Origin of the sequence: Sediminivirga luteola (assembly GCF_014639315.1) — a bacterium.
Classification (GTDB): domain Bacteria; phylum Actinomycetota; class Actinomycetes; order Actinomycetales; family Brevibacteriaceae; genus Sediminivirga; species Sediminivirga luteola.
In genome coordinates this window covers 1-56,914 of the sequence record NZ_BMFY01000011.1, presented here as the reverse complement: position 1 = coordinate 56,914, position 56,914 = coordinate 1, and the positions used below count along the sequence as shown (strand labels likewise).

Sequence of the window (56,914 nt, the reverse complement as noted above, 5' to 3'; positions counted from 1 at the left end):
GCCTCGCACCGGATCGAATACCGGCGGGCGCTGGCCTATCGTCCCGGGCCGGTCGGTATCGTCCTGGTGCTCTCACGCATCGGCGCGGCGAGCATCGTCGTCGGCTATGCGCTCGGCGCTCCCGGAAGCGGTGAGATCGCCGTGGTCGCCGAAACCGAGATCGTCTTCGTGGACGCCGCGACGGGGCGCCCGCGGCGCTTAGAGGACGAAGAGCGGCGGCAGCTGGAGCCCTTGCTCTCCGGCCCGGTCCAGCTCAGGCGCCGATGATGCCCGCTGCCGGCGCGCTCGAGGGCTTCCGCCTGGACGCCACGGCCCGGACAGATCTGGGCACCTATCTGGGCCGGGCCAGGCGCCTGGACCCGGATGGCGCCGTGCGGCTGGCCGTCTCCGGCGATGTGCTCGTGGCCACGGTTGCGGTCCTGCATCCGAAGGGGCTCTCAGATCCCATGCCGCTGGCGCTGGGGATGCGCATGGTGCGCCTGCTCGGGGTGCGCCCCGGCGATGGGGACGTCACGGTGCCGCTGAGCGGCATGACCGACCGGCTGGCGCGGTTGAGCCGCACGGGTGATGACTGGGTGGAGATCCCGCCACAACGTTCCTTCGTGGTGTGGGCGGGGATGAGTCCGCCGCGTTCGGGCTGGGAGCCGGCCGGGGAGCTGGAGGCGCAGGTCCTGCAGGCCTATGCGGAGGAGGGCGTCCGGGCCGTCAGGGAAACGGCCGGGGACTCGCTGGGCCAGGCACTGGCCGACAGAATCCGCAGTGACGTGTGGGGCCGGCGCGTGGAGTACGGCCTGCCGGTCGGGGCCGCCTTCGCCATGAGCGGACTGGGCTTCCTCCCGCAGCCGGCGGAGAGTGTGAAGGTGCTGCGCAACGGTATGTGGCTGCGGCTGAGCAGTCGCACGGGCCATGTGCTGAGCCGCGCCGAGACGGTCTGAGCCGGCCTCACGGACCGGACCCGGCGCCGTCGACCAGCGGCGGGCTCTTGTGGACCCGCACGGAATGGTCTGCCCGTTTCAGAGCAGCCGGCGCCGTCCGGGATCGGGGCCGATGGGACCCGGCTCGGGCTCAGCAGCCGGGGCAGGCGTGGCCTCATCGAAGCTGTTCACCATGGCGGTGGCGGCGCGCTCAAAGTAATCGCCCATGATCTGCCGGTGCAGGGGAGGCAGGTCCAGTGAGTCCAGCGCCGCTTCCATGTGCCGCAGCCACGCGTCCCTTGCGGCCGGAGTCACCGGGAAGGGGGCGTGGCGCATCCGCAGCCGAGGGTGGCCGCGCTCCTGGCCGTAGGTCTTGGGCCCGCCGAAGTACTGTTCCAGGAATGTCCGCAGGCGGTGCTTGGCGCCCTCCAGTTCCGTGCCCTCCGGGTACATGGCGATCAGTAGGGAATCTTCCGCGACGCCCTCGTAGAACCGGTCTACCAGCCGGCGGAAGGTCTCGTGCCCGCCGACCTCCTGGTAGAAGCCGTCGGGGACGGGGGAGAAGGACATCGGGGCGCTCCTTGGGACATCACGAGTGGTGGCGCTGCCGGGCGCCACAGTCGATTCTACCGGCGGTGCCGGCGCCGGAGGGTAGCCGCCGGTGCCGGCTACTGGCCGGTGAACAGCGGCATCGGCGGCAGCGGGATCTTGATGCCCGCCTCGTCGAGCTTGTCCTTGAGCCGGACCCGGAAGGCACGGGCCACGGCCCACTGCTCTAGTGGCACGGTCTTAATCACCAGGCGCACGGTCATGCCGGTGCCGTCGAGTGTCTCCACGCCCCACAGTTCCGGCTCCTCCAGGATCTTCTCGCCCAGTTCGGGGTCCGCGCGCAGCTCGGCACCCACCTGGCGCACCAGCTCGTTAACCGTTTCCACATCCGCGTCGTAGGGCACCCGGACGTCCATCACGGCGCGGGCCCAGCCCTGTGAGTTGTTGCCCACCCGCAGGATCTCGCCGTTGCGGACGTACCACAGGGTGCCATTGACGTCGCGGATCTTCGTGATGCGCAGGCCGACCTCCTCCACCGTTCCGGAGGCCTCGCCGACGTCGATCACATCGCCGATGCCGTACTGGTCCTCCACCACCATGAACAGTCCGGCGAGGTAGTCCTTGACCAGGGTCTGCGCGCCGAAGCCGATGGCGACACCGGCGATGCCCGCGCTGGCCAGGATCGGCCCCAGATTGAAGTCCAGCTCCGAGAGCACCATCAACACCGTGATCACGGTGATGATGATCGAGGCAAGCGAGCGCAGCAGGCTGGCGACGGTCTGCGCGCGCTGCTTGCGCCGCTGCAGCGCCTGCGGCGAGTCCTGCTCGATGATCCGCTCGGTGGCCTGCCGCAGCCGGGTCCGCTTGGCCCTGGTCTCGACCGTGGAGCGCCGGGCCGCCCCGCCGCTAATGATGTGATCGGTGAAGCGGCGGACGAAGACCCGCACCAGCAGGTTGAGGGTCAGCGCGATCAGGATGATGATCCCGATCCGCAGCGGGGTGCCCAGCAAGAACGCCCAGTCGGCCTCAGCGACGGTCTCGACGGTGTCCTGGACGGGTTGCTTGAGGGTCTTCGTCAGCTCATTCATACGGCCCCCACTGTAGTCATCCGGATTGACGGCACCCGCACACGGGCTGGACGCCGGCTTAAGACCCTTCCTGCCGATCCGCCGCCTGCGCCCGGAGGGCGCGCTCGGCCTCGTCCACGTTCTCTTGCATGATGCGCAGCAGGCCGGCCGGCGCATCGGCGTTGGCGTCCAGCCAGCGGCGGGCCAGATCGAGGGCCTCCGGCGTCGCCGGAGGGAACAGGCCGCGCGCCAGCTGCTGGGCGATCTCGCCGGCCCGGGCGTCCCAGGCGCCGCGGATGTCGTCGAAGTAGCGGGCCGCCAGCTCGCTGCGGGCGGCCTGCCCGCTGCGGCGGAAACCGGCGATGAGCGCCGCGGATTCGGCGTTGCTGCGGTTGCCGTGCAGCAGGTCGTCCATCACCTGGCGTTTGGTGCCCGGTGAGGGATCGGCTGCGGTGGCGGTCAGGTGGTGTCGCTGCCCGGCGGCGGTGTTGTCCTCCGCGAGCGCTCCCGCCAGGGTCTCCTCCCGCAGCGCGGAGGTCGCGGCGAGACCGGCGATCAGGTCCCAGCGGACATCGGCATCCACCGTGAAGCCCTCCAGCACCAGCTCGCCCGAACGCAGCCGGTCCAGCCAGCCGGCCTGCTCCGGGGTGCAGGCCAGCCGGGCGAGGGCACGGACGTACTGCAGCTGGTGGTCGGACCCCGCCGGTGCCGTCTCCGCCAGGGTGACGAGGCGGTCGCCGATGCCGGCCAGGACCTGGGGCCGACGGTGCGGGGCGGTGTACTCCTCGGCGACGAGCACGAGCTGCCTGATCTGCACCAGCAGCCCGGTGGAGTCGGGGATCGACGGCAGTCCCGCCAGGGCGAGGTCTAAGAAGCGGGAGGCAGGCAGCTCCGCATCGCGGGCCATGTCCCAGAGCGCACCGCGCACGAGCGCCTGGGCCAGGGGATCGTGCAGGCGGCCGAGCCCGTCCTCGCACGCGCGTAGCGACTCCGGATCCAACCGGATCTTGGCATAGGCTAAGTCCCCGTCATTGAGGAGCACCAGAGCCGCCGCGGGCACGCCCTCCAGCCCAGGTACCGGCGTCTGGGCGCCGTCGATGTCCAGCTCGGTGCGGTGGGAGAGGACGAGCGCCCCGTCGTCCTCGACGTAGCAGCCGATCCCGATGCGGTGCTGCCGCAGCGTCGGATGCGATTCTGGTGCGCTCTGCAGGACGCGCGCGTTCCGGATCCGGCCCGCCTCATCCACCGTGTAGTCCAGTCGGAGGGTGTTGACCCCTGCCGTCTGCAGCCAGCGTGCGGGCCAGTCACCCAGATCCCGTCCGCTGGCGGCCTCCAGCTCGGCGAGCAGATCACGCAGCTCGGTATTGCCCCAGGCGTGCCGGGCGAAATAGCGCCGCACGCCGGCTAGGAAGTTCTCCAGACCCACCCAGGCAACCAGCTGGCGAAGCACGGAGGCGCCTTTGGCGTAGGTGATGCCGTCGAAGTTCACCTCGACGTCCTGCAGATCGCGGATGTCCGCAACCACCGGATGGGTGGAAGGCAGCTGGTCCTGCTTGTACGCCCAGCTCTTCTCCATCGAAGCGAAGGTGGCCCAGGCGCCGGTCCAGCGGGTCGCCTCAGCGGCAGCGAGGGTGGAGGCGAATTCCGCGAAGGACTCATTGAGCCATAGATCGTCCCACCAGCGCATGGTGACCAGATCGCCGAACCACATGTGAGCAAGCTCATGCAGGATGGTCACGGTGCGGCGTTCCACGACCGCCTCGGTGGGGCGGGAGCGGAAGACGTAGTCCTCGACGAAGGTCACGCAGCCGGCATTCTCCATTGCCCCGGCGTTGAACTCGGGGACGAACAGCTGGTCGTACTTCTCGAACGGGTACGGATGGTCGAAGGCGTCCTCGAAGAACTCGAATCCGGCCTGAGTGATGGCGAAGATCTCCTGGGCGTCCACGTGCTCGAACAGGGAAGCACGGGCGTAGACGCCCAGCGGGATGCGGTCCCCGTTGGAGGAGGTCAACGAGGAGTGGGCGCTGCGGTAGGGGCCGGCGACGATGGCGGTGATGTAACTGGAGATCCGCGGGGTCGGCGCGAAATGCCATACCGCCAGCTCGTCCGATGCGTCCCCGGCGGGTGCCTGGGGCGCCGGGGTGGGGGAGTTGGACACCACCGTCCAGTCCTTCGGCGCAGTGACGGAGAATGCGAACGAGGCCTTCAGGTCGGGCTGGTCGAAGACGGCGAAGACCCGGCGGGCATCGGCGACCTCGAACTGCGAGTAGAGGTAGACCTCCCGGTCCACCGGGTCCACGAAGCGGTGCAGCCCTTCGCCCGTGCGGGAGTATTGGAACCGGCCGGAGACCACGAGGTCGTTCCGTTCCGCTAGCCCGGGAAGGCGAATGCGCCCGGGAGTGACGACCTCGTCGAGAGGCAGCGAGTTGCCGTTGAGCACTACCTCGTGAATCTCCTCGGCGATGGCGTCGATGAACGTCTCGGCCCCTGGCTCCGCCGTGAAGGTGACCGTGGTGCGACTGGTGAAGTCACGGTCGTCGTCTCCGAGCCTCAGCTCGACGGCATAAGCGTCCACGGCGACCGTGGCTGCCCTGAGACGGGCTTCCTCACGGGTGAGATTGTGCTGTGGCACGGATGGGAGCTCCTTCACGTCCGTTGACGTCCCGGTGCCGCCGAATGGCGGCCCCACGCTGATCGTGGATCGATTCTCCCACGTTCGGGCGGGAATTCTCCGGCGGCCGGTCACGGGATAGTGTTGGGTCGTAAGACCGGTGCCCAGCGGTGCCGGTCCTGGTGCGGTAGCCACGATCGAGGAGGACGCTGCGATGGCCGAGAAAGTTGACTTCTGGTTCGACTCCATCTGCCCCTGGGCGTGGATGACGTCCCGGTGGGTGCTGGAGGCGGCGAAGGTGCGCGATCTGGACGTGCACTTCCACGCGATGAGCCTGTCGGTTCTGAACGAGGGCCGCGATCTACCGGAGAAGTACCAGGAGCTGATGGCCAAGGCCTGGGCGCCCGCGCGGGTGGTCACGGCGGCGGCCGCCGAGCACGGCGAGGAGGTCCTCGGCACGCTGTACACGCAGATCGGCACCCGGATCCACCCCGGCGGCCGTAAGGACTACCGCGAAGTGCTCGCCGAGGCGCTCGACGCCGCCGGCCTGCCGGCAGAGCTTTTGCAGGCAGCGGATTCCGACGCTTATGACGAGAGGTTGCGGGCTAGCCACGCCGAGGGGATCAGCAAGGTGGGCGAGGACGTTGGCACCCCGGTCATCGCGGTGGCCGGAACAGCCTTCTTCGGTCCCGTCGTCACCCCTGCCCCGAAGGGTGAGGCTGCCGGCAAGCTCTGGGACGGTGTGCTCGCGGTAGCGCAGACCCCCGGTTTCTACGAGCTCAAGCGGACCCGCGATCAGGATCCGATCTTCGACTAGGCGCTCCCCGGCGAGAAGCCGGGCGGCGAGCGAGTATTGAGACGGCGAGGAGAACCATGCGCGTACACCTGGGAACCGACCATGCCGGTTTCGAGTTCAAGGAGATCCTGAAGAACCACCTGGCCCAGTCCGGCCACGATGTGGTGGATCACGGTGCTCACGATTATGACGCCGATGACGACTACCCGGCGTTCTGCATCGCGGCCGCCGAGGGCGTGGTGCAGGACCGGGCCGGCGGGATCGACGCGCTCGGCGTGGTCATCGGCGGTTCCGGCAATGGCGAGCAGATCGCCGCGAACAAGGTGCGCGGGGCACGCGCGGCTCTCGCCTGGAACGTCGACACCGCCAAGCTGGCCCGCCAGCACAACGACGCGAACCTGGTCTCCATCGGCGCCCGCCAGCACTCCCAGGGCGAGGCGATCGCGATCGTGGACGCCTACCTCGCCGAGCCGTTCACCGGCGGGGAGCGCCACGTCCGGCGGATCGGCCAGATCTCGGACTACGAGAGCCGCTGAGGCCGCGCCGGATCAGGGTCAGAGCGACCCGACGGCGCGTGCCCTGATCGTCACCGCCCCACCCGCCGAGTACGCCAGCGGCACCTCCTCGATCGCCGCGATGCGCACGGTGCCGGGCCGGGCGCCGGCGGCGACGGCGCGCTCCGTGGCCACGGCCCCGGCCCGGGCCACGGCCTCGCGGTGAGGCGTCTCCGTCAGCTGGAAGGTCTGCTCCGCCTGGCCCGCGATGTCGCCCAGCGCGGCGCCGATCGCATTGGCGGCACCGGCGTGCTCGGGCCGGACCAGCCGGGCGACCCCGTCGAGCTCGGGCGGGGCGATCAGAGCGCCGCCGCCCACCAGGACCACGTCGATGGGCGCGGCGTCCGGCTTCATCCGGTCCACCGCGTCCTCCAACCCGGCACGGATGCGTTCTCTGGCGGCCTCCAGCGTGGCGGCGTCCAGGGTGACCGGCCGGGTGCCGGGGATCTGAGCCCAGCCGGAGGCCAGAGCGACATCCGTCGCGGTGAGGGTCTCGCCGCCGAAGGCGAGCGCGGCGGAGGTGATCCGGTAGCCGACGCTGCCTGGTCCGACCTGGAGGTCCCGGCCGGAGCCGTGCACCACCGAGCCGCCGCCGAGGCCGGTGGCGAGCACATCGGGCATGCGGAAGTTGGTGCGGATCCCGCCGATGTCCACCGCCTGGGCGGACTGCCGGGGGAACCCGCCGGTGAGCACGCCGATGTCCGTCGTGGTCCCGCCGATGTCCATCACCAGGCCGTCTGTCATCCGGCTCAGGTGGGCGGCACCGCGGATCGAGTTGGTGGGGCCGCAGCCGATGGTCAGCACCGGGAAGCGCCTGGCGTAGTCCAGGCTCATGAGCGTGCCGTCGTTCTGCCCGAACCAGATCTGCGCGGTGACGCCTCGCGCCTGCAGCGCCCGTGAGAACCCGCGGGACATGGAATCCAGGGTGCTGCGCAACGCCGCGTTGAGGATGGTCGCGTTCTCCCGCTCCAGGAGGCCGACCGCGCCGATCTCGGCGGAGACGGACACCGGAACGCCCAGCAGCTCGGCGGCGATTCGGGCCGCCTGCCGTTCCTGCTCCGGCACCACGGGGGAGAACACTCCGGTGATCGCGACGGCGTCCACCTCGCCGCGCAGCCGCTCGCAGGTGCGCGCCAGCGCCGCGGGATCGAACTCGGTGATCGGCCGGCCGTCGATCTCGTGGCCTCCGGGGAGCATCGCACTGCCGCCTTCGACGGCGGTGCGCAGTTCGCCGGGCCAGCCCTCCAGCGGAGGCACGGACGTCGTGGCAGGGGCGCCCAAGCGGATCACGCCGACCCGGCCGAGCCCCCGCCGCTGCACGATCGCGTTGGTGCAGTGCGTGGTCCCGAGCATGGCGTGCGCGATCGCCTCCGGCGGGCATCCGGTGCGCTCGAGCAGCAGGTCGATGGCACGTTCGACCCCTTCGCCGGTGTCGGCCGTGGTGGGCGTCTTGACCGAGCCGACGACCCGGAGATCCTCGTCCAGCAGCGCCGCATCGGTGTTCGTGCCGCCGACGTCGATGCCGAGGCGGTACCCTCCTGTGCTCATCGTGCCTCCTGCCGCGTGCTCATGGCCGCCGTCCCTGCGAGTTCCTCTACGGGCCGGTACTCCTCCTGATAGCCGAAGTGCGCCGGCCCGGCCTCCGCGATGCCGCGCGGGGTGCGCCAGCGCTCGTCGCACGGCATGGCGATGACGTGCACCCGGGCGCCGTAGGCGAGGTTCTCGGTGGTCACCGGTGCCGAGGTGACCTGGTCCAGCACGGCGATCAGATCGGGGGTGACGGCAGCGAGGGCGCCGTCTCGGTGGGCGATGAGGAACTCGTTCTGGAACCGGATCGTCAGTTCCTGTCCCCGGTGGTCGCCCAGTCCCTCCAGCTGGGCCTCGCCGCGGGTGAAACCTGCGGAGAAGCGGCGGTCCAGATGGACGATCTTGCCCTCGAAGAGCAGATGCCCGTCCAGCCGGCGCAACAGCCCCTGCAGGCGCTCGCCGCCGCGCACATCGTTGTCCGTCAGCGCCTTCCCGAGAGAATGCGCCAGGCTGAGGGTGCCCGGGATCGCGCACTCGCGGGTGACGTCGCCGGGGTAGGCGTAGTCGCACATCGTCGCGGTCCCGCCCATCTCCACGGTCACCGCGCGGGCGAGCCGTTCCGACCACGGGCCCGACACGGCGTCGAGGACGACGCGGTTGCCCAGATGGTCGACCATCGCGGCGGTGCCGGGACCGTATCCGGCCAGGTGGAAGGTGACCATCTGTGCCTCGGGGAAGGCCCGTCCCATCGCGTCGGCGTCCACCACCGGGAGGCCGGCCGCCGCTGCGGCGGCGATGGGGACGAGCGAGTTCCCGCCGCCGATCTCGATCGGCATGAGCGCCGTCGGCACCCGCCCGGTCGCCTCCCGTAGTGCGTCGAGCACACCGGTGAACTCGTCCAGGGAGGCGATGCTCTCGTTCGCCACGGACGGCGCGCCGATCATCCCGATCGGCACGACGAAGTCCTCCGCCGTGAGGCTCTCCGCCGGACGCACGGGGACCTCCCCGCGCTCACGGATCAGCCGCCGTGCGGTCAGGGCGCCCACATGCGGGTCCCCGCCGCCACCGGTGCCCAGGAGCGTGGCGCCCAGCGCGATGGGCTCGATGTCCGCGGTGCCGATCCGCTGGAGGCCGCTCATGCGAGCGCCTCACGGTGACGCCGGGCAGTGGCCAGGCTGAGGGCACTCTGGAACAGCAGACCGGCCAGGAGACCGTCGAGCGTCGGAATGGTGGTGAGGGTGAACCAGCCGAAGCCCAAGCCGGCCGAGGGATCGGTGGTCGCCAGTGCGACGAGGCAGGCAGCAGCCCATGCCAGTAGAGACGGCCAGCGGACCTGCTGCCGCTCGCCGGCCATGACATCGCCGCCGGCGCGCATCCGGAAGAAGAGCGAAGCCACGTAGACACCGCCGTAGGGCGCCAGCAGCGTGCCCATCAGCGAGATGAACGGGATGAACCAGTCCACGAACCCGAAGCAGGCCGCGACGATGGCGATGCCGCCGCCTGCCAGCGCATGCACCCGGCGGGGCACGCGCGGCAGGATCGCGGTCAGGCTGAGCGAAGCCGAGTACGCGTTCGTGGTGTTGGTGGACCACTGCGCGATGGTCAGGACCGCGAGGGCCACCACGCCGAGCCCGCTGACGATGAAGATCGACAGGATCTGGTCCGAGCCGGTCAGCTTGGTGAACAGGATGGCCACCACGACGATGATGGAGTTGCCCAGGAAGAATCCGACGAACCCGGAAGCCATCGCGTGCCCGGGGGTCTTGGCCCAGCGCGCCATATCCGGGGTCAGCACGACGCCCAGGATGAAGATGCTCATCACGAGGGAGACGGCCGTGCCGAAACCGAGCGTCGCCTCGACCTCCTGGCTCAGGCCGGAGGTGCCGTACCGGCTCAGGGCGAGCACGGTGCCCAGGCCCAGCAGCGCCAGCAGCAGGGGAACAGCCCACAGGCTGAGCTTCTGGATGGCGCGGTAGCCGAGCACCGCGGTGAGCAGCATGAGCGTGCCGCCCAGGGCCGCCAGCACCCACGCGGGGACGTTCCAGCCGAGCGCGTCCTGGAGGGTGTGCTGCGCGTACGAGGCGAAGAACCCGGTCTGCACGGCGAACCAGCCAAGGGACGAGATGACGATCATCGCCGCGATCAGCCGGCCGCCGATGGTGCCGAACACCGCCCGCGAGATCATCGAGGTGGTCAGGCCCGTCCGGGCGCCGATGTAACTGCATCCGATGGCCAGGAGCCCCAGCAGGACCGAGCCCAGGACGGTCGCGGCCAGAGCCGGTCCCAGGTTCATGCCGGAGGCCAGTTCCAGTCCGAGCATGGTGCCGGAGACGTCGATGCCGATCGTCACCCAGATCATCGTGATGGCCAGCCAGCCGCGCCGTTCCTGAGGCGGGACGCTGCCGAGTTCGAAGTCGGTGTTCGTCGTGATCGCCTTCACGGCGTCGGTGGTGTTCTCCGGGGGTGTCATCGGGGTTCTCCGTTCACGGCCAGGGCCGTCTCCACTTGGGTCCAGACGAGCTCGAAGCGCCGGCGATGCTCTGCTGGCTCGTAGTAGGCGAGCTGCAGGAACAGCCCGTCCATGAGGCACAGCACGAGGGCGGCGAGGGCCTCGGCCCGGCCGGCGCGCATGCTGCCGTCGGCGACGCCTTGTTCGTAGGCGTGCCGGATGGTCTCCTCGAGCAGGTCCTCCTCGGCGCGGAAGTCCTCCTCCAGCTCCGCGAAGCCCCGTTCTGCCATGAGAGCCGTGGTGCGCAGGTGGAAGCGCACCAGGGTGGGGCGGTCTGAGTAGTAGTCGAGCACCGCGGTGAGCAGGGAGCGCAGCCGTTCCAGCGGCGGCAGTCCTGCTACCCGTTCGGCGATGGCCTCGAAGTGCTCGCGATGCTCTCGGGCGACCGCCTCGCGGGCGGCCGTCAGCAGTGCCTCCTTGTTGGGGAAGTGCGCATAGATCGACGGTGCGCGCATATCGCAGCGCGCGGCGATATCCCGGAGCGTGGTCGCGGCGTAACCGCGTTCGCCGAAGAGGTCGACTGCGGCCTCGATGATGCGGGTCTTGCTCATGCGATACCTGCCTAACAACTATTAGTTAGGCAGTGACGATAGCGTATCGCCCGGCAGACGGTGAGAGCCGTGACACATCGTGAGACGCTAGCGGCACGTGGGAGAGGGCGTGCGCGGAACGAGAGCAAGCGGGACGCTGATCAGTGCGGGACACGCCGCTGACAGGCACACCTGTTGTGCCATCAGCCGGCGAGCGGCAAGGGTGACGGTACGAGCCGGTCAAGGCGTCCGGTGGCCTGAAGGCCAGCGGTTGCTCCGGATTCCCACGGCAGATCGCGGACGGTTCTCCGCGCAGCGTGGCACACGGTCCTGACAGGCGAGCGGCAGGGAACGATGTCCCGGCACAGCCGTGCGCCAGGCAGAAGGAAAGTGCCAGGACACCGAGGGAACGATGTCCTGGCACTTCACATATGGAGGGGATGACGGGAATCGAACCCGCACCACCAGTTTGGAAGACTGGGGCTCTACCATTGAGCTACATCCCCGCGGCACCTGCCGCATGCGTGCACGCGGGCGTTCGGGGCCACCGGTTCACCATAGCGCATCTGCCCGCGCGAGGTGGAATCAGGCATATGGGAGGCCTGGCTGCCAGCGGCGCCACGGTGGATGACGACCGCCGTCGGCGGCCGGGATAAGATGCCAAAGCCCTTCGTTCGTGCATAGAATGGGCTTTCGTGCCGCGGGATGTGGCGCAGCTTGGTAGCGCATCTGCTTTGGGAGCAGAGGGTCGCAGGTTCAAATCCTGTCATCCCGACCGCGAGCCCGCGCGCGCCGGCGTGCCAGCGCCCTCACGCTGGCACGCCGAACACGGCGCGCGCGGGCAGCACAGTCGGCACGCCGACGACAATGGCCGCCTGCGCAACTTCGGATGCGGCGACAAGAACCAGACCATGACTGCGAGGTCCACTAAGTGAAAAGTGCCGTCGAGACGATCAACCCGACGCGGGTGAAGCTCTCCATCGAGGCTCCCTACGCCGAGCTGAAGCCGAGCATCGACCAGGCGTACAAGACCATCTCCGGCCAGGTCCAGGTGCCCGGCTTCCGCCGTGGCAAGGTGCCCGCACGGGTCATCGATCAGCGCGTCGGCCGGCCCGCGGTGATGCAGGAAGCCGTCAACAACAGCCTTGACGGCTTCTACCGCGAGGCGGTCTCCGAGCACGAGCTCAAGCCTCTGGGCACCCCCGAGGTCGAGGTCGAGGAGATCCCGGGCCTGGACGGCAGCGAGGACGGCTCGCTGACCTTCACGGTCGAGGTCGATGTGCGTCCCAGCTTCGAGCTGCCCTCTTTCGCCGATATCACCGTCGAGGTCGAGGCCGCCGAGGTCACCGACGAGGACGTGCAGAAGGAGCTCGACCAGCTCCGCTCGCGCTTCGGCACCCTGACCGAGGTGGATCGTCCGGCCAAGAAGGACGACTTCGTCACCATCGACCTGACCGCCTCCATCGACGGCGAAGAGGTCGACTCGGCGCAGGGACTGTCCTTCCAGGTGGGCTCCGGCAACTCCCTCGAAGGCCTGGACGAGGCTCTGGAGGGCCTGAGCGCCGGTGAGGAGACCACCTTCGAGACCACGCTGGCTGGCGGCGAGCACGCCGGTGAGCAGGCCCAGGTCACCGTCAAGGTCGAGGCCGTGAAGGAGCGCGAGCTGCCCGAGGCCGACGACGATTTCGCCGAGCTCGCCAGCGAGTTCGACACGATCGAGGAGCTCAAGGCGGATCTGCGCGAGCAGGCCTCCCGGCAGAAGCTGTTCAGCCAGTTCGCCGAGGCCCGGGACAAGCTCGTCGACTCGCTCCTGGAGGTCGTCGAGATCCCGGTGCCGGAGCGCCTCGTGGAAGAGGAAGTCCAGCGCCACCTCGACAACGAAGGCCGCTCGGACGACCAGGAGCACCGCGAGGAGATCACCGGCAGCACGGAGAAGCAGATCCGTACCCAGTTCCTGCTCGACGCCGTCGTGGAGGAGCGGGAGATCACGGTGGAGCAGCCTGAGCTCATCGAGTACCTCATCTCCGCGGCGCAGCAGTACGGCATGAACCCGAACGAGTTCGCCCAGGCCCTGGACAGCCAGGGCCAGGTGCCGGCGCTCGTCGGCGAAGTCGGCCGCAACAAGGCGCTCGCCGCGGTGCTGGCCGAGGCGAAGGTCGTGGACACCACCGGCGAGGCGGTGGACCTCTCGGAGTTCCTCAAGGGCAACGAGGACGAGGCCGTGGAGGACTCCGCCGGAGCCGCTGCGGCCGCCGACGATGAGGTCCTCGCCGAGGACGAGGCCGATGCCGCCGTGCAGGCCGCCAGTGACGAAGCCGGTGACGAGGTCAGCGGCGAGACCGAGGAAACGGCGGACGACAAGGCCTGAGACAGACCGGCCGGCGACGCCAGTCGCACACGGGTCACGAACGACAGGGGCGCCCCGGCGAATCCGCCGGAGCGTCCCTGTCGCGTATGCGGGCAACCCGTTCCGGCGTCACCGCCCCGGCAGCCGGCTGGGAACCCGGCCCCTGTGCACGCCGGCGGATGCCCGGCCGGGGCCGCGCCCGCGGATTCCGCCGACGGTCCGGCCGGCATCACGCTCAGGGCGAAAACGGCCGTGCCGCGGAGTAAACCGGGCGAGGCGCACGTTAAGGTCCAAGGAAAGTCAAGACGACACAGGAGTGAGAACGTGACCGATACCGCGATCAGCCCCCAGGCGCGCGAATCCCAGCGGGCGCTTGGCCTGGACGATCAGATCTACAGCCGGCTGCTGCGTGAGCGCATCATCTGGCTCGGCTCCGAAGTGCGCGACGACAATGCCAACGCCATCTGCGCGCAGCTGATGCTGCTGGCGGCGGAAGACCCCGATCGCGACATCTGGCTCTACATCAACTCGCCGGGCGGTTCGGTCACGGCCGGCATGGCGATCTACGACACGATGCAGTTCATCAAACCCGACGTCGGGACCGTGGCCATGGGCATGGCCGCCTCGATGGGCCAGTTCCTGCTCTCCTCGGGCGCCAAGGGCAAGCGCTACGCCACCCCGCACGCGCGGATCCTGATGCACCAGCCGCTGGGCGGCATCGGCGGCACCGCGACCGATATCAAGATCCAGGCCGAGCTCATCCTGCACATGAAGCGGCAGATGGCGGAGCTGACGGCGGAGCAGACCGGCAAGTCCCTGGAGCAGATCCTCAAGGACAACGACCGCGATCACTGGTTCACGGCCTCCGAGGCGCTGGAGTACGGCTTCATCGACAAGGTGGTCAGCCGCGAGGCGGACGTCGACCGCAGCTCCAGCTGACCGGTCCTTCAACGCTCCCACTCCCGCACGGTTCACAAGCAGAAAGAGCGCACGCAGATGACCTACACCCCGTACGGCCCCCAGGCCGCGTACTCCGCCGGCGGTTCGATGATGGCCCGCCCGGACCTGATGCCCCAGTCCCGCTACGTCATGCCGCAGTTCGAGGAGCGCACGCCCTACGGCTTCAAGCGCCAGGACCCGTACACCAAGCTGTTCGAGGACCGGGTGATCTTCCTCGGCGTGCAGGTGGACGACACCAGCGCCGATGACGTGATGGCCCAGCTGCTGGTCCTGGAAAGCCAGGACCCGGACCGGGACATCACCCTCTACATCAACTCGCCCGGCGGCTCCTTCACCGCGCTGACGGCGATCTACGACACCATGCAGTACATCAAGCCGCAGATCCAGACGGTGTGCCTGGGTCAGGCCGCCTCGGCCGCGGCCGTGCTGCTGGCCGCCGGCACGCCGGGCAAGCGGCTCGCGCTGCCCAATGCCCGCGTGCTCATCCATCAGCCGGCGATGCAGGGCCAGGGCCAGGGTCAGGCCTCGGACATCGAGATCCAGGCCGCCGAAGTGCTGCGCATGCGCACCTGGCTGGAGGAGACCCTCGCGAAGCACTCCAACAAGGAGGCCTCGCAGATCTCCACCGACATCGAGCGCGATCTGTTCCTGACCGCGGAGCAGGCGAAGGAATACGGACTCGTCGACCAGGTGCTCAGCTCGCGCAAGGCGGTGTGACGGCATCCGCGTGCCCCGTGCGCGGTCGGCGGCGAGGCACGCCTATAGTGGGAATCTGAAGGAGCTGGACGTTCCTTCAGGAGACCGGGGCTGAAGCCGGAATCGGCGTGGAGAAGGGTTGGATCGAGTGGCACGCAGTGCGGAAGAGGCTGATCTGCTGAAGTGCTCCTTCTGCGGTAAGAGCCAGAAGCAGGTCCGCAAGCTCATCGCGGGTCCGGGCGTGTACATCTGCGACGAGTGCATCGAGCTGTGCAACGAGATCATCGAGGAGGAGCTCCAGGAGGCCAGCGACGCCGGCCCGATGGAGTTGCCCAAGCCCCGGGAGATCTTCGAGTTCCTGCAGGAGTACGTCGTCGGCCAGGAGCAGGCGAAGATCGCCCTCTCGGTTGCGGTCTACAACCACTACAAGCGCATCGGCGCCGGCCCGGAGCAGAAGCTGGCCGGTTCCGAAGAGGAGCCGGTGGAGATCGCCAAGTCGAACATCCTCCTGGTCGGTCCCACCGGCTCTGGCAAGACCTATCTGGCGCAGACCCTCGCCCGCCGGCTGAACGTGCCCTTCGCGGTCGCCGATGCCACGGCGCTGACCGAGGCCGGCTATGTGGGCGAGGACGTCGAGAACATCCTGCTCAAGCTGATCCAGGCCGCGGACTTCGACATCGAGCGGGCTCAGAAGGGCATCATCTACATCGACGAGATCGACAAGATCGCCCGGAAATCGGAGAACCCCTCGATCACGCGGGACGTCTCCGGCGAGGGCGTGCAGCAGGCGCTGCTGAAGATCCTCGAGGGCACCCAGGCCTCCGTGCCGCCCCAGGGCGGGCGGAAGCATCCGCAGCAGGAGTTCATCCAGATCGACACGACGAACGTGCTGTTCATCGTCGCCGGGGCCTTCGCGGGCCTGGAGGAGATCATCGCCTCGCGGAAGGGCAAGCACGGCATCGGGTTCGGCGCGGTGCTCCAGTCCAAGCAGGACGAGGAAGACGTGTTCTCCGAGGTGCTGCCGGAGGACCTGCTGAAGTTCGGCCTGATCCCCGAGTTCATCGGGCGTCTGCCGGTGCTGACCACCGTGACGAACCTGGACCGGGCGGCGCTCATCCAGATCCTCAAGGAACCCAAGAACGCCCTGGTGAAGCAGTACCAGCGGATGTTCGAGTACGACAACGTCGAACTGGAGTTCACCGACGACGCGCTGGACGCCATCGCGGACCAGGCGCTACTGCGCGGGACCGGCGCGCGCGGCCTGCGCTCCATCATGGAGGAGGTCCTCCAGCCGGTCATGTTCGATGTGCCCAGCCGCACCGATGTCGCCCGGGTCGTCGTGACCCGGGATGTGGTCCTGGACAATGTGGCGCCCACCCTGGTGCCCCGCGCGCCCAAGAAGCAGCAGGGCCGCAAGAAGAGCGCCTGACCGCCCGGCCCGCCAGCCTCACACGCGAAAAGGCCCGCACACCCTGCAGTTCAGGGCTGTGCGGGCCTTTCGCGTGCCCGCCGGCCTTCGACGCGTGCAGTGAGCGCTCCCAGCCGCGCGTGGTTTCACGGTTGTGCGCTGTGTCCCGGTGAGTCTATCGGGACACAGCGCAGCACCCTAGAGCCATCCTGTGCCGGAGCCGCGGCATGCGGACGAGAACGAGCGGCGCAGGCTGGGGAGCGCCGCTGGCAGCGCTGGCGCAGGGGGCGGCCGCGGGCTCAGGTCAGCCCGCCGGCTGCTCGGCCAGATCCAGCGCCGTCACCGTGAGAGCCTCGGCGTCTGCGGGGGAGTACGAGACTTCCGCGACCCGGCCGGCTGAGAGCAGATCGCCCTCGGCGGCGCGGACCAGCTCCAGCAGCGGGGCCGGGCCGCTCAGCTCCAGCCGGGCGACCTCGCTGCGCTGGGACACCTTGGCCTCCGTCTTGTGGCGCCGCACCTCGCTCAGCGCGGTCGCGACGGCGTCCAGCAGCCCCGCATCGGCGTCCTGCCCGGAGAGGCCGGCGACCGGTTCCGGCCACGGCTGGCGGTGCACCGAGCCGGAGCGCCACCAGGACCAGGTCTCCTCGGTGGCGAAGGGCAGCACGGGCGCGAAGAGCCGCAGCAGCGCATCGAGTGCCGTCGCCAGCGTCACCTGCGCCGAGACCATCGCCTCCTCGCCGGCGCCACCGTAGGCACGGGCCTTCACCAGCTCCACGTAGTCGTCGGTGAAGCTCCAGAAGAAGGACTCCGTCACCTGCAGCGCCTGCGCGTAGGCATAGGCCTCGAAGTGCCGGGTCGCCTCTTCCACGGTGGCGTTCAGCCGGGACAGCAGGGCCCGGTCCAGCGCCTCGGTGACCAGGTCCAGGCGGCCGACCTGCTCGGCGTGGGTGCCCAGGCCGAGGGCGAACTTGGAGGCGTTGAGGATCTTCATCGCCAGCCGACGGCCGATCTGCATCTGGGTGACGTCATAGGCGGTGTCAGCGCCCAGCTTGGCCGAGGAGGCCCAGTAGCGCACGGCATCGGGGCCGTAGCCGGGCTTGTTCTCCGCTAGGATCTCGGAGGGCACCACGACATTGCCCTTGGACTTGGACATCTTCTTCCGGTCCGGGTCCAGGATCCAGCCCGAGAGCGCCGCATGCCGCCACGGCGCGGCATCGGTCAGGGAGTTCGCGCGCACGACGGTCGCGAACAGCCAGGTGCGGATGATGTCGTGACCCTGGGGCCGCAGGTCGAAGGGGTAGACCTTCCCCAGGAAGTCCTCGTCGCGGCCCCAGCGTCCCAGCAGCAGGGGAGTCAGGCTCGACGTCGCCCAGGTGTCCAGCACATCCGGATCGCCGATGAACCCGCCGGGCTCGCCGCGCTGCTCCGCCGTGTAGCCGGCCGGGACATCGGCGGCCGGATCGACCGGCAGCTGCGCCTCATCCGGTACCAGGGGCGAGTCGTAATCAGGTTCGCCCCGCTCATCGAGCCGGTACCAGAGCGGGATGGGCACGCCGAAGTACCGCTGCCGGGACACCAGCCAGTCGCCGTTGAGTCCCTCGACCCAGTTCTCGTAGCGGGCGCGCATGAACTCCGGGTGCCACTGGAGCTCACGGCCCCGTTCGATCAGCTTCTGCCGCAGCTCGGCGTCGCGGCCGCCGTTGCGGATGTACCACTGCCGGGAGGTGACGACCTCCAGCGGCTTGTCGCCCTTCTCGTAGAACGGGACCGGATGGCTGATCTCGCGCGGCTCGCCGAGCAGATCGCCCGAGGCGCGCAGCAGCTCCACGATCGCGGTGCGGGCGGAGAACGTGGTCTTACCGGCCAGCTCGGCGTAGTGCTCCACCGCCTTCGGATCCGCGCCCTGAGCGATCCACTCCGGCGTCTCGCGGGAGAGCCGCCCGTCTCGGCCGACGATGGCGCGGGTGGGCAGGTCCAGCTCCCGCCACCAGGTGACGTCGGTCAGATCGCCGAAGGTGCAGACCATGGCGATGCCGGTGCCCTTGTCCGGCTTGGCCAGCTCGTGGGCGCGCACCTCAACCTCGACGCCGAACAGCGGGGAGCGGACGGTGGTGCCGAAGTACGGCTGGTAGCGCTCATCGTCCGGGTGGGCGACGAGTGCGGCCACCGCCGGGATCAGCTCCGGCCGGGTGGTCTCGATCTCGATCGGCGCCGCGCCGTCGGCCGGATGGAAGGCCACCCGGTGGTAGGCGCCGGGCCGCTCCCGGTCCTCCAGCTCCGCCTGGGCGACCGCGGTGCGGTAGGTCACGTCCCACATGGTCGGTGCATCGGCGGAGTAGGCGTGCCCGGCGGCGAGGTCCGCCAGGAACGCCCGCTGGCTCACCGCGCGGGAGGTGTCGTCGACGGTCCGGTAGGTGTAGGACCAGTCGACGGACAGGCCGAGCGACCGGAACAGGTCCTCGAAGACCTTCTCGTCCTCCACCGCCAGCTGCTCGCATAGCTCGATGAAATTCTGCCGGGACACCGGGATGAAGTCGCGGTCGTTCTTGGGCGCCTTCTCCGGGGGCGTGAAGTCCGGATCGTAGGGGACGGACGGATCGCAGCGCACCCCGAAGTAGTTCTGCACCCTACGCTCCGTGGGCAGGCCATTGTCGTCCCAGCCCAGCGGGTAGAACACCTTCTTGCCCCGCATCCGCTGGTAGCGGGCGATGACGTCCGTCTGGGTGTAGCTGAAGACGTGCCCGACGTGCAGCGAGCCGGAGGCGGTCGGCGGCGGCGTGTCGATCGAGTAGATCTGCGCCCGCGCCTCCTCGGCCGGGACGCCGGCGGGTTCCTCGAAGGCGTAGGTGCGCTCGTCCTCCCAGTGCCTGTCCCACTTGTCCTTCAGCCCCTCGACGCCGGCCTTGGCCGGGAGGGTGACGCTCGGATGGGCCACCGCCTGCCCCGGTGCCGTCGTTGCCTGCTGTGCCTTCTGCTCCGCCTGTTCTGCCGGCTCCCCAGGATTGCTCATGGGCCTATCCTATGCTGGAGCGCATGGCTCTCCTGGACCGGATCGAGAACCGCAATCCCCGCCCCACCTCCACCCGCTGGATGGATGCGGCCCGGGCGCTGGCCATCGTCGCGGTGGTCGCGATCCACAACATCTCCGACACCGTGGAGACCCGGTTCGCCGAGCAGGGCAGCGCCGCCTGGTGGCTCGCGGTGGCGATCGATTCGGCGGCCCGCTGGGCGGTGCCCGTGTTCATCATGATCTCCGGCGCCCTCGCCCTGGATCCGGCCCGGGGCGTCCAGCCGCGGGAGTTCCTGATCAAGCGGTTCTACCGGATCGGCATCCCGCTCATCGTCTGGACCGGCATCTACATCTGGTTCCGGCTCTACGTGCTCTCCGGCCGCGAGAACGGCTGGGACCCGGTCGTGGCGGTGCTGCGCGGGGCTCCATTCGTCCAGCTGTACTTCCTCTACGTCCTGGCCGGGCTGATCCTGCTGACCCCCTTCATGCGGCTGCTGCCGGCCTTCGGCAGCCGGCGGCTGCAGATCGGCACCGCGACGATCCTGATCGGCATCGGCGTCCTGGACTTCCTGATCTCCTTCACCGTCGCCGTCGGCGAGCCCAACGCCGCCACCCGCTTCGTGCCCATGATGGGCTACTACGTGCTCGGCTGGGTGCTGCGGGACGTGATCGTCTCCGGCCGGCGCCTGCTCCTGGTCTGGGCGGGCTTCCTCGGCTCAGTCGCGCTCACCGCGCTCTGGGCCGGGTACGGGCCGGGGGAGACCCCGTGGAAGGCGATCTTCGACTACCTCTCACCGTCCGTGGTGCTCATGTCCGTGTGCGCCTACCTGCTGCTGCACGCGCACTTAAGACGCAGGCTGCCGTTCCTTGAATGGCTCTACCCGCTCTCATTCGGCGTGTTCCTGCTGCATTCGCTTCTGGTGTTCGGGCTGCGCCGCTGGATCGGCGTACCGGACACGTGGCTCTCGGTGCTCGGCCACGGCGTGGGCCTGACGCTGCTCTACACGGTGATATGCGCGCTGATAACGTGGGCAGCGATCAGGATCCCGCTGCTGCGCGGGGCCTTCGGCCAGGCCCGGCCCTTGCAGCGGCGACGCATGAAGGAGGGCATATGACGGAAGTCCTGCGCGCCGTGGTCACCGGCGCAAGCTCGGGCATCGGCGCCGCCACGGTCCGGCAGCTGACCGCCGCCGGCTGGCAGGTGGTCGCCGCGGCCCGTCGCGAGGAGAAGCTGCGGGCGCTCGCGGAGGAGACCGGCGCCGCCTACGTGGTCGCCGATGTCACCCGGGACGAGGACGTCCAGGCCCTGCTGGAGGCCGCCACCGCAGACGGTCCCGTGCACGCCCTGGTCGCGAACGCCGGCGGCGCCGTCGGCGTGGATCCCGTGGCCGAGTCGAAGCCCGAGGACTGGCAGGCCATGTTCGACGTCAACGTGCTGGGAGTGCTGCGCACCGTCAAGGCGTTCCTGCCGGCGCTGAAGGACAGCGGCCGCGGCGACATCGTGATCCTCTCGTCCACCGCCGGGCACATCGTCTACGAGGGCGGAGGCGGCTACGTCGCCGCCAAGCACGGCGCTCACGCCATCGCCGGCACCCTGCGCCTGGAACTGGCCGGCGAACCGGTGCGGGTGATCGAGATCGCCCCGGGAATGGTCGCCACCGAGGAGTTCAGCCTCAAGCGGCTGGGCAACGACGCCGCGGCCGCCGCGAAGGTGTACGAGGGTGTCGAGCGGCCGCTCACCGCGGAGGACATCGCCGATTCCATCGTGTGGACGCTCACCCGTCCACACCACGTCAACGTCGATCTTCTGGTGCTGCGGCCCATCGCGCAGGCGGCGCAGCACAAGGTGGCCAGGAACCGGGGCCTGTAGCGGGCAGAGGATCGCGTACACTGGTGGCACAGCGACGACCCGGCCATCACCGGCGAGCTTCCGGAAGAACGGGCGCTTATCTGCCATCGCACCGCACGCGTGCAGGCAAGCGCCTCAGTAGAACCGGACGGGTAAGCCCGTCACAGCAGTCATCGAGGGGTCCGGGCCCTCACCGGTCCGCCGGGAGAGGCACGGGCAAGCAAGGTGGTACCGCGTCACACGGCGTCCTTGCGGTTGTGAACACGTCGACCGAGTGCACTTCCAGGACGGACCTCTATGACCGAGAACCCCTCGCCCGTTTACCCGCGCCGCGGCACCGCCGACGAGCGCCGGATCCCTGCCTCCCCGCGTTTCCCGCGCATCGAGGACGAGGTGCTCGGATACTGGGCCGAGGACGGCACCTTCCAGGCCTCGATAGAGAGCCGTCCGGCGGGGGAGAGCGAGTACGTCTTCTACGACGGGCCCCCGTTCGCCAACGGCCTGCCGCACTACGGCCACCTTCTGACCGGCTACGTCAAGGACCTGGTCGCGCGCTATCAGACCCAGCGCGGCCGCCGGGTGGAACGCCGCTTCGGCTGGGACACCCACGGCCTGCCCGCCGAGCTGGAGGCGATGAAGCAGCTCGGCATGACGGACAAGGCCGAGATCGAGGCGATGGGCATCGACAAGTTCAACGACGCCTGCCGCGCCTCGGTGCTGAAGTACACCCGGGAGTGGGAGGAGTACGTCACCCGCCAGGCCCGCTGGGTGGACTTCGAGAACGACTACAAGACGCTCAATGTCGAGTACATGGAGTCGGTCATCTGGGCCTTCAAGCAGCTGCATGAGAAAGGCCTGACCTATCAGGGCTTCCGCGTGCTGCCGTACTGCTGGAAGGACGAGACGCCGCTGTCCAACCACGAACTGCGGATGGACGACGACGTCTACAAGGACCGGCAGGATCCCTCCGTGACGGTGGCCTTCCCGATCACCGGGGGCGGCGCCGACGCTCGCGTGGGCCGGGAGCTGGCCGGGGTGAACCTGCTGGCCTGGACCACGACGCCGTGGACGCTGCCGACGAACTTCTCCGTGGCGGTCGGCCCGGAGATCGAGTACGTCGTGGTGGAGGCGCCGAAGGACGGGCCGCTGCCTGGCAAGCATCTGCTGGCGGCGGATCTGCTGGGCGCCTACGCCAAGGATCTGGGCTTCGCCGCGGCCGAGGACGCCGAGGCCGCCGTCGTCGCCCGTTACCGGGGTACCGAGCTGGCTGGCCTGGAGTACCAGCCGCTGTGGGGCTACTACGCCGATGTTTCCCGCTGGGGCACCCAGAACGCCTTCCGGGTTCTGGTCGAGGACTATGTGACCACCACGGACGGCACCGGCCTGGTGCATCAGGCCAGCGCCTATGGTGAGGAGGACCAGCGGTCCAGCGAGGAGGCCGGCATCCCGGTCATCCTCTCCGTCGACGAGGGCGCCCGGTTCCTGCCGATGTTCGCCGAGCCGCTCGGCGACGGCACCGCGCCGCTGGCCGATATCGCAGGCAAGCAGGTGTTCGAGGCGAACCGCGACATCATCAACCGGCTCAAGGCCGATGGTCGGCTGGTCCGCGAGCAGTCCTATGTGCACTCTTACCCGCACTGCTGGCGCTGCCGCACCCCGCTCATCTACAAGGCCGTGACCAGCTGGTACGTCGCGGTGACGCAGTTCAAGGACCGGATGCTCGAGATCAACGAGCAGATCAACTGGATCCCCGGCAACGTCAAGCACGGCCAGTTCGGCAAGTGGCTGGAGGGCGCGCGGGACTGGTCGATCTCCCGCAACCGCTATTGGGGCAGCCCCATCCCGGTGTGGGTCTCCGACGATCCGGCCTATCCGCGCACCGAGGTCTACGGATCGCTGGAGGAGCTCAAGGAAGCTTTCGGCGACTACCCGCGCAACGCCGACGGCGAGCCCGATCTGCACCGGCCGTGGATCGATCGGCTCACCCGGCCCAATCCGGACGATCCGACGGGCAGGTCCACCATGCGCCGCGTGGAGGACGTGCTCGACGTGTGGTTCGACTCCGGCTCCATGCAGTTCGCGCAGGTGCACTACCCCTTCGAGAACAAGGACTGGTTCGACTCCCACCACCCGGCGGACTTCATCGTGGAGTACATCGGGCAGACCCGCGGCTGGTTCTACACCATGCACATCCTGGCGACCGCGCTGTTCGACCGTCCCGCGTTCACGAACGTGATCAGCCACGGAATCGTGCTCGGCTCGGACGGGCAGAAGATGTCCAAATCGCTGCGCAACTACCCGGACGTGACCGAGGTGCTCGACCGGGACGGCTCCGACGCCATGCGCTGGTTCCTCATGGCAAGCCCCATCCTGCGCGGCGGCAACCTGGTCGTCACGGAGGAAGGCATCCGGGAGGGCGTCCGCCAGGTCCTGCTGCCGATGTGGAACGCCTGGCACTTCTTCGCGCTCTACGCCAACACCGCCCGCGGCGGCCAGGGATACCAGGCCAAGCCCGTGCGGGGTCAGGACGTCGATAACCCGCTGGACCGGTACATCCTGGCCGCCACCGGCGACCTCGTCCGCGAGGCGACGGCCGCGCTGGACGCCTATGACGTCTCCAGCGCCTGCGAGGCCCTGCGCGCCTATTCCGAGACGCTCACCAACTGGTACATCCGCCGCTCGCGCCAGCGGTTCTACGACGAGGACACCGCCGCCTACGACGTGCTCTACACGGCGCTGGAGACCTTCACCCGCGTCGCCGCCCCGCTGCTGCCGCTGATCTCGGAGGAGATCTGGCGGGGCCTGACGGGCGGGCGCTCGGTGCACCTGGCCGACTGGCCCGAACCGGACGACTATCTGAAGGATGAGCGCGCGGTAGAGCTCATGGAGCTGACCCGGACCATCGCCTCCGCCGGCTCGGCGCTGCGCAAGCAGGCAGGCCGCCGGGTGCGTCTGCCGCTGCGGCGGATGACCGCCGTGGTGCCCGGAGCGGAGGCGCTGCGGGGAACCTACCAGCAGATCATCGCCGACGAGCTCAACCTCAAAGAGGTCGAGCTGCTGGAGGCGGCCGGCGTCGATCCGGCCGGCTGGGGGATCGGGCAGCGGCTGGCGGTCAACGCCCGCGCTGCGGGGCCGCGGCTGGGCAAGCAGGTCCAGCAGGCCATCAAGGGCGCCAAAACGGGTGACTGGAGCGTCCAGGACGGCGTCGTGACCGCCGGCGGGATCGAACTTCAGGAAGGCGAGTACGCCTTGGAAACGGTCGCGGAGGCCGCTCAGGAGGGCATGGAGCTTACCGTCCTGCCCGGCGGCGGCTTCCTGGCGCTGGACACCACGGTGACCCCGGAGCTGGAGGCCGAGGGCCTGGCCCGTGACACCGTGCGGGCCATCCAGAGCGTGCGCAAGGCGCTGGACCTGGACGTCTCGGACCGGATCGAGGTGGAGATCGCCGGCGCGCCGGAGGCGCTGGCCGCTGCCGAGGCGCACGCCGGGCTGGTCAAGACGGAGACCCTGGCGCTCACGCTGCGTCCGGCAGAGTCGCTGCTGGGAGACGATGTGCAGGGCGCCGAGGTGGGCGAGGGGCTGGGGATCTCCCTCCGCGTGGTGCGGGCATGAGCGATCTGCGCGAGGTCTACGCCGAGCTGCTGGCCCGGCAGCCGGAGAACCAGGTCGAGGTGCGCCTGGACGCCACCCGGCGTGCCGCCGAGCTGCTGGGCAATGTGCACACCGCGGCGCCCGTGATCCACATCGCCGGTACCAACGGCAAGAGTTCCACCGCGCGCATGATCGATTCCCTGCTGACCGCCCACGATCTGCGCGTCGGCCGCTTCACCAGCCCTCATCTGGCGTCGGTGACCGAGCGGATCAGCGTGGATTCCGAGCCGGTCCCGGAGCAGGACTTCGTGCGCATCTACCGGGAGATCGAACCGTATCTGCAGATGGTCGATGCCGAACTCGCCCGCGAGGGCCGTGCCCGGCTGACCTTCTTCGAGGCCCTCACGGTGCTTGCCTTCGCGGTGTTCGCCGATGCGCCGGTCGACGTCGTGGTCCTGGAGGCAGGACTCGGCGGCGAGTGGGACGCCACCAATGTGGCCGACGGCCAGGTGTGCGTCTTCACTCCCATCTCCGTGGACCATGCGGCGCTGCTGGGGGACAGCCCGGCCCAGATCGCCCGGACCAAGGCGGGCATCCTCGACCGGCACATCGCGGAGGGACCCGCGCCGCTGGTCGCGGTCGGCGAACAGCCGGAGGAGGCGCTGGCTGCCCTCGCCGAGCGGATCGAGTCGGCGGGGCTGACCGCCGTCTACGCCGGCACCGGCTTCGGGCTGCTGGCACGTGAGCGCGCCGTCGACGGGCAGCTGATCAGCGTGCAGACCGCTGCCGGCCGTTACGAGGACCTCCTGCTGCCGGTGCACGGCCTGCATCAGGCCGGCAACGCGGCGCTCGCCATCGCCGCGGTCGAGCTCTTCCTGACCGGTGGCGAACGCGCGCTCGACCGCGAACTCGTCGGCGACGGGCTTGCCGCGGTCACCACGCCTGGCCGCCTGGAAGTGGTGCGCCGGGCCCCTACCGTCGTGCTCGATGCGGCGCACAACCCCTCCGGCGCCGCCGGGCTCGCCGCCGCCCTGGGAGACGCCTTCCACTTCAGCACCACCATCGGCGTCCTGGCGGTCTTCCGGGACAAGGACGTCCACGGCCTGCTCAGCTCTCTGGTCGAGGCCTTCGACCGGGTGATCGTCACCCGGAGTCTCTCACCGCGAGCGCTGCAGCCGGCGGAGCTGGAAGAGCTGGCGCTGCAGTGGTGGGACGATGAGAACGTGATCGCGGAACCGGATATGGAGGCGGCCCTCGTCCGGGCGGTCCATGAGGCACAGGCAACGGGGGACGAGGCCGGCGCGGGCATCGTCGTGACCGGCTCGGTGAGCACCGTGGCCGAGGCGCGGGCGCTGCTGAAGGGAGAGGTATGAGCGGCGCGGCGCGGCAGGGCGGTGGCCGGCCGCGTTCGGCCAAGCGGATGCTCGGCGCCGCGCTGCTGGCGATGCACCTCTTCGTGGTGCTCTTCGCCATGCTGACCATCTTCGGGCTGCGGCTGCTCGAACCGCTCATGGTGCTCGTGCTCGGCGGCGGACTGGGTTTGCTGTGCCTCCTGGCGATGGTCCTGATCGTGGCACGGCCCGGAGGAAGCGGATACCTGCTCGGCTGGGCGGCGCAGGCGCTCACCATCGCCGCGGGCTTCATCGCGCCGGGCATGTTCCTGGTGGGTGCGGTCTTCGCGCTGATCTGGGGCGTGGGCATGTACTGGGGCACCCGCATCGACCGTGAACGCGCCGCCTGGGAAGCCGGGGGTTCTCCCGAGGCCTAGGCAGAACGACCGCACCGGGCGGCAGAGACCAGCGCAGCCGTGCGCGGCTGCCGCACCACGCGCTACGCACGACCCACAGGCATGACGCACAGCAGGACAGACACGAGAGAAAGGCGGACACCGCAGTGAGCGAGAAGACCCTCATCCTGATCAAGCCGGACGGCGTGGCCCGGGGCCTGGTCGGGGAGATCATCGGCCGGATCGAAGCCAAGGGCTACGTCATCGAGCGGCTGGAGCTGCGCCGTGCCACGCGCGAGGAGCTGGCCGCGCACTACGCCGAGCACGAGGGCAAGCCGTTCTACGAGCCGCTCGTGTCGTTCATGGAGGAGGGCCCTCTCGTGGCGCTCGTCGCCTCCGGGAACGGGGTCATCGCGGGATTCCGCTCCCTGGCCGGCACCACCGACCCCACCACGGCGGCGCCGGGAACCATCCGCGGCGATCTGGGCCGCGACTGGGGGGAGAAGGTGCAGAAGAACCTCGTCCACGGCTCGGATTCGCCTGAGTCCGCCGACCGTGAGATCGGCATCTGGTTCCCCGCCGCCTGATACTGCACGGGCTCTTCTCTTGAAGACCCGCGCTCCGTGAAGGCCCGCGACCGCCGGAAGATCCCCGTTCCAGGGCGCCGGTGGCCGCGGGCCTTCGCGCGTGCGCCCAGCGGCCGGCCAGGACGGTCGCCAGGCCACACGGGGGACGAGCGGCCGCCTGTGAGACGCGCTCTGGTCTCGGAATGTGATACGAGACACCTTGCTGTCATCCCGGGGTTGCCTTGCGTTCGCGTCCGCCTCACAGCGGGTTCACCGGCCGCTGGTCTAGTGAACTGCGGTCATCGCAGTCGAGCCCGTAAGGGGAATCCCCGTGTCAGCACGCGCTTCCACGCGTCCACCCACCCGTCCATCCGTTCGCCTGGCCGGCATCGCCGCGGCCGCGGGGCTCGTCGCCGCCTCAGGACTGCCCGGCCTCTCGGGCCCGGCGGCCGCGCAGGCCGCGGCGGACGGTAAGACGAACGTCATCCTGCTGATCGCCGACGGGATGGGGTACAACCACGTCGACGTCGCCAGCCTGTGGGAACACGGCGTCGCCGCCTACCAGGACGCGGACGACAACATCCATCTGACCGGGCACGGCTCGGACAGCGAGGCCAGCCAGGTGTACCAGGACTTCGAGGTCCAGCTGGGGCAGGACACCGGCTACATCTGGAGCGCCCCGCACTCCGAGGTGGACCCCTGGGCCAGCCCGCGGCACATCACCCGCGAGAACCCCGACCACGAGACGCTGGTGACGGACTCGGCCGCGGCGGCCACCGCGATGTCAACCGGGGTGCGCACCCGCGGCGGCTACCTCGGGATCGATCGCAACGGCGAGCCCCTGGAGGACATGGTCGACGTGGCGACCGAGGCCGGTATGGCCACCGGCGTGGTCAGCTCGGCACGTTTCTGGACCGACACCTCCGCCGGATTCGCCGTGCACACCGACGACGGGGACACCGAGGGGATCATCTCCCAGCTGCTGGAGCACGAGGACCTGAACGTGGTCATGGGATCCGGCCACCCCGAGTATCACAACGACGGCACGCCCAATGCGGCACCGAGCTACAGCTACGTCTCCGAGGAGGTCCTGGCAGCGCTGCGCGGCGAAGCCGAGGCCGAGGGGGTCGCGGACTGGACCCTGGTCGAGGATCGCAGCGAGTTCCAGGCGCTTGCCAGCGGGGAGACCCCTGAGAAGGTCTTCGGCCTGGCGCCGTCCTCGGGAACGCTGTTCTTCGACCGCCCGGGGGAGCGGGACGAGCCGTTCGCGGCGCCGATGGCGGACAACGTCCCGCGGCTGTCCGAGATGACGGCGGCCGCCCTGAACGTGCTGGACAACGCCTCCGAGGAAGGATTCTTCCTGATGTCGGAGGCCGCCACCGTGGACCACGCCGGCCACCGCGGCGAGCTGGGCCGCACCATCGAGGAGATGGTCGAGTTCAACCGCATGATCGAGAGCGTGGTGGACTGGGTCGAGGCGGAGTCCAGCTGGGACGAGACCACGGTCATCGTCACCTCGGACCATGAGACCGGGAACCTGTGGGGTACCGGCACCTTCGACTCGGGCGAGTTCGAGCCGATCACCGGCGTGCGCGGTGAGCTTCCCGAAGCGGAGTTCACGGACTTCACCGATGCGGCCCGCAACCCGGAGATCCCGCACTATCACACGCATCAGCTGGTGCCGCTCTACGCCCACGGCGCGGCGGCGCAGGCCCTCGCGGACGCCGCGCGCGGGGAGGACGAAGTGCGTGGGGCCTATGTGAACAACACCGACATCGCGGAGGTCGTTCACGCGCACATCCGCGCCGCAGCACAGGAGCCGGGCGAACCCGAGCCGACCGTCCCGGTTCCCGGGGAGGGCCGCACCAACGTCATCCTGCTGGTCGCCGACGGGATGGGGTACAACCACGTGGACGTCGCCAGCCTGTGGGAGCACGGTGTCGCGGCGTATCAGGACGCCGACGGCAATGTCCATCTGACCGGGCACGGCTCGGACAGCGAGGCCAGCCAGACGTATCAGGAGTTCGAAGTCCAGGTATCGGTGGAGACCGGCGAGATCCGCAGCCGGGACTACGCCGAGATCGACGCCTGGGATTCGCCGGCGAACGTCACCCGCGATCATCCTGAAGGCCGGATGACGGTGACCGACTCATCGGCCGCCGCGACCGCGATGTCGACCGGCGTGAAGACCCGCAGCCGCCATCTGGGCATCGACGCTGACGAGCAGCCGCTTGTCGGCATGGTGGATGTCGCCACGGAAGCGGGCCTGGCCACCGGGCTGGTCTCCTCGGCGCAGTTCTGGACCGACACCAACGCCGGCTTCGCGGTGCAGACGACCGACCGTGACACGCAGGGCGTCGTCGATCAGCTCCTGTACCACGAGGACCTGGACGTCCTGATGGGCACGGGCCATCCCGAGTACAGCAACGACGGCACGCCCAAGGACGGCGGGTTCTGGAGCCGGTACATCGACGAGGCCGACTGGGACGCCCTGCGCGCCGGGGACCCGGCTTCGGCTGGCCTGCCGGACTGGACCCTGGTGGACGAGCGTGCCGGGTTCCAGGCGCTCGCAGCCGGGGAGTTCGAGGCGCTCGCGGCCGGGACGCCCGAGCGGGTCCTGGGAGTGGCGCAGACCGACGGGACCCTGTTCCACGATCGCCCCGGGGATCGGGAGGAGCCGTTCGCGGCGCCGATGGCGGACAACGTCCCGCGGCTGTCCGAGATGACCGCCGCCGCGATCAGCGTGCTGAACAACGCCTCGGAGGACGGCTTCTTCCTGATGTCGGAGGCTGCGACGGTCGACCACGCCGGTCACGCCGGGGAACTCGGCCGCACCATCGAGGAGATGGTCGCCTTCCACGATACGATCGAGACGGTCGTGGACTGGGTCGAGGCGGAGTCCAGCTGGGATGAGACCACGGTCATCGTCACCTCTGATCACGAGACCGGGAACCTGTGGGGCGCCGGCGCGCTGGAGTCCGGCGACTTCGAGCCGATCACGGGGGAGCAGGGCACGCTGCCGGACGCCGAGTTCATCGACTACACCGACGGCGAGCCCGGCGACAGCACCCCGCATTACCACACCCTGCAGCTGGTGCCGCTCTACGCGCAGGGCCCGGCGGCCGCTGCGCTGGAGGCCGCCGCCACGGGAACCGACCCGGTGCGCGGGGCGTACCTGGACAACACGGACATCGGCCGGGTGCTGCAGGAGCACATCCGCGCGGCAGCCGAACAGCCCGATCCCGAGCCGAGCGAACCGGCGCCCACCCCCACGGAACCGGGCGAGCCGACCGAGCCGGGACCGACGGAGCCCGGGCCGAGCGAGCCGGCGCCCACCGAGCCGGGGCCGACCGAACCCGGCGAGGAGCCGACTGGCGGGGCGACCCCGGAACCCACCGAGACGCAGGGTCCCGGAAGTCCCGGTGACGATGCTGGTGACGGCGGGCCAGGCGCTCCGGGCGAGGACGAGCAGGCTGGCCCCGGCGGTGACGGGAAGCCGCTGCCGCGTACCGGCACCGAGCTGGCCGGCCTGGCCGCGATCGCGGCGGCGCTGCTGGCAGCGGGGGTCGCGGCGCTCATGACGGCGCGCCGCAGGAGCAGCGCTACCGGCTGATCGCCACACGCCTGCCGTCTTCGTGAAGAGCAGCGACCCGGCCGCGCATCGCGCGCGTGCCGGGTCGCTGTGCTCAGTCGCCCATCATCCGGGCCGACATGCGATCCATCATCCGGTCGCTCAGCAGCCATCGTGCGACGACCGCGGGCCGGGCAAGATGGCCGACCACATACCTGGTCCGCGGGCGCGGAGCCTGTATGGCGTTCATGATCACGCTGGCCACGAGGTCGGGTTCCGAGCCGCGGGTCATCGTGCCGCCGTCCTGACGCATCGCAGCCGACATTCTCCGTACCCTGTCTCCGTAAGGTCCCTGTCCGGAGGCGGCCTGGGCGGAGTCGAGTGCGATATCGCCCCATTCGGTCTTGATGGCGCCCGGTTCCACGATCACGACGCGGACGCCGAATTCCGCGACCTCCTGACGCAGGGAGTCACTGAGTCCTTCTACCGCGAACTTCGTGGCGTGGTACCAGCCGCCGAAGGGTCCGGCGAACTTCCCGCCGATCGAGGTGACGTTCACGATCGTCCCCGTCTGCCGTTCGCGCATGCGCGAAGAAGGCGCGCGCCATCCGGCAGGCGCAGCGGAACGGAGTCCTGACAGCCGCGTTCCCGGCGGACGTGCTCCTGGGCCTGGTGCTGCACACCGCACGGGTGCGGACCACCGCGACGCCCGAATTCCACGAACTCAAGGGGCGGTTGTCCCGGCGGGAGCGGCGCGATCACGTGGTGGAGGCGGTCCGGCGGATCGTCTCACCTGAGGACTGACTTCCGGTAGCACCCAGAAAGCTCGGAAGGTTCAGAAGGCTCAGAAGGCGCGGAGCAGAAGGCCGGAGAAGTAGGACCAGAACGCCAGCACGACGGCGATCGCCACGCCGAACAGCCACAGGCCGGCGATGCTCAGCGGCATTCCCGCCACCGCCCGGGCGACCACGTTGCCCTGGACGCCGGCGCCGAAGCCGCCGGCGAGCGCGTTGTGCGCCGTGACGAGCACGAACAGCGGGATGGTGACCGCCCAGACCACCATGCACCAGGGGCAGCCGATGCCGATCACGAACAGCGAGGTGTACTGCAGGAAGGTCACGAAGGCGACGCCGCCGAGCAACCCGATGTTCAAGCCGAGCATCACCCAGCGCGGCACCTGCGTCCCGGCGACCAGCAGGACGCCCAGCAGCAGCGGGAAGACGAAGGCCACCAGGCCGATGAACTGGTTCGGGAACCCGAAGAGCTCCGACTGCGGGTACCCCATCACCGAGCTGCAGGAGAACAGCGGGTTGAAATCGCAGCTGAGCACCGCACCCGGATCCCGGAGCAGCCGGATCTTGTCGACCGAGAGTTCGAAGGACGCCAGCAGGCCGATGGCGCTGGCCACGATCAGGAACACGCCCAGGGGCCGAGGCCGGAGGATCTTCGGCAAGTCGTCCTGATGCCGGTCGGAAGCGCCGCCTGCGGCGTCGTCCGCGGTGCTGTTCTCGGTGATGGTCACGGACGCCATCCTAGCCGCCGCCCTCCCGCGCGACCATGCCGAAGGCGCGCGGGCGAAGCGCTTCGCAGCGGTTACCCAGGTGCGCTGTGCCATACTGGTCTCGGCTGGTCTGCTCTCCACACCCGCAGGCCAACCCGGAGGTGCAGCCGGCCCGTCGAGGCACTGGCGCCTTCCGGCATCCGCGGCATAAGACGCTTAACGCGCCGACGACGTGAGCGCGAGCGAGGCGGATGCGGTAACGGTTTTCAGCCGGGGGACGACGCCCGGCACTGATGGCCTCCTAAGGGGCCCGTATGCGTACGACGCGGTGTGGGCGGGCTCCGGCGGAGGGACTGGAGACTTTAATTGACCGATAGCACGAGCAATCCGGACAAGCAGGAACCGGCGAACGAACTCGATCTGAGTCTGGACCTGGAACAGCTTCGCAAGGAGCGGATGGAACGGCAGCGTCAGGAGGCCGCGCAGAAGGCCCTCGACGATGAGATCCGCGCGAAACTCGACGACATCGCCTCGGCGGCGGAATCGCTGCGCACCGGGGACGAGCGCGTCCCGGCCGCGCAGGCCCAGGCCAACCGCGGTACCGAATTCGAAGGCTTCCTGCGAGAGTCGCTCGACGGTGAGGACAGCCCGGAGGACGATGAGGGCGCGGCCGGCAGCGCTCACGCCCCGAAAGATCGCCAGGCCCGCGAAGAACGCCAGGCCCGCGAAGAACGCCAGGCCAGCACCGGGGGCAGCCGGCAGGGCGGCTCTCAGGGCAGCGGAGCCGCTGCCGGGGACAGCCCGGCCGCTGCGGCTCCCGTGCTGAGCCCCTTCTCGCCGTTCTCCGCTCCCGAGCATCACGCCCCGCAGACGCCAGCGGCTCCGGTCGCACCCGGGCAGCCCTTCCAGGTGCCGGGCCTCTTCAGCGCCGCCGGCAGCGAGGCCACGGAGGAGAACGAGGACGTCGAGGACGGTATCCCGGCACGGCCGCCGGTACCGCCGGTGCAGCCCGCCGTGGGTCTGCTGTTCCAGGCTCCCGATCCCGAGCAGGCGATCGTCCCCGAGGACGACGACTACGACGATTACGACGACGAGGGCGATGAGCAGGACGCCCCCGAGGAGGATCAGGAAGGCACCGGCGACGCCGGTGACGATCAGGACGACGACAACGACGATCTCGGTGACCAGAGCCGCCGCCGTCGCCGTCGGGGCGGTCGCGGCCGTCGCCGGCGCAGCCGCGACGAGCGCGATGGCGAGCCGCATGCGGCCGAGGAGCGTCAGGACGCTGAGCCGGAGGCCGAGCCCGCCGGCGACCGCCAGGAGGAGAGCCGGCGCAAAGCGTCTGCCGGCAAGCCCGATCCGGCGGGCCGCACCGAGACGGCCGAGGCCGCCACGGCCGACGCCGAGTCCTCCCAGGGGGAGAACGACGACGAACAGGGCGGGTCCCGTCGTCGCCGGCGCCGCCGCCGTGAGGCCACCGGCACTGACGAGGTACAGCTGGTCAAAGGCTCCACCCGTCTGGAGGCCAAGCGCCAGCGGCGCCGTGAGGGCCGCGAGGCCGGCCGGCGCAAGCAGACCATCACCGAAGCGGAGTTCCTGGCCCGGCGCGAGTCCGTGGACCGGCAGATGATCGTCCGCCAGGAGGGCAGCCGCACGCAGATCGCGGTGCTCGAGGACGACGTGTGCGTGGAGCACTACATGTCCGAGAGCAGCCAGCAGGCCTCGCTCATCGGCAATGTCTACCTCGGCAAGGTCCAGAACGTGCTCCCGAGCATGGAAGCGGCGTTCGTGGACATCGGCAAGGGCCGTAACGCGGTGCTCTACGCCGGCGAGGTCAACTGGGACGTGCTGGGAACCAAGGGCGAACCGCGGCGGATCGAGCTCGCGCTCTCCTCCGGCGATCCCGTGCTGGTGCAGGTGACGAAGGATCCGGTGGGGCACAAGGGAGCGCGCCTCACCAGCCAGATCTCCCTGCCGGGCCGCTTCCTGGTGTTCGTGCCCGGCAGTTCCATGACCGGCATCTCCCGGAAGCTCCCGGACAATGAGCGGGCCCGGCTGAAGAAGATCCTCAAGGCCGTCGTGCCCTCCGGCTCCGGCGTGATCGTGCGCACTGCCGCCGAGGGCGCCTCCGAGGAAGATCTGCGCCAGGACGTGGAGCGGCTGACGAAGCGCTGGGAGAGCATCCAGAAGAAGGCCGACTCCCCGAAGGTGCTCGCCCCTCAGCTGCTGTACGGCGAGCCCGATATGACGCTGCGCATCATCCGCGATGTGTTCAACGAGGACTTCTCCGCGCTCGTCGTCCAGGGCGACAAGGCGTGGAAGGAGATCTCCGAGTACGTGGAGTCGGTCGCCCCCGATCTGGTCGAGCGCATGAGCCGCTACGACGAGGACGAGGATGTCTTCGAGCGCTACCGCGTGAACGAGATGATCGCCCGGGCGATGAACCGCAAGGTGAATCTGCCCTCCGGCGGCTCCCTGGTGATCGACCGCACCGAGGCCATGACCGTCATCGACGTCAACACCGGCAAGTTCACCGGCTCCGGGGGCAACCTGGAGGAGACCGTCACCAGGAACAATCTGGAGGCGGCCGAGGAAGTCATCCGGCAGCTGCGGCTCCGGGACATCGGCGGCATCATCGTGATCGATTTCATCGACATGGTGCTCGAATCCAACCGTGACCTGGTCGTCCGGCGCCTGGTGGAATGCCTAGGCCGCGACCGGACCCGGCATCAGGTCGCGGAGGTCACCTCGCTTGGCCTGGTCCAGATGACCCGCAAGCGGATCGGCACCGGCCTGGCAGAGTCCTTCGCCGCAGCCGGCGAGGACCTCAGTGGCCGCGGCCTGCTGCTGCCGGGAACGGAGAACGAGGGCGGCGGCAAGCAGTTCAAGAGCCGCAAGGAGCGCCGCAAGGACCGGAACAACGACCGGAACGGCAAGGACAAGAGCCAGAAGGCGGAAGAGCAGCCGCAGGACGAGAAGAAGCCCACAGTCGAGGCCTCCCGCCAGGCGGTCGCCGCCATTGCCAAGGCCACCATCAAGTCCGATGAGAAGGACGAGGACAAGGCCGCCGGCGACGCCCGGGACGCCACCTCGCAGCAGGCTCCCGCGGCGCCGGTCGCGCCGGTGGAGGAACCCGCCGCCGATGCACCGCTCATGATCGGCATGGACGCCACCACCCGGATCCAGGAGGCGCCGGCGCGGAAGCCGGCGCGCCGAGCCACCAGGGCCGCCAAGAAGGACCGGCCGCAGGAGCGTCCAGCGGAGGAGAAGACCGCGGAGGAGACCACTCCGGCCCCGCCGGTGCTGCTGCTCGGCATGGGCGATCAGGACACCTGATGGGCGCGCCGGCCGACCCGCACGCCCGTATGCCCCACGGCGCCGACCAGGACCCTCTGGAGACGCTCGCGCAGCTGCGACGCAGCATCGACAACATTGATGCCGCGCTCGTGCACATCCTGGCCGAGCGGTTCGCGCTGACCACCGCGGTCGGCCGGCTGAAGGCGGAACACGCCCTCCCGCCGGCCGATCCGCAGCGGGAGGCGAAGCAGATCGAGCGACTGCGCGCTCTGGCCGAGTCCGCCCGGCTGGATCCCACCTTCGCCGAGAAGTTCCTCAACTTCATCATCGCCGAGGTGATTCATCACCACGAGCGGATCGCGGAAGAGCGCCAGAACGGCGACGCTTAGCTGACCCCGGGCCGTGACCGGGCCGAATTGACTCGGCCCGGTCACGGTCATTAATCTAGAGAGTCGGTGCCTGCGCCCTGAACACGGGTCGCAGGCGCCCGCGGCACCACCGGCCTTCCAATGGACGCCAGGCGTCAAGGGCGGCGGTCCGCGCCCCGAGAAGAAATGAGCTAAGTCGCCCTGCACCCGGCAGTGCGCATGACGAGAGTGAGTTCGCGCGTGGTCTATGCCATCGTTCGCGCCGGAGGCCGTCAGGAAAAGGTCTCGGTCGGCGACATCATCACTGTGAATCGAGTCAAGGCCGAGGCCGGTGACAGCGTCGATCTCGCTGCCGTCCTCCTGGTCGACGGTGACAGCGTCACCACTGACGCCGAGAAGCTTTCCAAGGTCAAGGTGTCGGCCGAGGTCCTGGGCGACCTCCGCGGACCCAAGATCGTGATCCAGAAGTACAAGAACAAGACCGGTTACAAGAAGCGCCAGGGGCACCGCCAGGAGCTCACCCGGCTGAAGATCACTGAGATCAACTAAGCGATCAGTAACCAGGATTAACGAAGGCAGGTAGCTCTCATGGCACATAAGAAGGGCGCAAGCTCCACCCGGAACGGCCGCGACTCCAATGCCAAGCGCCTCGGCGTGAAGCGCTTCGGCGGTCAGGTCGTCAGCGCCGGCGAGATCATCGTCCGCCAGCGCGGTACGCACTTCCACCCGGGCGACAACGTCGGCCGCGGCGGGGACGACACCCTCTTCGCCCTCTCCGCCGGGACGGTGGAGTTCGGGGCCAAGCGCGGCCGGAAGGTCGTCAACATCGTCGCCGGCTGATCACCCAGCCGCACGGTGGCACGAGAGAAGGGGCGAGCCGGCTTCAGGCCGGCGGCGCCCCTTTTCTCGTACCGCCGCGTGAATCCGCGGGCCGGTTCGTGCATACATGGACCGGGTACACCGCGACCTTCGTGACCATAGAATGGTCTTCGCCCCCAGCAATCCGTGAGGAGCCATCCGTGGCCACCCAGTTCGTCGATCGCGTCACCCTGCACATCGCCGCAGGCGCTGGCGGCAATGGCTGTGCTTCCGTGCGGCGGGAGAAGTTCAAGCCGCTCGGCGGGCCCGACGGCGCCAACGGCGGGCACGGCGGCAGCATCATCCTGGAGGTCTCGGCGCAGACCACGACGCTGCTGGAATACCACCACGGGCCGCATCGGCGGGCGCAGAACGGCGGCATCGGCAAGGGCGACCTGCGTCACGGCGCCGATGGTGAGGACCTCATCCTCCCGGTGCCCGACGGCACCGTCGTGAAAACGCCGGACGGGGAGGTCCTGGCCGATCTGATCGGCGAGGGCACCCGTTTCGTCGCCGCCCGCGGCGGCCGGGGCGGCCTCGGCAACGCTGCGCTGGCCACGCCCAAGCGCAAAGCCCCGGGCTTCGCGCTGCTCGGCGAGCCGGGCGAGGCACGGGACCTGGTCCTGGAGATCAAGACCGTCGCCGATGTGGCGCTCATCGGCTTCCCCTCCGCCGGGAAGTCCAGCCTCATCGCCGCGCTCTCCGCGGCGCGTCCCAAGATCGCCGACTATCCCTTCACCACGCTCGTGCCGAACCTCGGGGTGGTCCAGGCCGGAGACGTGCGCTACACGGTCGCCGACGTGCCCGGGCTCATTCCCGGCGCCAGCGAGGGCAAGGGCCTGGGCCTGGAATTCCTGCGCCACGTCGAGCGCTGCGCTGCGCTGGTGCACGTGATCGACTGCGCCACCTACGAACCGGGCCGCGACCCGGTCGGGGACTTGGAGACGATCGAAGCGGAACTGGCGGCCTACGCGGTGGAGATCGGCCGTGACGGCACCGCGGGGACCTCCGATCTCCTTCCGCTGGACCAGCGGCCCACGCTCGTCGCCCTGAACAAGGTGGACGTGCCCGACGGCAAGGACCTGGCGGAGATCGTCCGCCCGGACCTCGAGGCCAAGGGCTACCGCGTCTTCGAGGTCTCCGCCGCCTCCCGGGAAGGTCTGCGCCCGCTGTCCTTCGCGATGGCCGAGCTCGTCCAGGCCGAACGCGACCGCCGCGCGCAGGCCGAGGCCAACAAGCCTCGCGTCGTCCTGCGCCCGGTCGCCGTGGACGACACCGGCTTCCGCGTGGTCAAGGAGCTGACCGGCGAGGGCGAGGTCTTCCGGATCCTGGGGGAGAAGCCGGAGCGCTGGGTCCGGCAGACGGATTTCAGCAACGACGAGGCGGTCGGCTATCTGGCCGACCGGCTGGAGCGCCTGGGAGTCGAGGAGGCACTGTTCAACGCCGGTGCCGTGCCCGGTTCCGCGGTGGTCATCGGTCCCGGCGACGGCGTCGTGTTCGACTGGGATCCGACCATGGTCGGCGGCGCCGAGCTGCTCGGCGGCCGCGGCTCCGACCTCCGCCTGGAGGAGGGCCACCGGCCCACCCGCAAGGAGCGCAAGGAAGCGTTCCACGAGCGGATGGACGCCAAGGCCGCCACCCGCGAGGAATTCGAGCAAGAGCGGCTGGCGGAGCGCCGCGCGAGGGAGGCCGCAGGCGGCCGCGGTGCCGGGCGGGCAGGCCAGGAGGACCGGTCATGAGCGGTTTCGTGCCCGGTGCTCGCCGGCTCGTGGTGAAGGTCGGGTCCTCCTCGATCACCTCCCCGGCCGGTGGCATCGACCCGGCGCCGCTCACGGCCCTCGTCGACGCCCTCGCCGCCCACCGCGCCGCCGGACGCGAGGTCATCCTCGTCTCCTCCGGTGCGATCGCAGCCGGTCTGGGCCCGATGGGCATCCCTGCCAGACCGCGCGATCTGCCCACCCAGCAGGCGGCCGCCAGCGTCGGGCAGAGCCTGCTGATGGCCGCCTACGCGCAGATCCTCGCCCGCCACGGCATCACCCCGGCGCAGGTGCTGCTCAGCGCCGACGACCTGGCCCGGCGGACGCACTACCGCAATGCGCAGCAGGCCATCGAGCGGTTGCTCGCGCTGGGGATGTTCCCGATCGTCAACGAGAACGACACTGTCGCCACGCAGGAGATCCGCTTCGGGGACAACGACCGGCTCGCCGCTCTCGTAGCGCACCTCTCCCATGCCGACGCCCTGGTGCTGCTCTCCGATGTGGACGCCCTGTACACGGCTCCCCCCGGGGAGCCCGGCGCCGAGCGGATCGACCTGGTCGGGGCTCCCTCCGACCTCGACGAGGTCCGGGTCGGCGGCGTCGGCTCGGGCGTCGGCACCGGAGGCATGGCGACCAAGGTGCACGCGGCCTCCATCGCCGCCGACTCCGGCATCCCCGCCGTGGTGACCTCGCTGTCGAACATCGGCCGCGTGCTCTCCGGTGAGGACGTGGGCACCGTGTTCACGGTGACTCACCGGCGGCGGTCCACCCGGCTGCTGTGGCTGGCGCATCTGGCCGAACCGGAGGGCGCGCTGCGCGTCGACGCCGGCGCCGCCGAAGCGCTCATCCGGCGCGGGAAGTCCCTGCTGGCCGTCGGCGTGACCCGCCTGGAGGGCGAGTTCGACGCCGGCGACCCGGTGGACATCCAGGCCCCCGACGGCCGGCCCATCGCCCGCGGCCTGGTGCGCTACTCCTCCGCGGAGCTCCCGGCGATGCTCGGCCGCTCCACGGGCGAGATCGGCGACCGTCTCGGCGGCTCGTACGCCCGTGAAGTGGTGCACCGCAACGACCTGATCGTCATCGACCAGCATATGAAGGCTCAGCCGGTCTAGAGCCAAGCCCCGAACCGCTATCCTGGAGAGCTATGACACCCGCAGTGCTCACGCCCGATACCGGAGACATCGACCCCAAGATCGTCCGGGGCGTCAACCGCATCGCCCGTCAGGCCGCGGAGGCCGCCCGGCCTCTCGCCGCCGCGGACACGGCCAGCAAGGACGCGGCGCTGGCGGGCATCGCCGATGCCCTCCTCGCGCAGCAGGACAGCATCCTGTCGGCCAACGCCAAGGACGTCGAACGGGAGGAAGCCGGCGGCATGCAGGCCTCCCTGCTGGACCGGCTGCGACTGACCCCGGAGCGGATCGAAGGCATCGCGGCGGGGGTACGCGAGATCATCGCGCTGCCGGACCCGGTCGGGGAGATCGTCTCCGGGAACATGCTTCCCAACGGCATCCGGCTGACCCGCAAGCGGGTGCCGATGGGCGTGATCGGCGCGATCTACGAGGCCCGCCCGAATGTCACGGTGGACATCGCGGCGCTGGCGCTCAAGAGCGGCAACGCGGTGATCCTGCGCGGCGGTTCCGCCGCCCGCGAGACGAACACCGTGACCCTGGAGATCATGCAGCGCACCCTGGAGGCCCAGGGCTTCCCCGCGGACGTGGTGCAGGGCATCGACCAGTACGGCCGGGACGGCGCCGACGTCCTGATGCAGGCCCGCGACTACGTCGACCTGCTCATCCCGCGTGGCGGCGCCGATCTGATCGCGCATGTCGTGCAGAACTCCCTGGTCCCGGTGATCGAGACCGGCGTCGGGAACGTCCACATGTTCCTGGACGCCTCCGCCAAGGTCTCCCAGTCCGTGGATCTCGTGCTCAACTCCAAGACCCAGCGGCCCAGCGTCTGCAATGCGCTGGAGACCCTGCTGGTGCACGAGAAGGCAGCGCGGCGGGTGCTGCCGAAGGTGCTCGAGGCCCTCGCCGCCGCGGACGTCGTCATCCACGGCGACCAGACCGTCAGCGAACTCGCCCCGGCCGGCGTCAAGGTGCGGCGGGTCACCCGCCGCGACTGGGCCAAGGAATACCTGGGGCTGGAAATCGCGGTCGCCGTCGTCGGGGACCTGGAGGAGGCCATCGAGCACATCGGCGCCTACTCCAGCGGCCACACCGAGGTGATCGTCACCAACGACCTCACCAGCGCCGAGACCTTCATCCAGGCGGTCGACGCCGCGGCGGTCGGCGTGAACGTGTCCACCCGGTTCACGGACGGAGGCCAGTTCGGCCTCGGCGCCGAGGTGGGGATCTCCACGCAGAAGCTGCATTCCCGCGGCCCGATGGGCTTGCGCGATCTGACCACGACCAAATGGATCATGATCGGGGAGGGGCAGATCCGCTCCTGAGGCGGGCCGGCGCCGTGCGGCATCGCACGGTGCCGGCGTCGTGCCACATCACGCCTGCCGGATCTGCGATACTTGAGAGGATCGCCCCCTGCATGCCGAGGGGGCACGCCCGTGCCACGCGCGAGTGCCGACGGCGCCCGCGCATGAGGAAAGGAAACGCATGAAGTCGTCCATCCTGCTGGCCGCCGTCGCCGCGGAGGAGCACCACATCGTCAACGAGCTGCCGATCGACCCGGTGTGGATCGGTGTCATCGCCTTCGTCTCCCTGATGGCGATGCTCTTCTTCACCCTGGCGTTCAACGGCATCGCGCACCGCCACTGAAGCACGTCTTCACCAGCGTGGAGCCGGACACCCCCAGACGCCGCATCGGAGTGATGGGCGGCACTTTCGACCCGATCCACAACGGGCACCTGGTCGCGGCCAGTGAAGTGGCGGCGCGCTTCGATCTCGACAGCGTGGTGTTCGTCCCCACCGGCCAGCCCTGGCAGAAATCCCACCGGATGGTCACGAGCGCGGAGAACCGTTATCTGATGACGGTCATCGCGACCGCGTCGAATCCGAGGTTCTTCGTCAGCAGGGTGGATGTGGACCGGCCGGGCGCGACGTACACGATCGACACGCTCCGCGATCTGCGCGCCGAGTACGGCGACGGGGTCGAGCTGTTCTTCATCACCGGCGCAGACGCCCTCTCGCAGATCCTCACGTGGAAGAATGTCGACGAGATGTTCTCCCTGGCGCACTTCGTGGGGGTGACCCGTCCCGGGCACGAGCTCAGCTCGACCGGGCTTCCCACCGGGAAGGTCAGCCTGCTGGAGGTGCCGGCGCTGGCGATCTCGTCGACGGACTGCCGCCGGCGGGTGCAGGAGGGACTGCCGGTCTGGTACCTCGTCCCCGACGGGGTCGTGCAGCACATCGCCAAGCACGAGTTGTATAGGAGTGAGGATGGCTGAGGAAGGAAGGTTCGCCACCCGGCGGCAACGCCGGGAAGCCGAGCTGCGCCTTCAGGAACAGAACTGGGAACAGCGATCCCGCGCCCGCTCCGCGCCCGAGACCGCGCCGCCCGTGCCTTCCTCCTCCCCTGAGACGCCTCCGCCGCCTGCCGCGGCTCCCACGCGCCCGGCCGCGCCGGCTGCCCAGCAGGCCCCGTCGCGGCCTTCCCGGCCGGCGACGGAGCCGGACGCCCCGGTGACGGACTCCGTCAGCGAGGCTCGCCCCGTGCCGCAGAAGCCCGCATCGCCGCCGGCTGCCGTCACACCGGCTACGGAGAGGTCCGTGAGCCCTGGTCTGGAAACGCCGGTGAGCACAGCTCCGGCAGCCCGGGACGCGCAGCAGCACGTGCCTGCGCCGCGGGAAGAACCGGAACTGCCCGGTGCACCCGCACCGCGGGAGGCGCCCGTATCCGGGGAAACGCCGACGGAGACTGCACCCGTGCGGACCGTCCCGGCTGCAGGCGATGTCCCCGGGGCGCAGGCCGCGCCCGAGGTCGCCCCTGCGGCCGGCTCCGGCGACCCGGCCGAGGCGATGCCGGTCTTCGCGACCAGGGCCGAGCGCCGCGCCTGGCTGCGCGCCCGCCAAGCCGAACAAGCGCAGCAGGCCGATGCCGATCAGGACCAGGAACACGCGCGGTCTTCCCAGCCACCGCATGCACCCGATGCTGCACTCGCCCCGGCTCCGCCAGCGGTCCCGCCCACGCCCACGAACTCGCCCGGGCATCCTCCAGCGCCCGTGCCGGGGGATGGCGGCCTCGGTCCCGGCAGCGCTCCGGAACGCCGGCCGGGGGAGCCCGGGAAGGCCGCGGCGGAGCACTCGCCCGCGCAGCATGACCGGCCCGGTTCCGTGACGGCGCCGGCGGGTGCCCTGGATGTCGCATCACCTGCCGAGCCTGGCGGGGATCCCGCAGCCGCAGCTGGATCTGAGTCTGCGGCGGAGGATGTCTCCCCGCTGGAACGGGCGGCCCAGCGGGATGTGCTGCGCCGCCGGCGGGAGAGCGGCACGCAGGAGGCCTCTGCCGCGACCCTGAGCCGGCGCGCCCGGCGAGAGGCGGAACGGCGCCGCAAGGACGGTGAGAGCTCCCTTGAGGGCCTCATCGGCGCTTCCGCCGTGCAGGACGCGCTGGCCCGGCATCAGTCGCCGGCGCCGGAGTCCTTCAGCTTGAAGGGAACCGCGCTGGACACGGGGTCCAGGCCGGAATCTCCTGAACCCGGCGCGCCGAAGCCAGATGCGCCGCCGAGCCGCCGCTCCCGCCGCAAGGCGCCCGTCGTGACGCCGCCGTCCACGGCCGGCATCGGCGTGGTCTCCGGTGCCATCGACATCGGCGAGATGCAGGCGTCCACCGGCTCCCTGCGCGTGCACGACGATTCCGAGCACGATGCCAGCGAACTGCGCAACCCGCCGGCCCCGCCGGTGGCCGCGCGCCGTGCGGAGCCGCTGGACGAGACCCTGGCCGTGGGCCGCACCGGCTCGCGCGTCCCGGTGTACGCGCTGGGCGCCTTCGTGCTGATCGCCATCGGCTTCGGCATCGCCGCACTGTTCATGCTCTGACGACCGCTCCATCGCCCTCGCAGATATCCCCACAGATAAGGAAACAGCCCGCGTGACCGAGATCGACACCTCCATCGTCCTGGCCCGCACGGCGGCGAAAGCCGCGGCGGAGAAGCTGGGCGAGAACATCGTCGCCCTCGACGTCAGCAGGCAGCTGGCGCTGACGGACATCTTCCTGCTGGTGTCCGCATCCAATGAACGGCAGGTCGGGGCGATCGTGGACGCCGTGGAGGAAGCGCTGCTGAAGGAACACGGCGTCAAGCGGATCCGCCGTGAGGGACAGGGCGCCTCCCGATGGGTGCTGCTGGATTTCAACGCCATCGTGGTCCACGTGTTCCACGCCGAGGACCGTGAGTTCTACGGTATCGAGCGGTTGTGGAACGACAGCCCGACGGTGGACGTCTCCCAGGCGGTCGCCGAGGGCTCAGGCGAGTCGGGCGACACCGGGCCGGAGCGCCCCGGTGGCGCGGGTGACTGAGGAACCCATCGTGCCCTCCTTAGGACCGCTGCGGCTCGTCCTGTGGCGTCACGGGCAGACCGATTACAACGTCTCCGGCCGGTTCCAGGGGCAGTCCGACAGCGTTCTGACGGCCACCGGCCAGGCGCAGGCCGCTGCCGCGGCGGCGGCGATCCGCGCCCAGCTGAGACTGGAGCATGCCCGCATCGCCTCCTCCGATCTGGTTCGCGCCAGGGACACCGCCGCTGCCCTCGCCGGCCTGCTGGGCGTGGACGTGGAGGCCGATGCCGACCTCCGGGAGCTCTCCTACGGCGATTGGGAGGGGCTCACCCGGGCCGACGTGGCACGCCGCTGGCCCGAGGACTTCGCCGCCTGGGAGGCGGGAGACGACGACGCCAGCCACGGCGGGGAGAGCCGGGAGGCCTCCGGCAGGCGCGTGGCCGCCGCGATCCGGCGGCACGCCCGGCAGGCCCGCGATGAGGGCACCGGAGCGCTCGTCGTGGTCGCCCACGCCGGGGTGCTGCGCGCGGCGGCGGCAGAGCTGCTGGAGTTGCCGGATCCCGCGCGACTCGGCGTGCTGGGGAACGCCGCATGGGGTGCGTTGGAGGAACGGCGCAGCGATGGCGCCTGGATGCTGCGGTCCTGGAACTGCCGGGCCTGACCTCGTTCTGCGCTAGAACTGAAGCCGGTCCCGGTGCAACTGCTCGGCGAGGTCGAGCAGCGCCGCAGCCGAGCTGTCCCAGGAATAGGTGAGCGCTTCCTCGCGCCCGCGCGCGGCGGCCCGGGCCCAGGAGGTGGCATCCTCCAGCCGCCGGATCGCCCTGGCCACGTCTGCGGGGGAATCCGGGTCGAAGTACTGCGCGGCGTCGCCGGCGAGTTCGCGGAAGATCGGCAGATCGCTGACCGCCACCGGGCAGCCGCGAGCCATGGCCTCGACCACCGGCAGGCCGAACCCTTCGGCGCGGGAGGCGGTCACGAGCGCCGTCGCCCCGTCGATCAGCCGGTGATACTCCTCGTCGCTGACTCCGCGATGGAACACCACCTGGGCCTGGGCGGGCGCCAGGGCGGCCAGCTGCGCCTCACGTTCGGGGGCGATGCGGGAGAGGATGTGGAGCGTGTATCCGGGCAGCTGCTGCAGGGCCCGCACCAGCGTCTCCACGTTCTTGTAGGGCAGGAAGGCACCCATGTAGACCAGACTCCGGGCGGCATGGCCCGGCGTTCGGCCAGGCGGCTCGGCAGGAGGCGTGGCGGCGTTGGGAATGACGTGGACCGGGCGGCGGGTCAGCCGGTGCCGGGCGATCAGATCCGCCGTGGTGTGGCTGACCGCGGCCACGGCATCGGCCCGGTCCAGCAGGACGCGCTGGGGCCAGTAGGCGCTGTGATAGGCGCGCCAGGCCAGCCGCAGCGCCTGGGGGAGGTCGTGCGGCGGTTCGGGGTGGTCGTAGTAGATCAGATCATGCAGGGTCAGGATGAGCCGGTAGCGGCGGCGCAGAGGGGAGCCCACGCCCAGGACCTGCATGGGCGAGAAGACGACATCGGCGCCCAGGCGGTTCAGTTCCGCCACGATGAGCGGCTCCCGCACCGAGACGGGGGAGGAAAGCTTCAGATGCGGCAGATCCGGCGGGAGCAGGCGCAGTTGCGCCGGATCGGAGATCACTGCGGTCAGCTCGATGCCGCGGGCCGGCGCCTGCTGCAGCGCCGACCCCAGCAGATAGGAGCCGTAACGGGAGATCCCGTCGTGGAACTGCGTCCGGGTGAACCTGGCGTCGTAGATCAGCCTCATGGACTCACGTCCTCAGGCAGCGCCGCGGCGAGTTCGTCGATGACTCTCCCCGTCAGCGCCGGCGCCTCGTAGTGGATCAGGTGTCCCACGCCGGGAGCGATCCGCAGGGCACCGGCGGGGAGCAGCTGGCACAGGGCGCGCTGGCCTTCCAGGGGTGCGATGGCGTCCCGGTCCCCGGCGAGCACGGTGGTGGGCAGCCGCAGGGCCGCGGCGACCTCGCTGACGGTGTGCCGGGTCGACACCTCAAACGCCTGCTGGAGGGCCTGTCGTCCGGTGAACGAGGAGAAGTGGCGGGCGTGCTGGTCGTGGATGTAGCGGCGGAGGCCCCGGTCCTTCGTGGTGGCCATGACGATGCTCATGGCCCGCACGATCGCCGGGTGGGTCAGCAGCCGCGTGGCGGCGGCTTCGGGCAGGGTGCTCCCGGCCCGGTAGTAGAGCCGGGTCAGCCCGGTCATGAGGCGGTTCGGGCCGGCCAGGGCCGGCGTGGAGATAGGGTTGATGAGCAGCAGTGATCCCAGCGCGGGGCCGCCGCGGCCGGCTGGGGAGGCCAGGTCCGCGGCGGCCAGGTGCGCGGCGACGATGGAGCCGAAGGAGTGGCCGACCAGGAGGATGGGACGACTGGCAGGCAGGACGGCGAGTACGGCGCGGATGGCGTCCACGTAACTGTCCAGGGTGTGCGGCACCGGCAGCGCCGGCGTGGCGCCGAAGCCCGGCAGATCGGGGACGATCAGTTCGGTGCGGTAGGTGGCTCGCGCGATGGCGTCCATGCCGTGGTGGTCGCCGCGGAAGCCGTGGACCAGGAGCGCTGCGGGCGCCGGGGCGCCGGGGGAGGAGCGGCGCCGGGCCGGATGCCGCCACAGTGCGATGCGCAGCTCGTGGCCGCCGATGCGCGCGTCGATGTCCTCGCGGGAGGCGCCGGGAACTGCACTCATGATGAGTCCAAGACTATCGGGCCGGGGCGGTGTTCCGGCCTTCGGACTGCCGGGCACTTCGGAGCAGGCGCTAGTCGCCGGACCGGCCGGGGTTCTCGAACTCACGCTCGATCTGCTCGATGGTCGGGAGGTTGGTCTTCAGGTTCTCCGGCAGCGATTCGGTGAGCTGATACTCGGCCACGCCGAGGGGTTTGTTCTCATCCCGCAGGGCGTATTCGGCGACCACCTCGTTCTTGGTCTGGCACAGCAGCAGCCCGATGGTGGGCGCGTCGCCTTCCGTTGCCATCTCACCGTCGATGGCAGCCAGATAGAACCGTAGCTGACCTAGGTGTTCTGGCTTGAACTTGCCTTTCTTCACTTCGATGACCACATAGCGGTGCAGCCTCACGTGATAGAACAGCAGATCGATGAAGAAGTCGTCCCCGCCCACCTGCATGTGGACCTCGCGTCCGACGAAGGCGAATCCGGCCCCGAGCTCCAGCAGGAACTCTTCGACGTGCTCCACCAGCGCGCGCTCGATTTCCCGCTCGTGCGCGGCGTCGCCGAGGCCCAGGAAATCGAGTTTGTAGGGGTCTTTCAGTGACTGGACGGCCAGATCGGAATCCGGTTTCGGCAGCACATCGGAGAAGTTGGTGGTGGCAGCACCCAGGCGTGTGTGGGCGGCGGTGTCGATCTGCATCGCGAGGACGTTGCGCGACCAGCCGTTCTCAATCGCTTTGGCGGCATACCAGAGCCGCGTCTCGGTGTCCTTGAGCTTGGTGAGCAGGACCAGGTTGTGGCTCCAGGGCAATTTTCCAACGACGGTTGGATAATTGGAGTCCGGCCATGCACGAGCGAAGGCGAGCATGTAGTTCAGATTCGTGTAGGAGAAGCCTTTCATATCGGGGAACGTCGTGCGGAGATCGTGGGCCAGCTTTTTCACTACCTTGGTGCCCCACCCTGCTTCTGGAGTTGTTCGTGCAACCGATGGCCGATCTGCCAGTACAGGTGCACCAGTTCTTGGTTCACGGCGAACGCTGCCCGCTGCTGGGCCGCGTAGATCTCACTCTTCAGGTCAGCCAGCCAGTAGGCGTAGCCTTCCGGCGGCGGAGTCAGTGACGGTGTCTGGTCAGCCATGGAAGTCACCTTCGCTCAGGTCGGAATCTACTGCTGTGGCTCAACCTAGCCGGAGGGACGGACATGTCCCGCTGGCGTGCCACCGTTGACGTTCACCCTGGCGAGGCATTGACGGCGCTTAGGCGTTGACGGCGCCCGGCGCTTAGGCGATGCGGGTGGCGCGCACGATGACGTCCTCCAGCCGGGCAATGCGATCGCCGGGGAGGGTCAGGGTGCGCGGGCGGTGCGCGGCGGTGACGATGCTCCACCGCTCGTCCAGGAGACCGGCGATGTCCGCCGCCAGGGTGGTCGCTTCCCGGGGCGGTTGCGCATGGCCGGGTCCGTCGTGGTCTTCGTGTGTCTCGCCGTGCCCCGAGCCGGTCAGGTGCCCGACGATGAGCAGGGTGCCGCCTGCCCGGACCCAGCCGCTGAGCCGGGCGTAGAAGTCGAGTTGCGGCATCGCCGGGTGGGCGTAGCAGCTGAGCACCAGATCGTAGTGGTCCTGAGGCTCCCAGGAGGTCAGGTCCGCTTCCACCCAGTCGACGCTCTCGCCGGTCCCGGCGGCCTCCGCGCGGCGGCGGGCATGGGCCAGCGCTTCGGCAGAGATGTCCACGCCGGTGACGCGCCAGCCGTTCTCGGCCAGCAGGATGGACTCCGCGCCGGCGCCGCAGCCGGCGTCCAGGGCCGTGCCGGGTGTGAGCCCGGCCGTTTCGGTCTGTACGCACGGATGGGGAGGAGCGACGGCCATGGCGGCGCCGGGGGAGTCTGGCCGCCATTGCCGGCGCCAGTACTCCCGGTCGAAGTCATGCCCGCCGGCTTCCGGCTGGCTGTCGGTCTCCGGGTGCCCGGCATGGTGCTGGTGGTCGCCGTCGGCGCTCATGGGGTGCCTCCTCCTGGTCCCCTCGATCCTGTCTGCTGGGAGGGTGGAAAGGCAATCGTCTTGCGCGAAAGGCAAACTCTCTCAGCTGAGCTGTAACGGATCAGGCCTGTTCGGCTTCCGCGAGGGCGCGGGCGGTCTCAGCAGGGTCGATGCGGTGCCGGACGCCCAGCCAGTACGCCAGTGAGAGGACGGCGATGAACGGCAGGCCGACCGCTGCTGCGAGCTGCATGTCCGGTACGACGGCGACGGTGGCGAAGACCGCGGCGATGCCGACGAGTCCGGTCGCCGCGACGACGGGCCCGCCGGGGACGGTGAAGGGGGCGGCCTGTTCCCGCCTGCGCCAGTACGCGATGTAGGTCACCAGGATCAGGCCCCACACCACCAGGACCACGAAGGTCACGATGGAGATCATGATGAGGAAGACATTGCCGACCCCGCTGGCCGCCATGGCGGCGGCGGCCGCGATGCCTCCGGTCGAGGCGAGCGTCGCCGCCACCGGCACCTGGCCGCGACTGGTGCGGGCGAGCGGTGCCGGAGCCATCCGTTCGGCCGAGAGGGCATGCAGCAGGCGGCCGCCGGCGTAGAGGTTCGCGTTGGCCGCGGAGAGGGCGGCGATGAGCACGATGAAGTTCGTCACGCCGGCGGCGGGGATGCCGATGAGGTCGAAGACCATGACGAAGGGGCTGTGGGTGACGTCCTCGCCACCTGCCGCGGTCCGCCATGGCACCAGGCAGACGATGATCGCCACCGCGACGACGTAGAAGAACGCGAGCCTGATCATGATCGTCTTCGCCGCGGTGCGTACCGAGGGGCCCGGGTTCCTGGCCTCCGCGGCGGCCACGGAGATGAGCTCGATACCGCCGAAGGAGAACATCACGATCGACAGGGCGATCCATACCGCGGTGGCACCACCGGGCAGGAAACCGCCGTCCGCGACGAGGTTGCCCACCCCCGCCGGGCTCTGGCCGGGCAGTCCGAAGAAGATGAGCAGGAAGCCGATGACGATGAACGCGGCCACGGCGATGACCTTGATGGACGAGAGCGCGAACTCGACGATGCCGAAGCTCTTCACGCTGATGAGATTGAGGGTGAGGATGAGCGCGGCGAAGAGGGCGATGCCGAGCCACAGCGGGAACTGCGGCCACCAGAAGGTCAGGTAGGTCGCCACTGCGACGAGTTCGGAGCCGGTCACGGCGACGGTGACGAACCAGTAGCACCAGCGGGCGAGGTAGCCCCAGAACGGGTGGAGGAAATGTGAGGCGAGGGTCCCGAAGCCGCCGCGCACCGGATGGCGGGAGGCCATCTCGCCCATGCATGCGGCGATGCACGCGGCGATGAGGGAGCCGATCGCGAAGGTGACGATGACGCCGGGTCCGGCGACTCCGATCGCCGCGCCGGCGCCGAGGAACAGACCGGTGCCGAGGGCCGAGCCCATGGCGATCATCGCCATCTGGCCGGGGGTGAGGGCGCGTTCCAGCGTGCCGGCGGAACGCTCTGCGGAAGCGGTGCGAGTGCGGGAATTCACCCGCCAAGGGTACCTGCCCTCTAGCGGACGGGTGCACCCGGCCCGGCGGGATGCCCGGCGGAAGCTGGTTCCGGCGGGGTCGTCATCCGGTCATCGTGGCTGGCCCGGGGTGTGCCCGGTTCAGGATCTTGTCGGCCTTCTCCTGGCTCACCGGCCGCGCCAGCGCGATGATCGCCAGGACCAGGTTCAGCAACGGTCCGACGGCGACGATGTAGATGGCCACGGGGATGGCGAATCCCGCGATCAGCACGGGGTTGTCCTCGAAGCGGACACCGCCGTCGTAGATGGAGCTGGCGACGAACAGCACCAGGAGATAGAGCACGACGATCCCGGTGTTGACGGCCCCGAAGATCGCCGCCCTGCGTCCGAGATGCGCCGCGACAGGGTTCTTCCGCCGCTGACGGAGTCCCAGGACGATCATGGTGATGCCCGGGGCCAGCAGGGACAGGAACGGGAGGCCGATGAACGAGAGCAGCCCGAACACCCATGGCAGTCTCCCGTCCTGGGAGATGCTGGCGGGGAAGGGCGGCCGGCGTGGATTGTTACCCGGAACCGCGGCATTGGGGTGAGCGGGGGAGGGCTTCGCCGGATACCCGGGCGGGGGCGGCGGGAGCGGCATTGCTCCGCGATCAGAGCTGTGCGGGGGTTCCCATGGGGGAGGGGTGCTCATATCGTCAGCGTACCGGGCTGGCCTGTGCAGCAGAACCGGTCTTTAGCTACCAAGGACTTCCTTCGCCAGCGATGAAGAGCATGGCGGACACCAGTCCGAACGCCAGGAGCGTGAGGCCCATGAGCGGCCCCACCAGGCGGCTGGTCGCCTGTTTCTGATGCCGCAGCGGACGCACGAGCAGGAGCAGGCCGGCCGTCTGGATGGCCCCGAGCAGTACCAGCGAGAGGTCCGCCAGCAGGAGCGCCAGGGGGACGAAGTGAAGCGCGACGACGAGGCCCACCCACCACGCGATCCAGCGAGAGCGCTTCTTCCTGATGAGATATACCGCCCCCGCCGCAGCGGCGAGCACCTCGGCCAGCACGAGGAGGCCGAACCATTCGTACCGGCCCTCCAGGGCGGAGCCGCTGTCCCAGTGCCGGGCGACGGAGAACCCGAAGCCCCCCGCCAATGCTGCCCCGGCGGCCGAGCCCAGGCCCAGTTTCCAGCGCCAGCTGCGAGGCGGATCCTCTTGACCCCAGCCGAACCAGACGAACGCCATCAGCCCGAACCAGGCGATCGTGAAGGCATGGTCCCGCACAAAATCCGTCAGCATACGTCCCCGTGAATCGTCGGCGTCCGCTGTCCACTCTAAGGCAGCGGGCGAGAGTCGGACCGCGGATCCTCGTGTCAGGCGCTGAGGGAGTCCTTCCAAGCGAGAAGGTGGCCAGGCGGCGGCCGAAGAGATCGGCGAGGCTGGCTGCCCCGTCGCTGCCGGCGTCACCGACCAGGGCATCATCGGCCAGGCGATGCAGGAGACCAGCCGGGGGCGCAGGGAGAGGTCCCGGATGCCATCGGCGGGCTGCGGGTCCGAGTGGAACCCGTGGTGACCGGCTATGGCATCGGTGAAATCATGGCCCAGGATCTCGTAGCAGAAGAGCATCTGCGAGGCACCGGGCCCGAAGTAGGCCGAATGACTACGGGACACCTGAGCGGGCCGGAGCCAGGCTGATCGAAGGCGTCCTGGATTGTCGGGCCGGAGGGTCCCTCCGGCGCCGAGGATGGGATGCGTAAGGAGGACCGCATGATCCGCACACTCAACGCCCTGGTCGCCGCCGTGGAGGAGGAACTCACCGAGGAGATCGACTGGGCCGGTTTCGCCCGGCGGCATGCGACCACCGAGTACCACCTGCGCCGGATGTTCTCAGCACTGGCCGGGATGCCGCTCTCGGAGTACGTGCGCCGCCGCCGGATGACACTGGCCGCAGCCGATCTCACCCACGGGGGAGACCGACTGCTCGATGTCGCCATGAAGTACGGTTACGGCTCCGCCGAGGCTTTCGGGCGGGCATTCCATTCAGTGCACGGCGCCAGCCCGGCCACGGTGCGGCGCGACGGCGGTCCTCTCCGTACGCAATCCACGCTCAGGTTCCGCCTGAGCGTAGAAGGGAATGTCCCGATGGACGTCACCATCACCGCGAAACCCGAACTCGTCCTCGCAGGCCACGCCGTCGAGGTTCCGCTGATTTACGAGGGTGTGAACCCTCACATCCAGAAGCACGTCGCGTCCATCACGGACGAGCAGAACCTTCGGCTCAAGCAGCTCAACGACGGCGAACCCGCCGGCATCCTGGCGGTCACCTACGGCTCGGATCCCGACGCCGCGGAGGGGTCCCTGCTGACCTATATGCACGGCGTCGCGCTTTCCGAAGGCACTGAGGTCCCTGCCGGGCTGGACTCGATCACCGTGGAGTCAGGTGACTGGGCGGTATTCTCCTCGCAGGGCCCGCATCCGGAGGCGTTGCAGAAGCTATGGGCGGCGACGGCCACCGACTGGTTCCCCTCCAACCCCTGGCGGTTGCGTCCCGGCCCGACTCTGCTGCGCTACCTGAGCTTCACCGGGGCTGAGGCGAGCTGTGAACTCTGGATGCCCGTGGAGAAGGACGGCTGATTCTGTGACGGTCGCGCGCCGCCGGGGGGGCATGAGTCCCGGCGGCACACACGGCCGTCGGCACCTGGCGCCGAAAGAACCCTGGGCGGGCTACCGCATTGCGTCTAGGGTGGCGTTATGGACCTCACCGAACTGCTGGAGCTGGAGCATCAAGGGTGGAAGTCCCTGTGCAACAGCGCAGGAGCAGATTTCTACGGGAAGATGATGACCGACGAAGGCGTCATGACCCTGGCCCATGGCTTCGTGCTCGACCGTGATCAGGTCGTCGCTTCGTTGAACGATGCGCCGCCGTGGAGCTCGTACGAGATTTCCGAGGAGCGTCTCGTCCATAGCAGCGACGACGCTGCCGTCCTCGTCTACCGTGGAAAGGCCTGGCGGGGTGACGCCGAGCCTGCGTTCGAGGCGTGGATGTCCAGTGTCTATGTGAAGGCCGGGGACGAGTGGAGGCTGGCGTCCTACCAGCAGACGCCGATCCCGTAGCGAGTTTGTCATCGCCTTGTCGGGAAAAACGGCTGCCGGCACCTGGCGCGGCAGCGCTTTGCCGGTACGGCGTGAGCGAGCGTGAACAGGTGCGCCTGTTCAGTGGCGCGAGCTGAAGAGGGCGGGCGAGGGCAACGATCACAGCATCAGAGGCGTTTTGTGACTGGCCCTGTTCCAGCCGGGTCAGATAGGTCTTCGAGACCCCGGCCAGTTGCGCGAGTTCCCCGCGACGCGGCGCAGCCCTGGAACCCGGTGACGGCCGTAGCTGCTTACCCCGGCCTCGCAGTGTACGGGTGCCCGCTCTGCCAGCACTGCTGAGACATGTAGCCGGCGCAAGGGGCTCTGGAGTGCCGGCTACTGGCGCTCCATCCCCACGCTGTGCGGCTCGTCGCCGGCTGCTGTGTCGGTCCCGCGCCGTAGAATCTCAGTGAAGGCAGCGTGTCAACTGGCGACTGAGTGGAGGTGATCGGGGTGGCCGTGCGCGTTGAGGTTGCCCCCGATCTGCTGCACTGGGCAGTCGAACGTGCTGGGTGGGACGACGAAACCGTCGAACGTCGCGCTCCTCGCCTCGATGAGCGGGTTGCCGGCTGGCATCGTCGAACCCGGCTTTGGCGGATCTTCGTCAACGGTGCTGGCACCAAAGCCGCGCAGATCTTCACCATGATCCACGAACTCCACCTCACCCGCTCCCTGCCGGAGCTGAACCTGGAAGGGCAGTGATGCAGACGTTGTCGCCAAGGATCGGGGGGCTGAACTTCACCGCTGTTGATGTTGAGACAGCCAATTCCCAGCGTGCCTCCATCTGCTCGGTCGGTGCAGCCCGGGTCCGAGACGGTGAGGTAGTCGAAATCTGGTCGTCGCTGGTGCGCCCGCATGCGGAGCTGGCAGAGTTCCACGAGCGGAATATGGGTGTGCATCAGATTCGTCCGGCAGACGTGGCTGAAGCACCCGAATGGGACCAGGTCTATGCCGAGCTATTGGCCTTCGCCGGGGAAGACGCTCTTGTCGCCCACAGCGGGTTCGACGCCTCAGCAATTGGGCAAGCCACTATGATCTACGACCTCGAGCCGGTGGAAAACCCCTGGTACGACTCGGAGATCATCTCCCGCAACCTGCTCACGCTGGCCTCATATCGCCTCCCAGCGGTCTCAAACTTCCTGGAGCTACCGAATTTCGAGCACCACACCGCTGAAGAAGACGCGCTCCAGTGCGCCCGCATCATCACAGCCCTTGCTCGCAGGACTGGCAGCAGCACACTGGAAGAGCTTTTCAGAGCGGGTGCTGCACAGGCTGCAAAGAGCATGTCCGGGAGGAGAGCCCCCGGTGACTTCAGCGGATTATCGACTGTTGAGCCTTTGGCCGGCGAACAGGTCGTCTTCACCGGGACCCTCCAGACCTTGAAGCGAGCAGAAGCGCAGGCTCTGGTGCAGTCCTTGGGCGCGAAGAGCCAAAGCGGGGTCACGAAAACCACTACTTTGGTGGTCAGCGGAGACTTCGACCCGCGAGCACTACGACCAGGTGCAGAGATCTCCCGCAAGCTTCAGAAGGCTCGACTTCTCGCTGAGGCCGGGCAGCCCCTTGAGATTCTCACCGAGCAGGACTTTCTCGACCGGATCGAGGTCACCCGCGAAGCCCTGGAAGAGGCCACCCGTGAACAGAGAGTCCCTCGGGCATCGCACTGGCTTCCTGCCTACGTGCTGGACCAGGCCCGGGAAGCAGCAGCCCGATATGTGGGGTACAACGCGTGGATAAGGGCCGCGCTGCGGCACCCCGGCGGCAGGGCAGCACCAGGAGATCCTTGTATTCGGTGCGGCGGTGCACTGGCAGACAGGCTCTACTGGCTTCTCTACGAGCGCCACATCTGTGGAGACCGCTGTGCGTCCTCCCTCAAGCGCGCGGCCAAACGAGCGTGGGATCAAGCAAATATCCAGCGCCCAGCAGCTCCGTCATATGAGGAGATGTACGGGCGCCGGTGATCTCCGCTCAGTGGATGTTGGGAAAGCGGTCATCCTCGGGCGCTGACCTCTGAGGGGGCCTAAAGCAGAAGATCGCCGCCTGGTGAAAGCCTTGGCCATTTCTATCTGGTGCGCAGGTGCGGGTCAGTCGCTGTGCCCGGTAACCTCACAGCGAAGACGAAAGAGCGACGATCCGACTCACTGAGCCCTTCGTCGCCCTCGCACCAGCACCGGATTCGACCGGTGCCAGGTGTTCTAGTAGGTCTGAAATTGTGGACCTCCGTAGAGAGTTCGAGAACCCTTGCCCAGCCTTGAAAACAGTGGCTTCTCGCAGGTCGCGGGGGGTCTACCGGCGGGATCGGAGGCCTCTGGAGCCGTCTGTGGTGGACTCGCGGGGGCGGATGGTGCGCGCAGTTGGGATGACTCAAACCTTCCTGAGCCCGGCGCAGGTGGACGAGCTAGTGGCCCTCTACGAGGCGGGTGCGACGCTGGTGGAGCTGGGTGAGCGGTTCGGCGTGCACCGCCGAACGGCTGCTGCACATCTGGTCCGCCGCTCGGTCCGGATCCGCAGGCGCGGTCTCGATGAGTCCCACCTCGCCGAAGCGGTCGAGCTGTATGCCGGAGGGCTGAGCCTGATGGAGGTTGGACTGCGGTTCGGGGTCAGCCAGCAGGCAGTCCGACGCGCGCTGGCCGTGGAGGGCGTCGAGATTCGCCCCAGCGGGCGCCGCCAATCCGTATGAACCAGCCCTCGTGCTCGGTGTCGTAATCACTCGTCGCACCCATCGACGGGCCGGGCCGTCGCCTTCGCAGTCACAGGCTCGCGGCGACCAGCACCTCGACCAACTGCTCAGGTTCGAAGATCAGCTTGGTATCGAAACGCTCATCGAGCTTGTCGTCCTTATTGCGGGTCAGGGCACGCACCCACTGTTGCTCGGTGAACACCACGTCGCAGTAGACAGCGGGAACGGGTAGTTGGACGACATCGATGAAGTCGTTCGCCTTCCACTTCTGATGTGGACGCGGATGGAGGTGCTTGCTCACCCGCAGCGCGTTCGTCACCTGTCGGGTTGGGAGAGACTCAACGATCTGGAGAAGACCAACTCCGCCCAAGGACTCGGCCACTTCCGTGGCGCTGATGCTTGCAGCCGTGACTCGATCACGGATGGTCGGGGCGATGTCGTTGAAGTCCGAGTGGATGACCGCCGGAAGCAACTCAGCACGCGGAATCTTCCGGCGCGCGATGTCTTCAGCGACGCTGGCTTCGTGCTGTACGAACAAGTCACCCCAATTGATTAGGTCGAGCGGGAGGCCCACGCGCGCGTGAGTGCTTGGACCTGCGCGCAGCAGTAGCTCTTCGAACTGGCGGTCGATCGGGGCTCGGATGTCGCTGGTCTTGTCCTCGGAGGCGGCCCGCTCATCGGTCGGTCTCGTTGAGTTGCGGACGCCGCCAGCGGTCAGGTGAGCGATGCCACGCCCGAAGACGCGAGGCGCCGTCACATTGGTTGGCCGTCCGAGACGGGCCTGTAAGGCCATGTCGATCTCGTAGTAGAGAAGTTGCCTGGGTGTGGTTGGAGTGACCCCCTAGATTCGGTCCAGTAGTTATGTGAGTTGCACTAGCGCCCGCCCTTAGCGGGAGGAAGACTGGTGTGAC

At 69.2% G+C, this 56,914-nt stretch carries 51 protein-coding genes, 2 tRNA genes and 1 pseudogene (1 of these 54 cut by a window edge); 34 read left to right on the top strand and 20 right to left on the bottom strand.

What is annotated here, in order from left to right; translation table 11 throughout:
- Together IEW13_RS12360 and IEW13_RS12355 are read left to right on the top strand one after the other, a co-directional pair.
- A protein-coding gene (locus IEW13_RS12360) for an acyl-CoA thioesterase (RefSeq protein ID WP_188551226.1) crosses the window boundary here: on the top strand, nt 1-267 show its end. The gene continues 285 nt to the left of window position 1, outside the view; only the last 267 of its 552 coding nucleotides appear in the window; its start codon lies beyond the left edge, outside the window; it ends in the stop codon at nt 265-267.
- Complete coding sequence (locus IEW13_RS12355) at nt 267-935, top strand: DUF8185 domain-containing protein (protein ID WP_188551225.1); 669 nt, start codon at nt 267-269, stop codon at nt 933-935. Before IEW13_RS12360 ends, IEW13_RS12355 begins: the two co-directional genes overlap by 1 nt.
- Nucleotides 936-1,013: 78 nt before the next feature.
- Here IEW13_RS12355 and IEW13_RS12350 read toward each other — a convergent pair whose 3' ends face one another.
- From IEW13_RS12350 to pepN, 3 genes are all read right to left on the bottom strand, one after another.
- Nucleotides 1,014-1,484, bottom strand: a complete 471-nt coding sequence (locus tag IEW13_RS12350; RefSeq protein WP_188551224.1) for a globin — start codon at nt 1,482-1,484, stop codon at nt 1,014-1,016.
- A gap of 98 nt (nt 1,485-1,582) precedes the next feature.
- The gene (locus IEW13_RS12345; protein WP_188551223.1) at nt 1,583-2,551 is read right to left on the bottom strand and encodes a mechanosensitive ion channel family protein; all 969 of its coding nucleotides are present in this window, start codon (nt 2,549-2,551) and stop codon (nt 1,583-1,585) included.
- Between the two features lie 58 nt (nt 2,552-2,609).
- Nucleotides 2,610-5,165 (bottom strand): aminopeptidase N, encoded by a 2,556-nt coding sequence (gene pepN / locus IEW13_RS12340; protein ID WP_188551222.1) that lies wholly within the window; start codon nt 5,163-5,165, stop codon nt 2,610-2,612.
- A gap of 193 nt (nt 5,166-5,358) precedes the next feature.
- Here pepN and IEW13_RS12335 point away from each other — a divergent pair, with 193 nt between their 5' ends.
- Together IEW13_RS12335 and IEW13_RS12330 are read left to right on the top strand one after the other, a co-directional pair.
- Nucleotides 5,359-5,961, top strand: coding sequence for a mycothiol-dependent nitroreductase Rv2466c family protein (locus IEW13_RS12335; protein ID WP_188551221.1), 603 nt, complete (start codon nt 5,359-5,361; stop codon nt 5,959-5,961).
- 56 nt (nt 5,962-6,017) lie between these two features.
- Nucleotides 6,018-6,476 carry a ribose-5-phosphate isomerase gene (locus IEW13_RS12330; protein ID WP_188551220.1) on the top strand — a complete coding sequence of 153 codons (459 nt, stop codon included), beginning with the start codon at nt 6,018-6,020 and terminating at the stop codon, nt 6,474-6,476.
- 18 nt (nt 6,477-6,494) lie between these two features.
- On the opposite strand, the gene IEW13_RS12325 is transcribed toward IEW13_RS12330, so the two are convergent.
- The 5 genes from IEW13_RS12325 to IEW13_RS12305 form a co-directional block, all read right to left on the bottom strand.
- The gene (locus tag IEW13_RS12325; RefSeq protein ID WP_188551219.1) at nt 6,495-8,042 is read right to left on the bottom strand and encodes a hydantoinase/oxoprolinase N-terminal domain-containing protein; all 1,548 of its coding nucleotides are present in this window, start codon (nt 8,040-8,042) and stop codon (nt 6,495-6,497) included.
- Nucleotides 8,039-9,160 (bottom strand): S-methyl thiohydantoin desulfurase family protein, encoded by a 1,122-nt coding sequence (locus IEW13_RS12320; protein WP_188551218.1) that lies wholly within the window; start codon nt 9,158-9,160, stop codon nt 8,039-8,041. Before IEW13_RS12320 ends, IEW13_RS12325 begins: the two co-directional genes overlap by 4 nt.
- Nucleotides 9,157-10,491 carry a cytosine permease gene (locus tag IEW13_RS12315; protein WP_188551217.1) on the bottom strand — a complete coding sequence of 445 codons (1,335 nt, stop codon included), beginning with the start codon at nt 10,489-10,491 and terminating at the stop codon, nt 9,157-9,159. Before IEW13_RS12315 ends, IEW13_RS12320 begins: the two co-directional genes overlap by 4 nt.
- Nucleotides 10,488-11,081, bottom strand: a complete 594-nt coding sequence (locus IEW13_RS12310) for a TetR/AcrR family transcriptional regulator (protein WP_188551216.1) — start codon at nt 11,079-11,081, stop codon at nt 10,488-10,490. The genes IEW13_RS12315 and IEW13_RS12310 overlap by 4 nt, the downstream gene beginning before the upstream one ends.
- Nucleotides 11,082-11,492: 411 nt before the next feature.
- Nucleotides 11,493-11,566, bottom strand: a tRNA-Gly gene (locus IEW13_RS12305).
- Between the two features lie 195 nt (nt 11,567-11,761).
- On the opposite strand from IEW13_RS12305, the gene IEW13_RS12300 reads away from it, so the two are divergent.
- The 5 genes from IEW13_RS12300 to clpX all read left to right on the top strand — a co-directional run bounded on the left by IEW13_RS12300 (nt 11,762) and on the right by clpX (nt 16,492).
- A tRNA-Pro gene (locus tag IEW13_RS12300) sits at nt 11,762-11,835 on the top strand.
- Nucleotides 11,836-11,991: 156 nt separating this feature from the next.
- Complete coding sequence (gene tig / locus IEW13_RS12295; RefSeq protein ID WP_188551215.1) at nt 11,992-13,428, top strand: trigger factor; 1,437 nt, start codon at nt 11,992-11,994, stop codon at nt 13,426-13,428.
- Nucleotides 13,429-13,731: 303 nt separating this feature from the next.
- Nucleotides 13,732-14,346 (top strand): ATP-dependent Clp protease proteolytic subunit, encoded by a 615-nt coding sequence (locus IEW13_RS12290; protein WP_308420823.1) that lies wholly within the window; start codon nt 13,732-13,734, stop codon nt 14,344-14,346.
- Between the two features lie 108 nt (nt 14,347-14,454).
- Nucleotides 14,455-15,084, top strand: a complete 630-nt coding sequence (locus tag IEW13_RS12285; protein ID WP_188551290.1) for an ATP-dependent Clp protease proteolytic subunit — start codon at nt 14,455-14,457, stop codon at nt 15,082-15,084.
- 127 nt (nt 15,085-15,211) lie between these two features.
- Nucleotides 15,212-16,492 carry an ATP-dependent Clp protease ATP-binding subunit ClpX gene (gene clpX, locus IEW13_RS12280; protein WP_188551214.1) on the top strand — a complete coding sequence of 427 codons (1,281 nt, stop codon included), beginning with the start codon at nt 15,212-15,214 and terminating at the stop codon, nt 16,490-16,492.
- A 283-nt stretch (nt 16,493-16,775) separates the two neighbouring features.
- On the opposite strand, the gene valS is transcribed toward clpX, so the two are convergent.
- Complete coding sequence (gene valS / locus IEW13_RS12275) at nt 16,776-19,481, bottom strand: valine--tRNA ligase (RefSeq protein ID WP_188551213.1); 2,706 nt, start codon at nt 19,479-19,481, stop codon at nt 16,776-16,778.
- Between the two features lie 23 nt (nt 19,482-19,504).
- On the opposite strand from valS, the gene IEW13_RS12270 reads away from it, so the two are divergent.
- From IEW13_RS12270 to IEW13_RS12240, 7 genes are all read left to right on the top strand, one after another.
- Nucleotides 19,505-20,596, top strand: coding sequence for an acyltransferase (locus IEW13_RS12270; protein ID WP_188551212.1), 1,092 nt, complete (start codon nt 19,505-19,507; stop codon nt 20,594-20,596).
- Nucleotides 20,593-21,351, top strand: a complete 759-nt coding sequence (locus IEW13_RS12265) for an SDR family oxidoreductase (protein WP_188551211.1) — start codon at nt 20,593-20,595, stop codon at nt 21,349-21,351. Before IEW13_RS12270 ends, IEW13_RS12265 begins: the two co-directional genes overlap by 4 nt.
- Nucleotides 21,352-21,627: 276 nt before the next feature.
- Nucleotides 21,628-24,942, top strand: coding sequence for an isoleucine--tRNA ligase (gene ileS, locus IEW13_RS12260; protein ID WP_188551210.1), 3,315 nt, complete (start codon nt 21,628-21,630; stop codon nt 24,940-24,942).
- The gene (locus IEW13_RS12255; RefSeq protein ID WP_188551209.1) at nt 24,939-26,294 is read left to right on the top strand and encodes a bifunctional folylpolyglutamate synthase/dihydrofolate synthase; all 1,356 of its coding nucleotides are present in this window, start codon (nt 24,939-24,941) and stop codon (nt 26,292-26,294) included. Before ileS ends, IEW13_RS12255 begins: the two co-directional genes overlap by 4 nt.
- Nucleotides 26,291-26,689, top strand: coding sequence for a DUF4233 domain-containing protein (locus IEW13_RS12250; RefSeq protein ID WP_188551208.1), 399 nt, complete (start codon nt 26,291-26,293; stop codon nt 26,687-26,689). The genes IEW13_RS12255 and IEW13_RS12250 overlap by 4 nt, the downstream gene beginning before the upstream one ends.
- Before the next feature lie 125 nt (nt 26,690-26,814).
- Nucleotides 26,815-27,234: a nucleoside-diphosphate kinase gene (ndk, locus tag IEW13_RS12245; RefSeq protein ID WP_188551207.1), complete on the top strand. Its 420-nt coding sequence runs from the start codon at nt 26,815-26,817 to the stop codon at nt 27,232-27,234.
- 310 nt (nt 27,235-27,544) lie between these two features.
- Nucleotides 27,545-30,826 carry an alkaline phosphatase gene (locus IEW13_RS12240; protein WP_188551206.1) on the top strand — a complete coding sequence of 1,094 codons (3,282 nt, stop codon included), beginning with the start codon at nt 27,545-27,547 and terminating at the stop codon, nt 30,824-30,826.
- A 73-nt stretch (nt 30,827-30,899) separates the two neighbouring features.
- On the opposite strand, the gene IEW13_RS12235 is transcribed toward IEW13_RS12240, so the two are convergent.
- The gene (locus IEW13_RS12235) at nt 30,900-31,370 is read right to left on the bottom strand and encodes an SDR family NAD(P)-dependent oxidoreductase (protein ID WP_188551205.1); all 471 of its coding nucleotides are present in this window, start codon (nt 31,368-31,370) and stop codon (nt 30,900-30,902) included.
- 20 nt (nt 31,371-31,390) lie between these two features.
- On the opposite strand from IEW13_RS12235, the gene IEW13_RS12230 reads away from it, so the two are divergent.
- Complete coding sequence (locus IEW13_RS12230) at nt 31,391-31,588, top strand: hypothetical protein (RefSeq protein WP_188551289.1); 198 nt, start codon at nt 31,391-31,393, stop codon at nt 31,586-31,588.
- 40 nt (nt 31,589-31,628) lie between these two features.
- On the opposite strand, the gene IEW13_RS12225 is transcribed toward IEW13_RS12230, so the two are convergent.
- A complete protein-coding gene (locus IEW13_RS12225; RefSeq protein WP_229745134.1) occupies nt 31,629-32,306 on the bottom strand; it encodes a vitamin K epoxide reductase family protein in 678 nt (225 codons plus the stop codon).
- Between the two features lie 345 nt (nt 32,307-32,651).
- Here IEW13_RS12225 and IEW13_RS12220 point away from each other — a divergent pair, with 345 nt between their 5' ends.
- From IEW13_RS12220 to IEW13_RS12165, 12 genes are all read left to right on the top strand, one after another.
- Entirely contained in the window at nt 32,652-35,621 is a 2,970-nt protein-coding gene (locus IEW13_RS12220) for an Rne/Rng family ribonuclease (protein ID WP_373283574.1), read from the top strand.
- 29 nt (nt 35,622-35,650) lie between these two features.
- Nucleotides 35,651-35,971, top strand: coding sequence for a chorismate mutase (locus IEW13_RS12215; RefSeq protein WP_188551287.1), 321 nt, complete (start codon nt 35,651-35,653; stop codon nt 35,969-35,971).
- Between the two features lie 219 nt (nt 35,972-36,190).
- Complete coding sequence (rplU, locus tag IEW13_RS12210; RefSeq protein WP_188551286.1) at nt 36,191-36,499, top strand: 50S ribosomal protein L21; 309 nt, start codon at nt 36,191-36,193, stop codon at nt 36,497-36,499.
- Nucleotides 36,500-36,538: 39 nt separating this feature from the next.
- Nucleotides 36,539-36,790 carry a 50S ribosomal protein L27 gene (gene rpmA, locus IEW13_RS12205; protein WP_188551203.1) on the top strand — a complete coding sequence of 84 codons (252 nt, stop codon included), beginning with the start codon at nt 36,539-36,541 and terminating at the stop codon, nt 36,788-36,790.
- 179 nt (nt 36,791-36,969) lie between these two features.
- Nucleotides 36,970-38,547, top strand: coding sequence for a GTPase ObgE (obgE, locus tag IEW13_RS12200; RefSeq protein WP_188551202.1), 1,578 nt, complete (start codon nt 36,970-36,972; stop codon nt 38,545-38,547).
- Nucleotides 38,544-39,677, top strand: a complete 1,134-nt coding sequence (gene proB, locus IEW13_RS12195; RefSeq protein ID WP_188551201.1) for a glutamate 5-kinase — start codon at nt 38,544-38,546, stop codon at nt 39,675-39,677. Before obgE ends, proB begins: the two co-directional genes overlap by 4 nt.
- 32 nt (nt 39,678-39,709) lie before the next feature.
- Complete coding sequence (locus IEW13_RS12190; protein ID WP_188551200.1) at nt 39,710-41,017, top strand: glutamate-5-semialdehyde dehydrogenase; 1,308 nt, start codon at nt 39,710-39,712, stop codon at nt 41,015-41,017.
- A 160-nt stretch (nt 41,018-41,177) separates the two neighbouring features.
- Nucleotides 41,178-41,339, top strand: coding sequence for a hypothetical protein (locus tag IEW13_RS12185; RefSeq protein ID WP_188551199.1), 162 nt, complete (start codon nt 41,178-41,180; stop codon nt 41,337-41,339).
- 17 nt (nt 41,340-41,356) lie between these two features.
- Nucleotides 41,357-41,968 carry a nicotinate-nucleotide adenylyltransferase gene (gene nadD, locus IEW13_RS12180; RefSeq protein ID WP_268235205.1) on the top strand — a complete coding sequence of 204 codons (612 nt, stop codon included), beginning with the start codon at nt 41,357-41,359 and terminating at the stop codon, nt 41,966-41,968.
- Between the two features lie 478 nt (nt 41,969-42,446).
- Nucleotides 42,447-43,559 carry a hypothetical protein gene (locus IEW13_RS12175; RefSeq protein WP_188551197.1) on the top strand — a complete coding sequence of 371 codons (1,113 nt, stop codon included), beginning with the start codon at nt 42,447-42,449 and terminating at the stop codon, nt 43,557-43,559.
- Nucleotides 43,560-43,611: 52 nt separating this feature from the next.
- Entirely contained in the window at nt 43,612-44,037 is a 426-nt protein-coding gene (rsfS, locus tag IEW13_RS12170) for a ribosome silencing factor (protein WP_188551196.1), read from the top strand.
- Entirely contained in the window at nt 44,030-44,677 is a 648-nt protein-coding gene (locus IEW13_RS12165; RefSeq protein WP_188551195.1) for a histidine phosphatase family protein, read from the top strand. The genes rsfS and IEW13_RS12165 overlap by 8 nt, the downstream gene beginning before the upstream one ends.
- A gap of 12 nt (nt 44,678-44,689) precedes the next feature.
- On the opposite strand, the gene IEW13_RS12160 is transcribed toward IEW13_RS12165, so the two are convergent.
- The 8 genes and pseudogenes from IEW13_RS12160 to IEW13_RS12130 form a co-directional block, all read right to left on the bottom strand.
- Nucleotides 44,690-45,799 carry a glycosyltransferase family 4 protein gene (locus tag IEW13_RS12160; protein ID WP_188551194.1) on the bottom strand — a complete coding sequence of 370 codons (1,110 nt, stop codon included), beginning with the start codon at nt 45,797-45,799 and terminating at the stop codon, nt 44,690-44,692.
- A complete protein-coding gene (locus IEW13_RS12155) occupies nt 45,796-46,731 on the bottom strand; it encodes an alpha/beta fold hydrolase (RefSeq protein WP_188551193.1) in 936 nt (311 codons plus the stop codon). The genes IEW13_RS12160 and IEW13_RS12155 overlap by 4 nt, the downstream gene beginning before the upstream one ends.
- Nucleotides 46,732-46,801: 70 nt before the next feature.
- A complete protein-coding gene (locus IEW13_RS17520) occupies nt 46,802-47,410 on the bottom strand; it encodes a PDDEXK nuclease domain-containing protein (protein ID WP_229745147.1) in 609 nt (202 codons plus the stop codon).
- A gap of 30 nt (nt 47,411-47,440) precedes the next feature.
- Nucleotides 47,441-47,847: pseudogene (locus IEW13_RS17515) on the bottom strand (DUF1016 N-terminal domain-containing protein); the annotation flags it as partial.
- A 142-nt stretch (nt 47,848-47,989) separates the two neighbouring features.
- Complete coding sequence (locus tag IEW13_RS12145; protein WP_188551192.1) at nt 47,990-48,706, bottom strand: class I SAM-dependent methyltransferase; 717 nt, start codon at nt 48,704-48,706, stop codon at nt 47,990-47,992.
- 100 nt (nt 48,707-48,806) lie between these two features.
- Nucleotides 48,807-50,231: an amino acid permease gene (locus IEW13_RS12140; protein ID WP_229745133.1), complete on the bottom strand. Its 1,425-nt coding sequence runs from the start codon at nt 50,229-50,231 to the stop codon at nt 48,807-48,809.
- A gap of 82 nt (nt 50,232-50,313) precedes the next feature.
- The gene (locus tag IEW13_RS12135) at nt 50,314-50,715 is read right to left on the bottom strand and encodes a hypothetical protein (protein ID WP_188551191.1); all 402 of its coding nucleotides are present in this window, start codon (nt 50,713-50,715) and stop codon (nt 50,314-50,316) included.
- A gap of 232 nt (nt 50,716-50,947) precedes the next feature.
- Nucleotides 50,948-51,493, bottom strand: a complete 546-nt coding sequence (locus IEW13_RS12130; protein WP_188551190.1) for a hypothetical protein — start codon at nt 51,491-51,493, stop codon at nt 50,948-50,950.
- A 468-nt stretch (nt 51,494-51,961) separates the two neighbouring features.
- Here IEW13_RS12130 and IEW13_RS12125 point away from each other — a divergent pair, with 468 nt between their 5' ends.
- From IEW13_RS12125 to IEW13_RS12100, 5 genes are all read left to right on the top strand, one after another.
- Complete coding sequence (locus IEW13_RS12125; RefSeq protein WP_188551189.1) at nt 51,962-52,828, top strand: AraC family transcriptional regulator; 867 nt, start codon at nt 51,962-51,964, stop codon at nt 52,826-52,828.
- Between the two features lie 117 nt (nt 52,829-52,945).
- Complete coding sequence (locus IEW13_RS12120) at nt 52,946-53,308, top strand: nuclear transport factor 2 family protein (protein ID WP_188551188.1); 363 nt, start codon at nt 52,946-52,948, stop codon at nt 53,306-53,308.
- Nucleotides 53,309-53,764: 456 nt separating this feature from the next.
- Complete coding sequence (locus tag IEW13_RS17510) at nt 53,765-54,028, top strand: hypothetical protein (protein ID WP_229745132.1); 264 nt, start codon at nt 53,765-53,767, stop codon at nt 54,026-54,028.
- Nucleotides 54,028-55,284 carry an exonuclease domain-containing protein gene (locus tag IEW13_RS12105; RefSeq protein ID WP_229745146.1) on the top strand — a complete coding sequence of 419 codons (1,257 nt, stop codon included), beginning with the start codon at nt 54,028-54,030 and terminating at the stop codon, nt 55,282-55,284. Before IEW13_RS17510 ends, IEW13_RS12105 begins: the two co-directional genes overlap by 1 nt.
- A 398-nt stretch (nt 55,285-55,682) precedes the next feature.
- Nucleotides 55,683-56,003 carry a helix-turn-helix domain-containing protein gene (locus IEW13_RS12100; protein WP_229745131.1) on the top strand — a complete coding sequence of 107 codons (321 nt, stop codon included), beginning with the start codon at nt 55,683-55,685 and terminating at the stop codon, nt 56,001-56,003.
- Nucleotides 56,004-56,073: 70 nt separating this feature from the next.
- On the opposite strand, the gene IEW13_RS12095 is transcribed toward IEW13_RS12100, so the two are convergent.
- Complete coding sequence (locus IEW13_RS12095; RefSeq protein ID WP_188551185.1) at nt 56,074-56,796, bottom strand: hypothetical protein; 723 nt, start codon at nt 56,794-56,796, stop codon at nt 56,074-56,076.
- Nucleotides 56,797-56,914 lie beyond the last annotated feature (118 nt).

What these genes read in the sequence shown, in the direction of transcription:
- IEW13_RS12095 (WP_188551185.1), bottom strand. Translation starts at nt 56,796, where the DNA reads ATGGCCTTACAGGCCCGTCTCGGACGGCCAACCAATGTGACGGCGCCT.
- IEW13_RS12250 (WP_188551208.1), top strand. Translation starts at nt 26,291, where the DNA reads ATGAGCGGCGCGGCGCGGCAGGGCGGTGGCCGGCCGCGTTCGGCCAAG.
- IEW13_RS12145 (WP_188551192.1), bottom strand. Translation starts at nt 48,706, where the DNA reads ATGAGCGCCGACGGCGACCACCAGCACCATGCCGGGCACCCGGAGACC.
- IEW13_RS12350 (WP_188551224.1), bottom strand. Translation starts at nt 1,484, where the DNA reads ATGTCCTTCTCCCCCGTCCCCGACGGCTTCTACCAGGAGGTCGGCGGG.
- IEW13_RS12100 (WP_229745131.1), top strand. Translation starts at nt 55,683, where the DNA reads ATGACTCAAACCTTCCTGAGCCCGGCGCAGGTGGACGAGCTAGTGGCC.
- IEW13_RS12320 (WP_188551218.1), bottom strand. Translation starts at nt 9,160, where the DNA reads ATGAGCGGCCTCCAGCGGATCGGCACCGCGGACATCGAGCCCATCGCG.
- IEW13_RS12265 (WP_188551211.1), top strand. Translation starts at nt 20,593, where the DNA reads ATGACGGAAGTCCTGCGCGCCGTGGTCACCGGCGCAAGCTCGGGCATC.
- IEW13_RS12330 (WP_188551220.1), top strand. Translation starts at nt 6,018, where the DNA reads ATGCGCGTACACCTGGGAACCGACCATGCCGGTTTCGAGTTCAAGGAG.
- IEW13_RS12255 (WP_188551209.1), top strand. Translation starts at nt 24,939, where the DNA reads ATGAGCGATCTGCGCGAGGTCTACGCCGAGCTGCTGGCCCGGCAGCCG.
- IEW13_RS12185 (WP_188551199.1), top strand. Translation starts at nt 41,178, where the DNA reads ATGAAGTCGTCCATCCTGCTGGCCGCCGTCGCCGCGGAGGAGCACCAC.
- IEW13_RS12215 (WP_188551287.1), top strand. Translation starts at nt 35,651, where the DNA reads ATGCCCCACGGCGCCGACCAGGACCCTCTGGAGACGCTCGCGCAGCTG.
- IEW13_RS12310 (WP_188551216.1), bottom strand. Translation starts at nt 11,081, where the DNA reads ATGAGCAAGACCCGCATCATCGAGGCCGCAGTCGACCTCTTCGGCGAA.
- ileS (WP_188551210.1), top strand. Translation starts at nt 21,628, where the DNA reads ATGACCGAGAACCCCTCGCCCGTTTACCCGCGCCGCGGCACCGCCGAC.
- IEW13_RS12325 (WP_188551219.1), bottom strand. Translation starts at nt 8,042, where the DNA reads ATGAGCACAGGAGGGTACCGCCTCGGCATCGACGTCGGCGGCACGAAC.
- valS (WP_188551213.1), bottom strand. Translation starts at nt 19,481, where the DNA reads ATGAGCAATCCTGGGGAGCCGGCAGAACAGGCGGAGCAGAAGGCACAG.
- IEW13_RS12285 (WP_188551290.1), top strand. Translation starts at nt 14,455, where the DNA reads ATGATGGCCCGCCCGGACCTGATGCCCCAGTCCCGCTACGTCATGCCG.
- IEW13_RS12130 (WP_188551190.1), bottom strand. Translation starts at nt 51,493, where the DNA reads ATGCTGACGGATTTTGTGCGGGACCATGCCTTCACGATCGCCTGGTTC.
- IEW13_RS12270 (WP_188551212.1), top strand. Translation starts at nt 19,505, where the DNA reads ATGGCTCTCCTGGACCGGATCGAGAACCGCAATCCCCGCCCCACCTCC.
- IEW13_RS12155 (WP_188551193.1), bottom strand. Translation starts at nt 46,731, where the DNA reads ATGAGTGCAGTTCCCGGCGCCTCCCGCGAGGACATCGACGCGCGCATC.
- IEW13_RS12235 (WP_188551205.1), bottom strand. Translation starts at nt 31,370, where the DNA reads ATGCGCGAACGGCAGACGGGGACGATCGTGAACGTCACCTCGATCGGC.
- proB (WP_188551201.1), top strand. Translation starts at nt 38,544, where the DNA reads ATGAGCGGTTTCGTGCCCGGTGCTCGCCGGCTCGTGGTGAAGGTCGGG.
- IEW13_RS17520 (WP_229745147.1), bottom strand. Translation starts at nt 47,410, where the DNA reads ATGCAGATCGACACCGCCGCCCACACACGCCTGGGTGCTGCCACCACC.
- IEW13_RS12345 (WP_188551223.1), bottom strand. Translation starts at nt 2,551, where the DNA reads ATGAATGAGCTGACGAAGACCCTCAAGCAACCCGTCCAGGACACCGTC.
- IEW13_RS12120 (WP_188551188.1), top strand. Translation starts at nt 52,946, where the DNA reads ATGGACCTCACCGAACTGCTGGAGCTGGAGCATCAAGGGTGGAAGTCC.
- IEW13_RS12160 (WP_188551194.1), bottom strand. Translation starts at nt 45,799, where the DNA reads ATGAGGCTGATCTACGACGCCAGGTTCACCCGGACGCAGTTCCACGAC.
- IEW13_RS12190 (WP_188551200.1), top strand. Translation starts at nt 39,710, where the DNA reads ATGACACCCGCAGTGCTCACGCCCGATACCGGAGACATCGACCCCAAG.
- IEW13_RS12355 (WP_188551225.1), top strand. Translation starts at nt 267, where the DNA reads ATGCCCGCTGCCGGCGCGCTCGAGGGCTTCCGCCTGGACGCCACGGCC.
- IEW13_RS12125 (WP_188551189.1), top strand. Translation starts at nt 51,962, where the DNA reads ATGATCCGCACACTCAACGCCCTGGTCGCCGCCGTGGAGGAGGAACTC.
- IEW13_RS12105 (WP_229745146.1), top strand. Translation starts at nt 54,028, where the DNA reads ATGCAGACGTTGTCGCCAAGGATCGGGGGGCTGAACTTCACCGCTGTT.
- IEW13_RS12315 (WP_188551217.1), bottom strand. Translation starts at nt 10,491, where the DNA reads ATGACACCCCCGGAGAACACCACCGACGCCGTGAAGGCGATCACGACG.
- rpmA (WP_188551203.1), top strand. Translation starts at nt 36,539, where the DNA reads ATGGCACATAAGAAGGGCGCAAGCTCCACCCGGAACGGCCGCGACTCC.
- IEW13_RS12335 (WP_188551221.1), top strand. Translation starts at nt 5,359, where the DNA reads ATGGCCGAGAAAGTTGACTTCTGGTTCGACTCCATCTGCCCCTGGGCG.